Origin of the sequence: Caballeronia pedi (assembly GCF_001544915.2) — a bacterium.
Classification (GTDB): domain Bacteria; phylum Pseudomonadota; class Gammaproteobacteria; order Burkholderiales; family Burkholderiaceae; genus Caballeronia; species Caballeronia pedi.
Window position 1 is genome coordinate 57,672 of sequence record NZ_FCOE02000014.1, and the last position, 57,149, is coordinate 114,820.

Annotated in this window: 49 protein-coding genes (2 of these 49 cut by a window edge); 19 read left to right on the top strand and 30 right to left on the bottom strand. The window is 64.1% G+C overall.

Translation table 11 applies throughout. The features are described 5' to 3' along the window. The 3 genes in view from AWB80_RS21375 to AWB80_RS21385 are tightly spaced (at most 47 nt apart) and all read left to right on the top strand, a layout consistent with a single transcriptional unit that may run on beyond the window. Window positions 1-2,127: the 3' portion of a YfhO family protein gene (locus AWB80_RS21375; RefSeq protein ID WP_061176655.1), read on the top strand. It extends 129 nt beyond the left edge of the window; 2,127 of the gene's 2,256 nt are visible here — the last part of the coding sequence; its start codon lies beyond the left edge, outside the window; it ends in the stop codon at window positions 2,125-2,127. A gap of 47 nt (window positions 2,128-2,174) precedes the next feature. Continuing rightward, window positions 2,175-3,125, top strand: coding sequence for a glycosyltransferase (locus tag AWB80_RS21380; protein ID WP_061176656.1), 951 nt, complete (start codon window positions 2,175-2,177; stop codon window positions 3,123-3,125). A 1-nt stretch (window position 3,126) separates the two neighbouring features. Beyond that, the gene (locus tag AWB80_RS21385) at window positions 3,127-3,522 is read left to right on the top strand and encodes a GtrA family protein (protein ID WP_061176657.1); all 396 of its coding nucleotides are present in this window, start codon (window positions 3,127-3,129) and stop codon (window positions 3,520-3,522) included. Window positions 3,523-3,543: 21 nt separating this feature from the next. Here AWB80_RS21385 and wecB read toward each other — a convergent pair whose 3' ends face one another. From wecB to rfbB, 11 genes are all read right to left on the bottom strand, one after another. After that, window positions 3,544-4,671 carry a non-hydrolyzing UDP-N-acetylglucosamine 2-epimerase gene (gene wecB / locus AWB80_RS21390; RefSeq protein WP_061176658.1) on the bottom strand — a complete coding sequence of 376 codons (1,128 nt, stop codon included), beginning with the start codon at window positions 4,669-4,671 and terminating at the stop codon, window positions 3,544-3,546. Window positions 4,672-4,721: 50 nt separating this feature from the next. Beyond that, complete coding sequence (locus AWB80_RS21395) at window positions 4,722-8,627, bottom strand: glycosyltransferase (RefSeq protein ID WP_143328112.1); 3,906 nt, start codon at window positions 8,625-8,627, stop codon at window positions 4,722-4,724. Window positions 8,628-8,786: 159 nt separating this feature from the next. Further along, window positions 8,787-10,244 carry an ABC transporter ATP-binding protein gene (locus AWB80_RS21400; protein WP_425266873.1) on the bottom strand — a complete coding sequence of 486 codons (1,458 nt, stop codon included), beginning with the start codon at window positions 10,242-10,244 and terminating at the stop codon, window positions 8,787-8,789. An 87-nt stretch (window positions 10,245-10,331) separates the two neighbouring features. Continuing rightward, window positions 10,332-12,779: a glycosyltransferase gene (locus AWB80_RS21405; protein ID WP_061176661.1), complete on the bottom strand. Its 2,448-nt coding sequence runs from the start codon at window positions 12,777-12,779 to the stop codon at window positions 10,332-10,334. Between the two features lie 69 nt (window positions 12,780-12,848). Beyond that, window positions 12,849-13,637 carry an ABC transporter permease gene (locus AWB80_RS21410; protein WP_087131494.1) on the bottom strand — a complete coding sequence of 263 codons (789 nt, stop codon included), beginning with the start codon at window positions 13,635-13,637 and terminating at the stop codon, window positions 12,849-12,851. Between the two features lie 148 nt (window positions 13,638-13,785). Next, window positions 13,786-15,708 carry a glycosyltransferase family 2 protein gene (locus AWB80_RS21415; RefSeq protein ID WP_061176767.1) on the bottom strand — a complete coding sequence of 641 codons (1,923 nt, stop codon included), beginning with the start codon at window positions 15,706-15,708 and terminating at the stop codon, window positions 13,786-13,788. A 293-nt stretch (window positions 15,709-16,001) separates the two neighbouring features. Further along, on the bottom strand, window positions 16,002-16,892 hold the full coding sequence (locus tag AWB80_RS21420; RefSeq protein WP_244206644.1) for a glycosyltransferase family 2 protein: 891 nt from the start codon (window positions 16,890-16,892) through the stop codon (window positions 16,002-16,004). Further along, the gene (rfbD, locus tag AWB80_RS21425; protein WP_061176768.1) at window positions 16,889-17,779 is read right to left on the bottom strand and encodes a dTDP-4-dehydrorhamnose reductase; all 891 of its coding nucleotides are present in this window, start codon (window positions 17,777-17,779) and stop codon (window positions 16,889-16,891) included. The genes AWB80_RS21420 and rfbD overlap by 4 nt, the downstream gene beginning before the upstream one ends. A gap of 8 nt (window positions 17,780-17,787) precedes the next feature. After that, complete coding sequence (gene rfbC, locus AWB80_RS21430) at window positions 17,788-18,339, bottom strand: dTDP-4-dehydrorhamnose 3,5-epimerase (RefSeq protein ID WP_061176664.1); 552 nt, start codon at window positions 18,337-18,339, stop codon at window positions 17,788-17,790. Beyond that, a complete protein-coding gene (gene rfbA, locus AWB80_RS21435; protein ID WP_061176665.1) occupies window positions 18,324-19,217 on the bottom strand; it encodes a glucose-1-phosphate thymidylyltransferase RfbA in 894 nt (297 codons plus the stop codon). The genes rfbC and rfbA overlap by 16 nt, the downstream gene beginning before the upstream one ends. A gap of 10 nt (window positions 19,218-19,227) precedes the next feature. Continuing rightward, on the bottom strand, window positions 19,228-20,289 hold the full coding sequence (gene rfbB, locus AWB80_RS21440) for a dTDP-glucose 4,6-dehydratase (protein WP_061176666.1): 1,062 nt from the start codon (window positions 20,287-20,289) through the stop codon (window positions 19,228-19,230). Between the two features lie 332 nt (window positions 20,290-20,621). Here rfbB and AWB80_RS21445 point away from each other — a divergent pair, with 332 nt between their 5' ends. Further along, a complete protein-coding gene (locus AWB80_RS21445) occupies window positions 20,622-21,476 on the top strand; it encodes a symmetrical bis(5'-nucleosyl)-tetraphosphatase (protein WP_061176667.1) in 855 nt (284 codons plus the stop codon). On the opposite strand, the gene AWB80_RS21450 is transcribed toward AWB80_RS21445, so the two are convergent. From AWB80_RS21450 to AWB80_RS21475, 6 genes are read right to left on the bottom strand one after another with little or no spacing between them, the layout of a single operon-like run. Beyond that, window positions 21,445-22,251, bottom strand: coding sequence for a lysophospholipid acyltransferase family protein (locus AWB80_RS21450; RefSeq protein ID WP_061176668.1), 807 nt, complete (start codon window positions 22,249-22,251; stop codon window positions 21,445-21,447). The two genes, AWB80_RS21445 and AWB80_RS21450, sit on opposite strands and share 32 nt — an antisense overlap. 2 nt (window positions 22,252-22,253) lie before the next feature. After that, window positions 22,254-23,531 (bottom strand): dihydroorotase, encoded by a 1,278-nt coding sequence (locus AWB80_RS21455; protein WP_061176669.1) that lies wholly within the window; start codon window positions 23,529-23,531, stop codon window positions 22,254-22,256. 10 nt (window positions 23,532-23,541) lie between these two features. Continuing rightward, window positions 23,542-24,567 carry an aspartate carbamoyltransferase catalytic subunit gene (locus AWB80_RS21460; protein ID WP_061176670.1) on the bottom strand — a complete coding sequence of 342 codons (1,026 nt, stop codon included), beginning with the start codon at window positions 24,565-24,567 and terminating at the stop codon, window positions 23,542-23,544. A gap of 54 nt (window positions 24,568-24,621) precedes the next feature. After that, window positions 24,622-25,137 (bottom strand): bifunctional pyr operon transcriptional regulator/uracil phosphoribosyltransferase PyrR, encoded by a 516-nt coding sequence (gene pyrR / locus AWB80_RS21465; RefSeq protein ID WP_061176671.1) that lies wholly within the window; start codon window positions 25,135-25,137, stop codon window positions 24,622-24,624. Then, window positions 25,124-25,570: a Holliday junction resolvase RuvX gene (ruvX, locus tag AWB80_RS21470; RefSeq protein ID WP_061176672.1), complete on the bottom strand. Its 447-nt coding sequence runs from the start codon at window positions 25,568-25,570 to the stop codon at window positions 25,124-25,126. The genes pyrR and ruvX overlap by 14 nt, the downstream gene beginning before the upstream one ends. Further along, the gene (locus AWB80_RS21475; protein ID WP_061176673.1) at window positions 25,567-26,145 is read right to left on the bottom strand and encodes a YqgE/AlgH family protein; all 579 of its coding nucleotides are present in this window, start codon (window positions 26,143-26,145) and stop codon (window positions 25,567-25,569) included. Before AWB80_RS21475 ends, ruvX begins: the two co-directional genes overlap by 4 nt. A 30-nt stretch (window positions 26,146-26,175) precedes the next feature. On the opposite strand from AWB80_RS21475, the gene AWB80_RS21480 reads away from it, so the two are divergent. After that, window positions 26,176-27,678, top strand: coding sequence for a cryptochrome/photolyase family protein (locus tag AWB80_RS21480; protein ID WP_061176674.1), 1,503 nt, complete (start codon window positions 26,176-26,178; stop codon window positions 27,676-27,678). Here the strand turns inward: AWB80_RS21480 and AWB80_RS21485 are convergent. Next, window positions 27,675-29,069: a hypothetical protein gene (locus AWB80_RS21485; protein ID WP_061176675.1), complete on the bottom strand. Its 1,395-nt coding sequence runs from the start codon at window positions 29,067-29,069 to the stop codon at window positions 27,675-27,677. The two genes, AWB80_RS21480 and AWB80_RS21485, sit on opposite strands and share 4 nt — an antisense overlap. 355 nt (window positions 29,070-29,424) lie before the next feature. After that, the gene (locus AWB80_RS21490; protein WP_025527884.1) at window positions 29,425-29,595 is read right to left on the bottom strand and encodes a rubredoxin; all 171 of its coding nucleotides are present in this window, start codon (window positions 29,593-29,595) and stop codon (window positions 29,425-29,427) included. Between the two features lie 311 nt (window positions 29,596-29,906). Between AWB80_RS21490 and thiD the strand changes: the two genes are divergently transcribed. Genes thiD through AWB80_RS21505 form a run of 3 tightly spaced genes read left to right on the top strand, consistent with a single transcriptional unit; the run spans window position 29,907 to window position 32,040 of the window. Beyond that, a complete protein-coding gene (thiD, locus tag AWB80_RS21495; protein ID WP_061176676.1) occupies window positions 29,907-30,782 on the top strand; it encodes a bifunctional hydroxymethylpyrimidine kinase/phosphomethylpyrimidine kinase in 876 nt (291 codons plus the stop codon). 27 nt (window positions 30,783-30,809) lie between these two features. Then, window positions 30,810-31,589, top strand: a complete 780-nt coding sequence (locus tag AWB80_RS21500) for a DUF72 domain-containing protein (RefSeq protein WP_061176677.1) — start codon at window positions 30,810-30,812, stop codon at window positions 31,587-31,589. Between the two features lie 22 nt (window positions 31,590-31,611). Further along, complete coding sequence (locus tag AWB80_RS21505; RefSeq protein ID WP_061176678.1) at window positions 31,612-32,040, top strand: hypothetical protein; 429 nt, start codon at window positions 31,612-31,614, stop codon at window positions 32,038-32,040. Between the two features lie 100 nt (window positions 32,041-32,140). Here AWB80_RS21505 and groL read toward each other — a convergent pair whose 3' ends face one another. Together groL and AWB80_RS21515 are read right to left on the bottom strand one after the other, a co-directional pair. Continuing rightward, a complete protein-coding gene (groL, locus tag AWB80_RS21510) occupies window positions 32,141-33,781 on the bottom strand; it encodes a chaperonin GroEL (protein WP_061176679.1) in 1,641 nt (546 codons plus the stop codon). Window positions 33,782-33,880: 99 nt separating this feature from the next. Next, entirely contained in the window at window positions 33,881-34,171 is a 291-nt protein-coding gene (locus AWB80_RS21515; RefSeq protein WP_035500852.1) for a co-chaperone GroES, read from the bottom strand. A 372-nt stretch (window positions 34,172-34,543) separates the two neighbouring features. Between AWB80_RS21515 and AWB80_RS21520 the strand changes: the two genes are divergently transcribed. Together AWB80_RS21520 and AWB80_RS21525 are read left to right on the top strand one after the other, a co-directional pair. Further along, window positions 34,544-34,843, top strand: a complete 300-nt coding sequence (locus AWB80_RS21520; protein ID WP_061176680.1) for a DUF4148 domain-containing protein — start codon at window positions 34,544-34,546, stop codon at window positions 34,841-34,843. A gap of 202 nt (window positions 34,844-35,045) precedes the next feature. Beyond that, entirely contained in the window at window positions 35,046-35,801 is a 756-nt protein-coding gene (locus tag AWB80_RS21525; protein ID WP_061176681.1) for a DUF2242 domain-containing protein, read from the top strand. Window positions 35,802-35,814: 13 nt separating this feature from the next. Here AWB80_RS21525 and AWB80_RS21530 read toward each other — a convergent pair whose 3' ends face one another. Both AWB80_RS21530 and AWB80_RS21535 read right to left on the bottom strand, forming a co-directional pair. Then, window positions 35,815-37,959: a D-(-)-3-hydroxybutyrate oligomer hydrolase gene (locus AWB80_RS21530; RefSeq protein WP_425266874.1), complete on the bottom strand. Its 2,145-nt coding sequence runs from the start codon at window positions 37,957-37,959 to the stop codon at window positions 35,815-35,817. 206 nt (window positions 37,960-38,165) lie between these two features. Further along, on the bottom strand, window positions 38,166-38,537 hold the full coding sequence (locus AWB80_RS21535; RefSeq protein ID WP_061176682.1) for a BON domain-containing protein: 372 nt from the start codon (window positions 38,535-38,537) through the stop codon (window positions 38,166-38,168). Window positions 38,538-39,145: 608 nt separating this feature from the next. On the opposite strand from AWB80_RS21535, the gene AWB80_RS21540 reads away from it, so the two are divergent. The 4 genes from AWB80_RS21540 to AWB80_RS21555 all read left to right on the top strand — a co-directional run bounded on the left by AWB80_RS21540 (window position 39,146) and on the right by AWB80_RS21555 (window position 43,531). Then, window positions 39,146-40,621, top strand: a complete 1,476-nt coding sequence (locus tag AWB80_RS21540) for a TAXI family TRAP transporter solute-binding subunit (RefSeq protein WP_061176683.1) — start codon at window positions 39,146-39,148, stop codon at window positions 40,619-40,621. Window positions 40,622-40,761: 140 nt separating this feature from the next. Continuing rightward, window positions 40,762-41,421, top strand: a complete 660-nt coding sequence (locus tag AWB80_RS21545; RefSeq protein ID WP_061176684.1) for a 2-hydroxychromene-2-carboxylate isomerase — start codon at window positions 40,762-40,764, stop codon at window positions 41,419-41,421. A gap of 138 nt (window positions 41,422-41,559) precedes the next feature. Continuing rightward, window positions 41,560-42,543 (top strand): LysR family transcriptional regulator, encoded by a 984-nt coding sequence (locus tag AWB80_RS21550; protein WP_061176685.1) that lies wholly within the window; start codon window positions 41,560-41,562, stop codon window positions 42,541-42,543. 61 nt (window positions 42,544-42,604) lie between these two features. Continuing rightward, window positions 42,605-43,531 (top strand): AraC family transcriptional regulator, encoded by a 927-nt coding sequence (locus AWB80_RS21555; protein WP_061176686.1) that lies wholly within the window; start codon window positions 42,605-42,607, stop codon window positions 43,529-43,531. Window positions 43,532-43,542: 11 nt separating this feature from the next. Here AWB80_RS21555 and xdhC read toward each other — a convergent pair whose 3' ends face one another. From xdhC to xdhA, 3 genes are read right to left on the bottom strand one after another with little or no spacing between them, the layout of a single operon-like run. Continuing rightward, window positions 43,543-44,049, bottom strand: coding sequence for a xanthine dehydrogenase accessory protein XdhC (xdhC, locus tag AWB80_RS21560; RefSeq protein ID WP_061176687.1), 507 nt, complete (start codon window positions 44,047-44,049; stop codon window positions 43,543-43,545). Next, on the bottom strand, window positions 44,046-46,409 hold the full coding sequence (gene xdhB, locus AWB80_RS21565) for a xanthine dehydrogenase molybdopterin binding subunit (RefSeq protein ID WP_061176688.1): 2,364 nt from the start codon (window positions 46,407-46,409) through the stop codon (window positions 44,046-44,048). The genes xdhC and xdhB overlap by 4 nt, the downstream gene beginning before the upstream one ends. Window positions 46,410-46,421: 12 nt before the next feature. Further along, complete coding sequence (gene xdhA, locus AWB80_RS21570; RefSeq protein WP_061176689.1) at window positions 46,422-47,957, bottom strand: xanthine dehydrogenase small subunit; 1,536 nt, start codon at window positions 47,955-47,957, stop codon at window positions 46,422-46,424. 340 nt (window positions 47,958-48,297) lie between these two features. Here xdhA and AWB80_RS21575 point away from each other — a divergent pair, with 340 nt between their 5' ends. Beyond that, window positions 48,298-49,512 carry an MFS transporter gene (locus AWB80_RS21575; RefSeq protein WP_061176690.1) on the top strand — a complete coding sequence of 405 codons (1,215 nt, stop codon included), beginning with the start codon at window positions 48,298-48,300 and terminating at the stop codon, window positions 49,510-49,512. 6 nt (window positions 49,513-49,518) lie between these two features. Here AWB80_RS21575 and AWB80_RS21580 read toward each other — a convergent pair whose 3' ends face one another. Next, complete coding sequence (locus tag AWB80_RS21580; RefSeq protein WP_061176691.1) at window positions 49,519-49,824, bottom strand: addiction module antidote protein; 306 nt, start codon at window positions 49,822-49,824, stop codon at window positions 49,519-49,521. 278 nt (window positions 49,825-50,102) lie between these two features. Here AWB80_RS21580 and AWB80_RS21585 point away from each other — a divergent pair, with 278 nt between their 5' ends. From AWB80_RS21585 to AWB80_RS21595, 3 genes are all read left to right on the top strand, one after another. Beyond that, entirely contained in the window at window positions 50,103-50,849 is a 747-nt protein-coding gene (locus tag AWB80_RS21585) for a GntR family transcriptional regulator (RefSeq protein WP_035500811.1), read from the top strand. Window positions 50,850-50,859: 10 nt separating this feature from the next. Then, window positions 50,860-52,293, top strand: coding sequence for a multidrug transporter subunit MdtD (mdtD, locus tag AWB80_RS21590; protein ID WP_061176692.1), 1,434 nt, complete (start codon window positions 50,860-50,862; stop codon window positions 52,291-52,293). A 236-nt stretch (window positions 52,294-52,529) separates the two neighbouring features. Beyond that, window positions 52,530-53,801, top strand: coding sequence for an EAL domain-containing protein (locus tag AWB80_RS21595; protein WP_061176693.1), 1,272 nt, complete (start codon window positions 52,530-52,532; stop codon window positions 53,799-53,801). 5 nt (window positions 53,802-53,806) lie between these two features. Here AWB80_RS21595 and AWB80_RS44430 read toward each other — a convergent pair whose 3' ends face one another. The 3 genes from AWB80_RS44430 to xseA all read right to left on the bottom strand — a co-directional run bounded on the left by AWB80_RS44430 (window position 53,807) and on the right by xseA (window position 56,241). Continuing rightward, window positions 53,807-53,959, bottom strand: coding sequence for a hypothetical protein (locus AWB80_RS44430; protein ID WP_167390471.1), 153 nt, complete (start codon window positions 53,957-53,959; stop codon window positions 53,807-53,809). A 122-nt stretch (window positions 53,960-54,081) separates the two neighbouring features. After that, window positions 54,082-54,663, bottom strand: a complete 582-nt coding sequence (gene sodB, locus AWB80_RS21600) for a superoxide dismutase [Fe] (RefSeq protein WP_061176694.1) — start codon at window positions 54,661-54,663, stop codon at window positions 54,082-54,084. Between the two features lie 210 nt (window positions 54,664-54,873). Next, window positions 54,874-56,241: an exodeoxyribonuclease VII large subunit gene (gene xseA, locus AWB80_RS21605; protein WP_061176695.1), complete on the bottom strand. Its 1,368-nt coding sequence runs from the start codon at window positions 56,239-56,241 to the stop codon at window positions 54,874-54,876. Window positions 56,242-56,671: 430 nt separating this feature from the next. Here xseA and lpxK point away from each other — a divergent pair, with 430 nt between their 5' ends. Continuing rightward, window positions 56,672-57,149, top strand: partial view of a tetraacyldisaccharide 4'-kinase gene (gene lpxK / locus AWB80_RS21610; RefSeq protein WP_061176696.1) — the beginning only. The gene runs 539 nt beyond the window's last position; the window shows 478 of its 1,017 coding nt (coding positions 1-478); its start codon is at window positions 56,672-56,674; its stop codon lies beyond the right edge, outside the window.

Sequence of the window (57,149 nt, forward strand, 5' to 3'; positions counted from 1 at the left end):
ACCCTGCTCTACGGCGGCATTGCGGACGGTCTGCGCGCCGGCCCTCTCGGCGGCTTCCCGCCCCTTCCCACCATCGACCCGAACATCGCGTTCACGAGCCATGCGCTGGGCCACCGCGCCGCGCTCGACGTCCTGAGCGGTCACATTCCCTGGTGGAATCATTTCGAGGGCGTGGGCACGCCGCTCGTCGGAGAAATGCAGGCCGCGGCGCTCTTTCCGTTGACCTGGCTCCTCGTTCTCAAGAACGGCCAGTTGTACATGCATATCGCGCTGCAGATCATTTCCGGGCTCTCCACCTGGGCGCTGCTGCGCAAGATCGGCTGTTCGAGGCTCGCGGCCGTCGCCGCCGCGCTGGCATTCGAATTCAACGGCACCAACGCCTGGCTTGCGAACGCGGTCATCAACCCGATTCCCTTCCTCCCGCTTACGTTGCTCGGTATCGAGATGCTGCACGAGCGGGTCGCGCGCGCGAAGGCCGGCGGCCATGCACTGCTGGCGATCGGCCTCGCCGCATCGCTCTATGCCGGCTTCCCCGAGGTTGCCTACCTGAATGGTCTCCTGATCCTCGTCTGGACACTCGTGCGAACCGCCGCGCTGCCACACGCCGATCGCTGGATCTTCCTGCGGCGCGTGGTGATTGGCGGAATCGCGGCGCTCGCGATCAGTGCGCCCGTCCTCGTTCCTTTCTTTGATTACCTGCCGCTCGCCAACACCGGCGGACACGAAGGCACCGGTTTCGAATCGATTCATCTGAGTCCGGGCTTTCTCGTCGGCATACTTGCCCCCTACGCGTTCGGCGGAATCTTTCAATTTCCCGAGTACGAAGGCTTCTGGGGCGCGGTCGGCGGCTATGCCGGTTGCGTGCTGGTCGCACTCGCAGTCGCGGGAGCCACCGGCAGGACTCATCGCGGTTTGCGGATCGCGCTCGTCGTGTGGGTGTTCGTGACGATCGGCATCTCTTATGGGTTTCCGGGCTCCAGTCTGGTTGTGAAAATCGTGCCGGGGCTGAAGTTGGCCGCCTACTTCCGCTATTTGCCGCCGTCGTGGGAATTCAGCCTGTGCGTGCTCGCCGGGTTCGCACTCACCGATCTCTCTCGCGAAACCGAGTCCCGCGCGTTCAAGATCGCCGTCGTGCTCGTCGCGCTGATGGTGATCGCGGCCATCTGGACCACGCGTCGACATGACATGAGCCTGCACGGCCGATTCGCGCTCGGAAATGCGATCTTCGTCGCTATCACCTTGCTGGCGATGGCCGCCTTCGCGTGGCGCACGCGCACCAGCGAGACGCGACGGCGCGCGATGGCCGCGCTCCTCGCGCTGGAAGCCGTGGTCTATTTCGCGATTCCCACGCTCAGCAACCCTTCGCGTGGCACCGTCGTGCTCGACGGCGTGTATTTCCTGCAGAAGAACCTCGGGCTGCAACGCTTCGTGACGCTCGGCCCGGTCCAGCCAAACTATGGTTCGTACTTCGGCATTGCATCGATCAATCACAACGATCTGCCGATTCCGCGAAGCTGGACCGACTATGTCGAACGGCACCTCGACAGCAACGCGCCGCCGATCCTTTTTACCGGCGGCAGCCGCCAGGATCCCGCCGGGCCATCGGCGGCAGACCAGTTGATCGCCAACCTCGACGCGTACCGCCGTGTCGGCGTCCGTTACGTGCTCGCGCCAAAGGATGCGCTCGGTCTGCCGCCGTTCGCATCGCTCGCCCACTATGTCGATGCGACGCCCGATGCAAAGCTGAAGGAGGTCTTCGGGGACCGGGTCATGCGCGTCTTCGAGCTCGCGAGTCCCGCTCCCTATTTCAGCGCGCCGGGCTGCACATTGGTCGCCCATACGCGCAACGATATCAGCGCGGACTGCAACGCCGCCTCGACCCTCACGCGGCTCGAACTCTTCATGCAAGGCTGGCGCGCGACCGTTGACAACGAGGCGACGCCGATCGGGCAAACCAGCGAGATATTTCAGCGCGTCGCGTTGCCGGCCGGACGCTCCACCGTCCACTTCGAATTCGTTCCGCCGTTCATGAACTGGGCGTGGGCCGCGTTCGTGGCCGGCTGGATGCTGGTCGCGCTCAATTTCGCCGGGCCCTTCACGGCGCGGCGCGCGCGGGCAGCACCGTAGCCCGCTCGGGAGCGGTTCGCGCGAGCACATGTGCAATAATTCCGCAGATGAACATAGGCGATAAACCTTTCCCCCGCATCGCGGTCGTCATTCCTTGCTATAACGAGGAAGCCGCCATCGCAAGCGTGGTGCGCGACTTCAAACAGAGTCTTCCGACGGCAGAGATCTACGCGTTCGACAACAACTCGTCCGACGACACAGCCCGCGTGGCGCGTGAAGCGGGTGCGGAAGTCATCGCGGTGCCTCTTCAGGGGAAGGGCAACGTCGTACGCAGAATGTTCGCCGACGTCGAAGCCGACGTCTATGTCATGGTCGACGGCGACGCGACCTACGACGCGTTCGCTGCGCCCGCGCTCGTCGATCTGCTGGTCGAAAAGCATCTGGACATGGTCGTCGGCTCGCGTCTCAGCGACGAGGAAACCGCCTACCGGCTGGGCCATCGCTTCGGCAACGTTCTGCTCACGCGCTGTGCCGCCACCATCTTCGGCAAGACCTTTCGGGACATGCTATCCGGATATCGCGCGTTCTCGCGCCGCTATGCGAAGAGCTTCCCGGCGCACTCCGCGGGTTTCGAGATCGAGACCGAGCTGGCCGTACATGCGTTGAGCCTGAGAATGCCCGTCGCCGAACTGGAGACCGAGTACAAGTCGCGTCTGGAAGGCTCGGAAAGCAAGCTCAACACATACCGCGACGGCTTCCGTATCCTGATGACCATTCTGAAGCTGTTCAAGACGGAGAAGCCGCTCGCTTTTTTCTCGTCCGGCTTCGTCCTGTGCGCGGCGCTCTCGGTCGCCCTCGCCATCCCGGTATTCGAAACGTTCTTTGAAACCGGGCTCGTGCCGCGCGTTCCGACCGTGATTCTCAGCAGCGGCCTGATGCTCCTGGGCGCGATCCTGCTGATCTGCGGCATCGTCCTCGATACGGTCACGCGCGGCCGCAACGAGGCCAAGCATTTTGCCTATCTGGCCGTGCCCGCCCTGCGCCGGCAGTCACGTTGAGATGCGTCAGTTCATCCGCTTTGCGATAGCCGGGGCAATCGGCTTCCTCGTCGATTCCGGCGTGCTCTATGCGATGCTCGCTCTGGGCACGGGGCTTTATGTCGGACGGCTGATCTCGTTTCTGTGCGCGGCCTTCGTGACGTGGCGCATCAATCGCCGCTTCACGTTCACGAAGGGGCATCGGCATTCGGCGTGGCGCGAGTGGTATGAGTACCTCGTCGCGATGATGTTCGGCGGCCTGTGCAACTACGGCGCTTACGTGCTCGCGATGAGAGCGTTGCCGCACTCGGGAACGGGACCGCTCATCGCGGTCGCGATCGGTTCCATCGCCGGCATGTTCGTCAACTTCGCGACGGCGCGGCTGTGGGTTTATCGCCCGGGCAAGAGCCGCTCGTGACGGCGCGGCTCTTGCGCCTGATCAGTTGAGCGTTCGCAGTATCGAGACGATCTGCTGGCCCGCAGTTCCGTCGCCGAACGGATTTTTCCCGGCCGACATTGCCTGATAAGCGCTCTCATCATCGAGCAGCTGCGAGACTTCGGAGACGATCCGCTCCACCCGCGTGCCAACCAGCTTGTTCACGCCGGCATCGACGCCTTCCGGACGTTCCGTGACATCACGCATCACGAGCACCGGCTTGCCGAGCGCCGGGCCTTCCTCCTGAATGCCGCCCGAGTCCGTGAGAATCACGTGGCTGGCGTTCATCAGCTTCAGGAACGGCTTGTACGTGAGCGGCTCTTCCAGATAGATGCCAGGCTGCCCGCTCAGCACGCGATTGACCGTCTCGCGCACCTTCGGATTCAGATGGACCGGATAGATGATCCGGTCTTCCGGATAGCGCAGCGCCAGCTCGCTGAGCGCCTTGCAGATATTCTCGAAGCCCTCGCCGAAGCTCTCGCGGCGATGCCCCGTGACGAGCACGATGCGCCGCTTCTCGGCGAGCGCCGCCTCGACGCGCGGCGGCAGTGCGACCTGTTCGGTCTTCAGGCGCTCGAGCATCAGGTACAGCGCATCGACGACGGTGTTGCCCGTCACATGAATCTGATGCGCAGGGACGTGCTCGGCGAGCAGGTTATCGCGCGACAGCGAAGTAGGCGCGAAGTGCACGTCGGTCACGAGCGACGTGACACGGCGATTCAACTCTTCCGGAAACGGCGCGCGCATGTCGCGGCTACGCAGGCCCGCCTCGATGTGCGCGACCTTGATCTTGCGATAGAAGGCCGTCAACGCCGCGACCTGCACCGTCATCGTATCGCCCTGCACGACGACGATGTCCGGATGCTCGGCTTCGAGGAAGGCATCGATGGCGGTGAAAAGGCGCGAGCTCAGACCGGCGAGCGTCTGGTTCTGCGCCATGACGTCGAGGCTCGCGTCGGGCGCAACGCCGAAGTCGGCGAAGGCCTGCATCAGCATTTCCCGATGCTGGCCGACCGAGCACAGACAGGAATCGAATTCGTCCGACGCATTGCGCAACGCGCGCACTGTCGAGATGACCTTGATCGCTTCAGGCCTCGTGCCTGCGAATACGACAACTTTCTTCTTACGCATGATCGTTGAAACCCTCTATGAGTGGAGATTCGGCCGCAAGGCAGCAGGCGCTAGTCATTCGAGACATAGCGGCTCTGGCGTTGCGGCCGGTACGACGCGTAACGTATCGGGGTAGCGGACTTGCGATATAGCAAAGCCTTGAAGACCTCCGCGTGCCTTTCGTAGGCTTGCGCGGGGGTCATCGACGTGAACGACCGTTGCAACGCGTCGCGTGCCGCGCGCAGCGGCCGGTCCGCGTGCGCGATGAGCGCCGCCGCCAGTTGATCGCGCACGGCGTGCAGCGTATCTTCATTGGCGATCGCTTCGTAGAACTGCGGACCGTCGAGGCTCGCCCAGTCCGTGCGGTAGGCGTCGATCACCGTGCTCGCTTCGTCGACCAGCTGCTCGCGCGCTCCGCCGACATCCGTCGCGATGACCGGAGCATGACGCTGCACCGCTTCGGATATCGCGAGGCTCCAGCCCTCGGTGAACGACGGCATGACGATGGCGCGCGCCAGATCGACGAAGCGGTGCACGTCCGACCGGTAGCCGGGCATCAGCACGGCGTCCCGCATGCCGTGACGCTCGATCTTTTCGCGCAGGCGCTGCGCATAGCCTGCGTCTGCATGTTTGCCGAGTATGACGAGGCGGATGTTCGGACGCGCGGCGTGCGCGATGGCGAAGGCCTCGATCAGCAAGCCCTGTCCCTTGACTGGATTGATCGACGCGACATTGACGAACACCGGACTGTCCTGCGGCAAGCCCAGCTCGGCACGCAAGCCGGCATCGCGCTCCGGCGTTGCGAGCGGCACCATGCCCGCCGAGTCGCAGCCGTTCGGAATCACGAGCATGCGTTCCGTCGCGAGGCGCAGATTCGCATCCGCGAACATGGCGACGTTGGCCGAGACGCAGATGTAGCAATCGGTCGTCTCGTCAGCGTGTCGCCACTTCTGCTTGTTCGGTTCGTCGAGCCACTGGTACATGTTGTGGACGGTCTGCACGAACGGAATGCCGAGCGACGCGCATACCTCCGTGAGCGTCAGCGAATAGTGCGCATTGACGAGCGCCACCTCTCGCTCTTTCAATAGCCGGCGCAGCGCATCGGGCTTGGACGGCAGCCGCACGTACTCGAAGCGGCGCTCCTTGAGTTCCGCCTCGGCTTCCGGCGCGATATCGCCGGTCACGCCGAGCATCGGCTGGAACCCGCCGGCGGCGAGCGTGTCGAGCAAATCGAACACCACGCGTTCGAGTCCCCCGACCATGAAGCTGTCTACCTGCAAGAGCACGACCGGTGCGCCTCGCAGTTCGCCTGCAAACGCCGGAACGGGGAGCGCCGCGCCTTCGTCGGCCGCGCTGATGAAGCGGCGCGCAGTATCGAGGGCGGCGCCGTCGGCGCGTGCGACCATCGGGTGCAGCAGCGCGAGGCGCTCGTAAGCGCGGGGACCGAGCCCAATGCACAGATCGACCTTGTCGTAGACCTCGTTGCGCAGCGCATAGGCATCGTCGGTGTCGCTGAAGAGCGCGACGATTCGGCGCATGTCGTCGCGCGGGAGAGTCTTCAGTTCCGACGCGGACACGATCACGAGATCCGCGTCAGCATCGCCGGTCGGGCTTTGCTGATCGGCTTGCACGCCGAGTTGCCGCGCCGCACGCTCGGTGTAGCGCCAGGGACGCGCGCCGAGAGCGAATCCGGCGAGCCATGGCGCGACGATGTCGTCGATCGAAAGCGGCGCGCCCGGCGTACGCGGAACCGCGGGCGCGTCACTGTGCGGCGCCTCGGCGCTGGCCACAGCCGGCGCTTGCGCGCTGCCGAACAGGGTGCGCCTGATCGCGCTCCACATGCCTAGTTGTCTCAAGGTGGGTCCTCTCTTTTGCACGATGTCCGTCAGCCTCACCCGCTCCTGCTCCAGGTCCACGGCCATACGGTGGAGCCGTTCGCGATCGCCATTGACTTCATCGATGAGCGACTCGAGTCTATGCCTGTCCACATTCATTTCGGCGATCACGCCTTCGAGCCGCTGGCGTTCGACGACGCTGTCCGCGACCATCGATTCGAGGCGGAGCCGCTCGGCTTCGGACTGGCTCGCCACCGCTTCGAGGCGCGCTTCGTTGTCCGCGAGCACGGCGTATCCCGCCGTCAGCGCGCTCAGCCTTGCGCTCTTTTCGTCCAGGATGCGCTCAAAAAAGCCGCGATGCTCCTGCCATACAAATCCGGGCCGCGAGACGGCATCGTCGATAAAATTCAGCAGATACGCGCAGCGCGCGCCGGCCTCGGCGAGTTGCGAGACTTCGGGCAAGCCGAAGCTGAGCGGTTTCTCGATGTTGCCGAGCACATTGAGCCAATCGCCCGACAGGAGACGGCGCACCGTGTCGACGCCCTGTTTCAGGCGCTCGCGTGCGGCCTGCCGGTCGCCGCGGATCAGCGCAAAGGTCGCGGCCAGATCCAGCGCGGCCACGACTTTCGTGCCGAGCAGCGGGCTGAATGGCATCGGGTCCATCGCTGCGCAGCGAAGCGCCCAGTCTTCCGCTGCCGTGAAGTCGCCGAGCCGCTGCGCGAGCCGCGCAGCGACGAAGGTCAACGAGACCTTCCACCGCAACTGATGCGCCGAGCCGCCGGCGGCGGCGCAATAGTCGCGAATATCGTCAAGGCACGTGCGAGCCTCGTGCTCCGATCTCGCGCGGCCGAGCACGCGATACGCGTGCCCGCACAGCGCGGCGCCGAAATCCGCGCTGCCGCGAGGCGCCGTCGCCATGACCCGCGCATTGAGCGCATCGAGCGCCTCGTCGTTCGTGAGGCGCATGCCGATCGCGATCATGCTCTTGAAGAGCCACGGATTGACCATCGCCTGGCTGTCCGCGAGCACGTTGAAATCCGGTGCGTCGACGGTCTCGAAGGTCGTTTCGACGAAATTCGCCGCGCTGCCCGCCAGCGGATCGCGCATGGCAACGATGACGAGCGTGCCGTCAGTGTCCGCGGGGTCGTCGAAATCGACTTCGGTCCAGGTCCGGCCCGTATCCCCATCCGCCCGCGCCGTCGACATGAACGCGCGCTCCGCGAGCATGCCCGGCGCCTGCGGGCCGCACGCGCGATGCAGCCACGTGCGCGGCGACGTTGGGCCTTCCTGCGTCGACGCCGCGGCCTGCGCGCGCGTAATGCCGACTACCATGCGGCCGCCGGGACGCAGGCGTTCGATTTCGGCATGAAGCACGTCGGCGGCAAAGGCTTGCGAATCGAGCGCGATCAGGACGTCGATCGAAGCGGCCGGGTCGGTGCGAAGAGCGGCATCGGCGAAAAAAGACACGCGTTCGTCTGCGCCGTAGCGGGTGCGTGCGTAGCCGAGGCTCGCCTCGCCGGGCTCGATCCCGATTACCGCGCGAGCCGCGCTGTTTTGCGCGATGACGTGCGCCGCGCTGCCCGTGCTCGAATCGAGCGCGAGCACGACGTCGCCGATTCGCACGAAAGCGCATGCCTCGACGGTATCGCCGAAGGCGGTTGGCCACGCGCAGTCCTGATGCGCGAGCATGTCCTGCGGCAACGCCGTTTCCTGTTCCCGAATGACATCGGATGGCAGCCGCTCGAAGAACGCGGACCGACGATCGTCCGAGCGCGGCAAAGGCTGCGACCACCACGATGTTTTCGTGCGTGCGTGCAGGCGATATTCAAATCGATTCACGAAGGCGGCAGCCGGGTCCGGGCGGGCCAGCATCGCGATCTGTCGGAAGTTTCGCGTGAGCAGATACCTCACTGCGCGATCTCGCGCCTCGGTCGCGTCGGACCTGGGAGAAGCACCGCGCGTGACGATCAGACCATCGAACTGATCGGACGAGACACCTTCGGGCAATCCACCAGACTCGTCCGCACGATGCACGCGGCCGGGCGCGAAGCGCGACGCCGCGTCGCGCGCTTCGTCGTCGTCGAGTGCGAGACCGTATGCATCGCAGCCGGCGTCCAGCAGCACACGCAGTGCCTCGGACAATCCCTCGCCCACATACAGGACTCGACTATGCCCGAAACAGACCAGGCATTGGCGCAGAAAGGCCAGCAACACGTCAGACATAAATTCGCTTTACGCTCCGGAATGCGGAAGTGGAGATGCGTCCGGGCCTCCTCACGGCCCCGATCCGTTGTTATTCGCTCAGGCGCGCGACGCTTCGGCGCCGGGTTTCGCACTGCTCCCCGCGTCCGATTGCAGTTCGGCACGCATATGCAGGTCACAGACGCCGCCGAAGAAATGAGTGTCCACGCGTGCGCGGATCATGAAGAACGCGGCTTCGTCGATCCAGTGCAGGATGGCCTGATCGGAGAAGTTCATCGACTGCTGATGAATCAGCGAGGCCTGAACCTCGTAGAAATTCTCGCCAAGCGCGCATGCGTCCATCGTGAAGACGACAGCATGCTCTTCACCTGCACGGAACTTGCGGTCCCAGAAAATGAAACCGTCGCGTCCAGCCGCCATCATTTCTGCGTCCTGGTTGAAGGTGCCCCAAGAGTACATCTTGATGCCTTCCTTGTTCCGTATGCGCAGATTGACGTACAGCTTGTCCATGTCCTCGCGGATCTGGAATTTGACGACCACCTTCACCATGTCGCCGGTATAGAAAGTCGCGCACGATTCACCGCTTTCGTCGAGCACGGTGACGTCGGTGATCATCGCCTCCAGGCTGCCGAACTCGAACTTGCCCTGTTCGTGCGGTTCGTCCATCGCCTTCTCCGCGGCGGTGCTGATTGCGGAAGCCGCCGATGCCGCGTCGGCCGGCGGTGCTTCGCCGGAAGACGCCGCCGGTGAGGGGTCAGTCGTCGCGATTGCCTTCGTGACGGCCTTGTGCTCATCGATCTCGCTCTGCTTCGCGCGGTTCTCCTCGTCGTGCAGAAGCTTGCGATAGGCGAGCACGACTTCCGACGACGGTCCCTTGACGGCGAGCCGGCCCTTGTCGAGCAGAATGGCACGATCGGTGAAGGTTCTGACCGATTCGATATCGTGGGAAACGAACAGAATCGCCACGCCGCGATCGCGCAGTTCGCGGATGCGCTGGTAGCAGCGCTTCTGGAACAGCGCGTCGCCAACCGCGAGCGCCTCGTCCACGATCAGCACGTCGGGATTCAATTGCACCTGCACGGCGAACGCAACGCGGACCATCATGCCGCTCGAATAGTGCTTCACCGGCTGATCGAAAAACTCGCCGATCGACGCGAACCGAATGATCTCCGGCATGGCGGCGTCCATTTCCGCGCGCGTGAGGCCGAGAATGGAACCGTTCAGATAAGCGTTCTCGCGCCCCGTGAATTCGGGATTGAAGCCGCTGCCCAGCTCGAGCAGCGCCGCGACGCGGCCTTGAACGGCCACTTCGCCCTCCGTCGCCTGGAGAACGCCAGCGATGATTTGCAGGAGCGTCGATTTGCCCGCGCCGTTGCGGCCGACGATGCCGACCGCCTCGCCCTTCTTCACGTCGAACGTAATATCCCGCAACGGCCAGAACTCGCCAAAAAACTGCTTGCGGCCGCGAAACAGCATCTGCAGCAGGCGATGCTGTGGTTTCGCATACAGTTCGTAGCGCTTGCTCAGATTGCGAACGTGAATAGCTAAATCGTCCAAAGCCACTCTCTCTCTTGAAACGCCTGCCCTGATTGAGGATAGCTCGCTCGCGGCGCGCGCAGGGCATCGCGCGCCGTTAGCCGCGACTCAGCCAAGCGCGCCCACGAGTTGCTGCTCGCCGCTCGTCTTTTGCTGCACGAGCTGCTCGCAGATAGCCATGTTGTGACGCGCCATTTGCATTCTCTCCTGCTCACCCGGAATTTTTCCGGCGGAAAAGTCGGACGCGGTCACATAGCGCATGCCGTAGGTGTTGAAGTCGCCGATGTTCGGTGTATCCACGATCGGCACGATGCCGAACGCAAGATACTCGATGAGCTTCGTCGGGCACGACACATTGTTCACCACCATGTCGTCGCGCAGAATGAAACCGAAATGGCACTGCTGATAGATGCCGTTGAGTTCGGCACGCGTCGCGCTCGACACATGGAAATTCGGGTGATGCACCACTTCAGGCGCCGCCGCGCTGCGCATCTGCTCGACATCCGGCGTATAGAGCCACCAGTCTGCGAGGTCGATACCTTCGCGCACGACGTTCATCATCGCGGGCAGGTTCTGCCATTTTTGCGTGCCGCCGGCGTAAATCACGGTCGGCTTGCCGTCTTTGTAGGGGCGCGAAGCCTGGCTGCTTTCGTCGACCGCGAAGATGGGCAGCACGATCACGTCAGCCTTCAGGAGCTCGCGATACTTGTGCGAAAGGTAATTGCCCATTGCTTGCGACACGACGATCACGTTCGACGCGCGCTCCACTGCATGGCGCTCGCAATCGTCATGGATGCGCGCCGAATAGAAGTCGTTGTGCATCCGGAACTCTTCGGGCACGACGCCGTGGACGTCGAGCACCCACTTGACGCCCGGCACACGCAGAAGCGCACGGCCAAGCGGGTTGGGCATGCGCAGCACGCTATGAAAATAGACGCGCTTGAAGCGCCACGCCAGCAGGCACGCAGCGAGCCGCTGCACGCGCGATTCGAGCGCGATGTTGAGCACCCACGCACTGCGTCCCGCGCGTTCGATGAACGGCTTCGGGCCACCGCCCTCGCGCACGTCGCAATACAGGCGGCGGCGCGCCGGAAACAGCGAATCGATCGCCTTGACGCGCTGGAAGTAGCCGTCGCGCTCGCGCGCCTTGGTGGGATACGGCGCCACGAACATGATCCCGTTGCCACCGAAGAAGAGGTCCGCGAACTCGAGCCACCGTGCGATGCGGCTCACCCGCGAACCCGGAAATTGCGCAGCTCGCGCCACACGCGCCGTCAGGCGGCTCATCAGGGTGTCCGTGGCCTTGGGCTCGACGGCGGGAATGGCGTTCAGTTGCGCGAGCAGCGCCCGGGTCTCGGCGACGAGCGCATCGATATCGCGCTCAAGATGCTCGAAACGTGCTTTCAGACGCTCGATGTCCTCCGGCGCGGCCGCTTCGCCCTGCTCGGACAGATACTGCCGCACATCCGACGAAATGGATTCGATTCCCGGAATCAGCGAGCGCGGCGCGGCCTCCTCGTCTTCGTACTGGCCGAACACGACCGAGCGCAGATCGCGCTTCTGCACCGAGCGACGCGTCTTGATTTCGTGCAGAAGATGCGTGCGATAGGCTTCGAGTCCGTCGACGAGCTTGTCCAGCTGCTGCGTGTAGAGACGATGTGTTTCGAGGTGCAGCGGCGGATGAGCAGGCTGGGCGATCGCGAAGATCGAGTCCTGCTTCCACGCGGTCACGGAGAGGTAGGTACGATCCTGCCACGCGCGCCCATACTTCTCCTCGAAGCGGCGGCGATTGTCGGCGGCGAAACCTTGCGCTTCGAGCGCATCGAGCTTGCCGAACGAAGCGGAACCCCAGTGATGCAGGTAAACGTCGCGCGCGACGTACATCTTGAAACCGTGCTCCAGCGTGCGCAGACAGTAGTCGTCGTCCTCGTAGGCGCCCGGGAAGAAACGGGTATCGAGCAAGCCGAGCTTTTCGACGACTCGCCGTGTAAAGAGAACGCAGTAATAGCTCAGGAAATCGCTTTCGACGACGTCGCCGAACCACGCCTTGCGCCGCTCCTCGGCGAAGCGGTCGAGCGCGGGAAGATCGAGCGCGGCGCTGCCCGCGCCGAGGTTGTCGCGGTCGCCGAGATGGTAGGCGATGGGAATACCCTGCTCGTTGTTCGACGCATTGGTGAGCGGGCCGATGGCGTCCTTGTCGTCCTCGATCAGATAGTCGAGCCAGTGATCGGTCACGATCACGTCGCTGTTGAGCAGGCAGATATGCGTGATGGCCGGATCGGCGAGGAAATGCTCCATGCCGATATTGTTGCCGCCGGAGAAGCCCAGGTTCTTCTCCTGCTGGAAGTAGACTCCGGGCAGCCCGCGCCCCACGGCATCATCGAAGATGCGTCGCGAGGCTTCCCGCTGCGCGGGCGCGGAGGCGTTGTCGATGACTGCGACTTCGAACGCGGTATCGCTCGCGGTTCTCAGCAGGCTGTCGAGCGCCAGCGCGAATACCTCTGCCGAGTTGTACGTGACGATGACGATGCCGACTTTTACTTTCGTTGTGTTCATTGTGATTAACCGACTTCACGCATAGTTTTTCCCGCCGGCATTCATCCGCGCCGGTTCTGGCTTGCTCGATCAGAGGACGTCAGGAAAACCCTTCTTCGATTTATCGAAGAACCAATAGCAGACCCACAGGAATACGAGTGAAGCCGCGATCTGAATCGAATAGCCCGTCCAGTCGGGCCAGGTGCCGAAGAAGAATACGTGCCGCACATTTTCAAGAACCGGCGTGAACGGATTCCAGCTTACGAACACGCGCAGAGCCTCGGGCACCATGTCGATCGGATAGAAGATCGGGCTCAGATACATGAGCGCCATCGCGACCGGCGGGACCGCAAGCTTGATATCGGGCAGATAGACGCCGAGCGACGAGAGCAGATAACTCACGCCGAGCACTGCGAACCAGAACGGCAGCAGCACGATCGGCAGCGCGAGCGCCGAAACCGGCGGCAAGCCGACAAAGATCAGATGAAACAGAAGCAAGAGGCCATAACCGATTGCGGCGTTCACGAGCGCCGAGAGCGTAATCGCCATCGGCAGGATCTCGAGCGGAAACACCACCTTTTTGATGAAATTCGGGTTCTCGCGCATCAAAATCGGTGCGCGCAAAAAGCATTCGGAAAAAAAGGTAAAAGTAATCAGGCCAGCAAAGAGAATCAGCGCCGATTCCTTGCTGCCCGACGTGCCGGACGACCAGCGCGCCTTGAAGACCACGCTGAAAACGAAGAAATAGACGACGAGCGTAAGGATCGGCGTCACGAGCATCCAGATCGACCCGAGCGCCGAGCCGCGAAATTTGGTTGCGAGATCGCGGCGCACGAAGTCCCATAACAGCGCTCGGTGCTGCCAAACTGAAAGTTGCATCGAGAGTTCCCTACAGAAGACCTCGCCGGAGCATGCGTATCGGCAGGGAAATATCTTCCCGATGATCGCGCGCCCAAGTGGTCCGGTCCGAAAAATTAACTGGTTATATTAACATGTGCATAGCCCGCCACCGGGCCATACGGGGCCGTTACTCAAACTGTTCCAAACGCGGCGGAAAAGCCAGCGTAAAGGGTCGAGCCTGGCCGCTAAGCGAGAGATTCGGGTTGTACGCCGGGTCGTTTTCGAGCCACCCGTGCCATTCCTTCTCCATCCAGCGAACCTCGCCAACGAAGCGCTGATATTTGTCCGCATCCATGTCCGAGCCGCGCGTCGCCGACTCATGATGGTAGAGCTCGGCGTGCGGTGTCCAGACGTTGCGATAACCCGCCTTGACGAGACGCAGGCAGAAGTCGACATCGTTGAATGCTACCGCCAGCTCTTCGTTCAGGCCGCCGACCTCCTCGTACACAGACTTTTTCACCACGAGGCAGGCTGCCGTCACGGCCGAGAGGTTCTGCATGGACACCGCGCGTCCGAAATGGCCGAACAGACCGCGCCTCATGTTGTGATGCATGTGCCCCGCAACCCCGCCCAGGCCGATCAGCACGCCGCCATGCTGGAGCATGTCGTTTGGATACCACAGGCACGCGCCCACCGCGCCAATGCCGGGCTGTGCAGCAATGCCAACCATCTCGTTCAGCCAGTCGGGCGAGATGACCTCGATGTCGTTATTCAGAAGACACACGAACTCGCCCTTCGCCTCGCGCACGGCGCGGTTGTTCAGCGCCGAAAAGTTGAAGGGAGAATCGTCGCGAATCACGCGAATGCCCTTCTTGCTGGCGATCTCGTCGAAATAGGCGAGCGTCTCCGGTTTCACGCTGCCGTTATCGACCACGATGATCTCGTATTCACGATAGAGCGTTTCGGCAAGCACGCTGTCGATGCACTGCTTCGTGAGCGCCAGGCCGTCGCGCGTCGGGATGACGATGGAGACGAGCGGATGCCGCCCGAGGCCATAGCGCACGCGCACGATACCGAGTGATTCGTACGGCTGGTCGACGACCGCGTCGATACCGCCGCGCGCCAGGTGATCCTCGATGGCGCGCTTCGCAGCGATCAGGGCATAGGGCTTTTCGGAGCCGCTACCGGCCGTGCTGCCCGGCACGATGCGCCAGTGATAGAGCACGTGCGGAATATGGATGACCCGCGCGTCACCCGCGATCTCGACGCAGCGCAGCGCAAGATCGTAGTCCTGGCTGCCTTCGTAGCCCTTGCGGAACCCGCCTGCCTCGCGCACGAGCGCCATCTCGAAGACGCCCAGATGCGAGAACATGTTCTGCGTCAGGAACAACTGCGGGTTCCAGTCGCTCTTGAAATAAGGCGTCGTGCGTTTGCCCTGCTCGTTGAGCTTGTCTTCGTCGCTGTAGAACATGCGGCCTTCGGGATGACGACCGATGTACAGCGCGACCATGTAGAGCGCATGCGGCGGAATCATGTCGTCGTGATCCAGCAAAACGACATATTCACCCGTCGCCAGTTCGAGCGCGCTGTTGCTCGCCTCCGAAATATGACCGTTGGTCTCGCGGAAAACGAGTTTGATCCGGCTGTCCCCTGCTGCTGCCTCGGTCAGCACTTCGCGCACGCGCGGATCGGTCGAGGCGTCGTCAGCAATGCAGAGTTCCCAGTCGGAATAGATCTGATCCCGCACGGACGCAATCATCTCCCGCAGAAACCGCTCGTTGCTGTTGTATGCCGGAACCAGGAGCGAGAATTTCGGGCGCCGCGCGAGTACTTCGATACCCTTGCGCACTTGTTCGCGTTTCTCCGGCGTGATCGAATCGTAGCGTTCGATCCACTCGTGATAGACCTCGTCGCGCGGCGGGCCGTCCGCAAAGCCCGCTCCGCTCTTCAGATGGCGCAGGCGCGCCATGACACCGCGCATGCCTTCGCGCCTGATGACGGAAAGGTAGTATTGCGCCGCCGGCACGACCCCGCCGCGCGACTGAACCTGTCGCGATATCGTCGCGGCCGCCAGACGGGCCGCGTTACCCGCGCTCACGACCGAGCGCATCGGCGCGGTTATCCTCCATGAAGGGGAACCGCGCAACGCAGCAAGTTCGATCTCGAGCTGCAACACGCGATTACGGAGCGTCGACAACTCTCTCGCGTCCGACTGCGTAGCCTTCAGCTTCTTCTCGAGCGCAGCACAACGTTCCTGCCAGTCGAATGAAGACGATTCGTCGCCCGCGCGGACCGGCTCGCGATCTGCGTCGGGTCGAACTGTCGTCTTGTCATCGTGTTGCATCTTCGTACTTACCTCTGACAGGTTGGGAATGCGGGCATCCTTGAGACCATGGCCGCGTGCTATAGCCTTCCGAGGCGACCACGCAACCCGTCTCGAAGACCGCGCAACGCCATCGATACATGCATGCGGCGCGCGGAGGGCATCATCGAATAGATGACCAGGCGGAACGGCATCTTGACGAGCTCCGTCGATTTCCAGGACCACGGCACATAACCCCGGCCGATCAACGCAATCGCGTTGCGGAAGAGATAATAGTGACGCACGGGGCTGTGCATGGGATACGTTCGCCCCAGGACCTGCACAGGCTCACCGCCCAGTTCGTGCGCCATGGTGATCCACGGAACGCCGACCAGCCGATACCCCGCGCGCTTCGCCCGAATGCACCATTCGAGGTCGACAAAGTCGATGAAAAGGTCATCTTCCATCGGGCCCACGACGTTCCAGCAATCCAGATTGAGACACGAGCCAGACGTGATCAGAAAGTCCGCGTCCACCGGGCAAGCGCCTTGCGCGGGCACGCGCGCGAGCACAAACGGCCTGAAGCGCACGAAGGGCGCCACGCCGCCGAGCCGCGGATCGTCATAGGCAGGTCCGACGATCGCGATTCTCTCTCCCGCCGCGACCCATTCCGCCAGCAAGCTGGGCAAGGCCTGCAAATGCTCGATCGTGGGTTCGCTGTCCTGGTCGAACAGGAGCGCAGCGCGGCAGCCTTCGCGCAACAGCAGCTCGATGCCCTGATTCAGCGCGGTCGCAATTCCAAGATTGTCGCGGTTGGGCAGATAGTGCACGTCGGGATCGAGCCCTTCGACACGATCGACGTCTGGCGTGTTGTCGACGACCACGCAACAGGTGTGCTTCGCCAGACGGTTCGCGCGTTCGATGCACGCCGCGTCCGGGTTATAGAACACCACGACGGAACCCGGGCGCGGCACGTTGATTCCTGTGCTCACAGCCCCCTCATGCACAGATCGAGCGCGTCGCGCCAATCCGGCGCCTCGATTCCGAATGCGTCGAGGAGCTTGCGCTGCGACATGCGGGAGTTCGCGGGACGCGTCGCCGGCGTCGGATAAGCCGATGCAGGAATCGGCTTCACAGCCGGCTTCTTCGCGAGCGACGATTTCTCGAAGATCGCTTCCGCGAAGCCGTGCCATGAGGTCGAACCGCCTGCCGTGAGGTGGTACACGCCTGACTTCCCGGACCACCAGCCATCATCGGCGGACACCGCCTGCGCCAACACGTTCGCCGTCAGCGCCGCGATGGTGTTCGACCATGTCGGCGCGCCGATCTGATCCGCGACTACGCTCAGTTCGTCGCGCTCAGCGCCGAGCCGCAGCATCGTGAGAAGAAAATTCTTGCCGCGAGCGCCGTATACCCAGCTCGTGCGAAAAATCAGATGATCGCAGCCCGATGCGGCGATCGCCTGTTCGCCCGCCAGCTTGCTTTTGCCGTAGACGTTCTGCGGATTTACCGCGTCTTCTTCGACATAGGGGCTGTCTTTCGTGCCGTCGAATACGTAATCGGTCGAATAATGAACCAGCGCGGCCGACAGGCGCTTTGCCTCTTCCGCAAGCACGCCAGGCGCTTCGCCGTTGGCGCGCATTGCTGCTTCGACCTCGCTTTCCGCCTTGTCGACCGCCGTGTAAGCCGCCGGATTGACGATCAGCGACGGCTTCACCTCACGCACGACCTTACGGATTGCGTCGAGATCGCCGAGATCGAGCCTGCTGCGGTCAAGTGCGACGACCTTGCCGAGACCCTGCAAACTGCGCGCGAGCTCGAAGCCCACCTGACCGTTGACGCCGGTTAGCAGAATGGTTCGCTGATCACGGTTTGTCATCGCGTCGCTCACTCGAAACACTCGGCGTCGGACAGATGCTTGCCCGCCGCGTCTTTGGCGGCGAGCAGCGGCTCGAAGTCGATCGGCCATTCGATGCCGATTTCCGGATCGTTCCACACGATGCTGCGCTCGTGCGCCTGATACCAGTAGTCCGTGGTCTTGTAGAGAAACTGCGCCGTCTCCGACAACACGACGAAACCATGCGCGAATCCCGGCGGCACCCACAGTTGCCGATGATTCTCCGCCGAAAGATTCACGCCCACCCACTTGCCGAAGTTCGGCGAGCGCTTGCGGATATCCACGGCGACATCGAACACTTCGCCTTCCACCACGCGCACGAGTTTGCCCTGCGCGTGCTGGATCTGATAATGCAGCCCGCGCAGCACGCCCTTCGCCGAACGGGAGTGATTGTCCTGCACGAACTCGACGCCGCTTTCCACGTGCTCCGCGAACTCGCGCGCGTTGAAGCTCTCATAGAAGAAACCACGCGCATCGCCGAACACCTTCGGCTCGATGATCTTGACTTCGGGCAGCGCGGTAGCGGTTACCTGGATGGCCATGCGACTTGGTCCTTGGGAAGATTGAGCAAATATTGACCGTAAGCGTTCTTCGAGAGCGGCTTCGCAAGTTCGAGCAACTGCTCCTCGCCGATCCAGCGCTTGCGATACGCGATCTCTTCAGGACACGCCACCACCAGCCCCTGCCGCTTCTGGAGCGTCGCGATGAAGGTCGCCGCTTCGATCAGCGAATCGTGCGTGCCCGTGTCGAGCCACGCATAGCCACGCCCCATGATCTCGACATCCAGCTTCTTCAGCGTGAGATAGCGCGAATTCACATCGGTGATTTCGAGTTCACCGCGCGCCGATGGTTTGATGTCCGCCGCGATGTCGCACACCTGATTGTCGTAGAAATAAAGACCCGTCACCGCGTAGTTCGAGCGCGGCTTGGCGGGCTTCTCTTCGATCGACAATGCGCGGAACTCGCGATCGAACTCGACCACGCCGTAGCGTTCGGGATCGTGAACGTGATAGGCGAACACCGTCGCGCCATCGGTGCGCGCGCTGGCGGCTTCGAGTTGTTTCGCGAGATCGTGACCGTAGAAAATGTTGTCGCCGAGAATCAGCGCCGACGGGTCATTGCCGACGAATTCCTTGCCGATGATGAACGCCTGCGCGAGCCCGTCCGGCGACGGCTGCACCGCGTACTGGATGTTCATGCCCCACTGGCTGCCGTCACCGAGCATCGACTCGAAGCGCGGCGTGTCCTGCGGCGTCGAAATCACGAGCACGTCACGAATGCCCGCGATCATCAGCGTGGACAGCGGGTAGTAAATCATTGGCTTGTCGTAGACCGGCAGCAGTTGTTTCGATACCGCGTGCGTGATCGGATAAAGCCGCGTGCCGGAACCTCCGGCGAGAATGATGCCCTTGCGCGCCATGGTCAGCCCCTCACGCGCGCTGCGCGTAGTTCGTCTCGACCCATTTCCGGTATTCGCCGGAAGCCACTTCGTCCGCCCACGCCTGGTTATCCAGATACCACTGAACCGTCTTCGCGAGACCCGTCTCGAACGTTTCCGCCGGCTTCCAGCCAAGCTCGCGTTCGAGCTTGCGCGCATCGATCGCATAGCGGCGATCATGGCCCGGGCGATCCTTCACATACGTGATCTGATCGCGATACGAACCGCTCGACTTCGGCTTCGCCTTGTCCAGCAGGTCGCACAGCGTGTGCACGACTTCGAGGTTCTTCTTCTCGTTCCAGCCGCCGACGTTGTAGGTCTCGCCGGGCGTGCCGCGCGAGAGCACTTCGCGGATCGCGGAGCAATGATCGCCCACGTACAGCCAATCGCGCACGTTCTGGCCGTCGCCATACACGGGCAGCGGCTTGCCCGCGAGCGCGTTGGCGATCATCAGCGGGATCAGCTTCTCGGGGAACTGGTACGGCCCGTAGTTGTTCGAGCAATTGGTCGTCACGACGGGCAGGCCGTACGTATGGTGATACGCGCGCACCAGATGGTCGGAGCCGGCCTTCGTCGCCGAATACGGGCTGTTTGGCGCGTACGGCGTGGTTTCCGAGAATTGCGGGTCCGTGGCCGAGAGCGAGCCGAACACTTCGTCCGTCGACACGTGCAGGAAACGGAATGCCTGCTTCTCGTCTTCGGGCAGCTTGCACCAGTACATCCGCGCGGCTTCGAGCAGCGTGAACGTGCCGACTACGTTCGTCTGGACGAAATCGGCCGGGCCGTGAATCGAGCGGTCCACATGGCTTTCCGCCGCGAAATGCAGAATGGCGCGCGGCTTGTGCTTCGCGAGCAAGGCATCGATGGCGGCGCGATCGCAGATGTCGGCGCGCTCGAACACGTGGCGGGCGTCGTCCTTGAGCGATTTGAGCGTTCCCAGATTACCTGCGTAGGTCAGCTTGTCGACGTTCAGAACGGGCTCGTCGGAGCCATTGAGCCAATCCAGTACAAAATTGGCGCCGATGAAACCGGCGCCGCCCGTCACGAGAATCATGAATAGCCCTCTCTGTTTGCGTTCGCGCAAATCGCCGGCACGACGCCAGTTCTATATGTGGGAATTATTTACACAAACGGGTAACGAGTCGGGAACATCGACCGACGCATCCCACTCACCGCCGTTTGGACAACCGCTAATTATAAGGCCAGCCCATGCGAAAACCACTCGCCTAACAGATTGATACAGCTGGCGTTTCATCGTTGCATACGTTTCGACGTGTAACCGTCGAAAAATCAAACATGTCTTTATGAACATACGAGTATTCACCGTCTGTTTCATAATGCCCGATTACTCTCATTCCGAGCCGGTTGCGCGGCTTGTCCCATTGTATGACCGACGCCCTGACCTCCAGCATCGACGCCTCCTTCGCTCCGCTCGTCTTCGGCGATCTCCAGGGCTGCTGCGATCCGTTCCAGCGTCTGCTGAAGAAGGCCGCACCCGAGCCCGGCACACCGCTCTGGTTCGCGGGCGACCTCATCAACCGGGGCCCGAAATCATTGGAGACGCTGCGCGAGATCATCGCGCTCGGCTCACGTGCGACCGTCGTACTCGGTAATCACGACCTGAATCTGCTTTCCGTCGCCGCCGGTCTGCGCAAGCCGAAGAAAGGCGACACGCTCGATGAAATCCTCGCCGCACCCGACGCCGCCGATCTCATCGAATGGGTCCGCCACAAGCCAGTCGCGCATTTCGAGAACGGCATCCTGATGGTTCACGCGGGCGTGCTGCCGCAATGGGACGCGACGATGACGATGGAACTCGCGCACGAACTCGAACAGGCACTGCGCGCCCCGAACTGGAAGGAGACGCTCGCGGCTCTGTACGGCAACGAGCCGCATCGCTGGGAGGATTCGCTCACGGGCGCGGATCGCCTGCGCGTGATCTACAACGCGCTGACGCGCATTCGCTTCTGCACCTCCGAAGGCGCGATGGAGTTCGCCAATAACGGCGGCCCCGATGCCGCGCCGCCCGGCTACATGCCGTGGTTCGACGCGCCGAACCGCCGCACGCAGGACGTGACGATCGTGTTCGGCCACTGGGCCGCGCTCGGCCTCATGATCCGCGATGACGTGCTGTGTCTCGATTCGGGCTGCGTGTGGGGCAACAAGCTGTCGGCGGTGCGTATGACCGCCGATCCCGCGCAGCGCGTGCTCACGCAGGTGAGCTGCTCGATGAAGAAGTAGCCACCGCTTCGGCGACGTGCGCGCCGCTCGCGACCGCCGGCGCACCGCGCATGCACTGAAGCGCCGCGTCGACGCAAGCCTGCGCCTCGCTCGCGAGCAACCGCCGGTCGGCGCCCGGTGCAAGCGGATTGCACACGTACAGATGCGCGGTGAGCGCCCCCGCGCTCAACAGCGCATTCAGCGAATCGTTGAGCGACATATCGCCGATATACGCGGGCGCGGTCGACTGCCGTCCTTGTGCATCTTCGTACATCAGGCAGATCGGCTGCACCGGACACGACGCCGACACCGCCGCCTGAAACATGTTCGCGTGAAACGGCAGGAGCGACTGACCATCGGTGGTCGTGCCTTCAGGGAATACGCACATCATCTCGCCCGCGAGCAGCCGGTTCGCCAGCTCGTGCATGATGCGCTTCGCGTCGCTGCGCTTCTCGCGCTGCACGAACACCGTGCCCAGTTGATGCGCGAGCCAGCCGACGACCGGCCACTTGCGGATCTCCGCCTTCGACACGAACGGCGTCGGACGCCATGCGTTGATCACGTAGATATCGATCCACGAGATGTGATTGCCGACGACGAGCACGCCCGCATCGAGCCGCGCTTCGTCGTTATGGACGACGAGCTTCATGCCCGCGAGCCGCAGCATCTCGAGCGACCACGCGCGGTTCAGCTCGGCGCGCGCGCTCGCGGACGCACGCGGAAAGCGCCTCGCGACGATCCACATGCCGTACAGCAAATGGAGCGTGAGCCGCAGCTTGCGCAGCACGAAGCGCATGTTCAGCGGCTCTCGTAGGCGACGTGCCCACCGACGACCGTCGCACGCACGCGCGCCGGCAGTTCGTAGCCGAGGAACGGTGTGTTGCGCCCCTGACTCTTCAGCTTCTGCGGATCGACGCGCCATTCGCCGGCCGCGTCGAACACGCACAGATCCGCGATCGCGCCCGTCGCAATGCGCCCCGCGGGCAGCTTCAGCACATCGGCGGGCGCGTACGTGATGCGCGCGAGCGCCTTCGCGAGCGGCACGTTCGCCTCGCGCGCCCACTTCACCGTCAGCGACAGCAGCAGTTCGAGACCCGTCGCGCCCGGCGTCGCTTCGGCGAAAGGCAGCAGTTTTTCGTCGTCGTCGAGCGGCGTGTGATCGGAGCAGATCGCGTCGATGGTGCCGTCGGCCAGCGCCGCGCGGATCGCGTCGCGGTCGCGCTGCGAGCGCAGCGGCGGATCGAGGCGGAATTGCGAGTCGAAATAGCCGATGTCGATATCCGTCAGATGCACGTGGTTGATCGTCACGTCGCACGAGACGGCAAGCCCTTCGGCCTTCGCCGCGCGCACCAGCTCGACGCCCGCCGCCGACGACAGATGCGACAGATGCACGCGCGCGCCCGTCACGCGCATCAGTTCGAAGATGGTGTGCAGCGCGATGGTCTCCGCCGACACCGGCACGCCCGACAGCCCGAGCCGCGACGCCACCGCGCCGCTCGCCGCCACGCCGCCCTTCGACATGAACGCGTCCTGCGGACGCAGCCAGACCGTGTAGCCGTAGGTGGTCGCGTATTGCAGCGCGCGCTGCAGGGTGCGCGTATCGACGATCGGGTTATCCGCCTGCGAGAAGCCCACGCAGCCCGCCTCGGTCAGCTCGACCATTTCGGTGATGGCCTCGCCCTTGAGTCCCATGGTCAGCGCACCGAGCGGATACACATGCGCCAGATGCAGCTTCTGCGCGCGGAACTTGAGCATCTCGACGAGGCCCGGCTCGTCGAGCGTCGGATCGGTGTCGGGCGGGCACACGAGGCTCGTCACGCCGCCCGCCATCGCGGCGGCCATTTCGGATTCGAGCGTCGCCTTGTGCTCGAAGCCCGGCTCGCGCAGCCGCGCGGACAAATCGACGAAACCCGGCGCGATGTGCAGCCCGGACGCGTCGATGACCTTCGCCGCGTTGAAATCCGCAGGCGCCGCGCCGATGCCGACGATCCGCCCCGCCGCGATGAATACGTCCTTGCGTTCTTCCGTGCCCGCGATCGGGTCGATGATCGTGCCGTTTTGAATCTGGATCTTCATGTCGTCTTCTTCAGTCGCTGTTGCCGGCCACGATGCCCATCACCGCCATGCGCACGGCGATGCCGAAGGTCACCTGATTCAGGATCACCGACTGCGGACCGTCGGCCACCTGCGAATCGATTTCCACGCCGCGGTTCATCGGGCCCGGATGCATCACGATCGCATCGGGCGCGGCCAGCGCGAGACGCTCGGGCGTCAGGCCCCAGCTCTTGAAATACTCCTGCGCGGAAGGCAGCAGCGCGCCGCTCATGCGCTCGTTCTGCAAGCGCAGCATGATGATCACGTCGACGCCCTTCAGGCCTTCGTCGAGATTGTGATAGACGTGCACGCCCATCTGGTCGAGGTTGCTCGGCAACAGCGTGCGCGGCCCGATCGCGCGCACTTCCGGCACGCCGAGCGTGGTCAGCGCGTGAATGTCCGAGCGCGCGACGCGCGAATGCAGGATATCGCCGACGATCGCCACGCGCAGCTTCGTGAAGTCGCGCTTGTAATGGCGGATCGTGTACATGTCGAGCAGGCCTTGCGTCGGATGCGCGTGCCGGCCATCGCCCGCATTGATCACGTGCACGTGCGGCGCGCAGTGCTCGGCGATCAGATACGGCGCGCCGCTCGACGCGTGACGCACGACGAACATGTCGGCGTGCATCGCGGAGAGGTTGTTGATCGTGTCGAGCAGCGATTCGCCCTTGCTCGTCGACGACGCGTTGATGTTCAGGTTCAGCACGTCCGCCGACAGGCGCTTGGCCGCGATCTCGAACGTGGTGCGCGTGCGCGTCGAGTTTTCGAAGAAGAGGTTGAACACCGACTTGCCGCGCAAGAGCGGCACCTTCTTCACTTCGCGGTCGGTCACGCTCACGAACTGCTCGGCGGTATCGAGAATATGCGTGACGATGGCGCGCGGCAGCCCTTCGATGGTCAGCAAGTGCTTCAGCTCGCCGTTCTTCGTGAGCTGCGGATTGCCTTTGAGAAAGCCGTACCGGAATTTATCCGATGCGGGCGCGCCCGGAACGGCGGCGCCCTGATTGGCGGTGTTCATGATGTTCCCGGATGTTTCTTTGGAAAGAAGCGCAAAGCAGCCGCAATGTGCGCGTCAGTGCGCGCGCGGCTCGGTCGTGAAGGCGAGCGTGTGGTCGTCGCGGCGCGCGAGCACGAGATCCTCGTTCGCGGGCATTTCGACCGCGCCGCCGGTGAAGCGCGCCGCGATCGGCATTTCGCGACCGCCGCGATCCGCGAGCACCGCGAGATCGATCGACGCCGGACGGCCGTAGTCGTACAGCTCGTTGATCGCCGCGCGCACGGTGCGGCCCGTCGAGAGCACGTCGTCGATCAGGATGATGCGGCGGCCGTTCACATCGAAAGGCAGTTCGGTCGGGCGCGCCTGGCTGTGCAGGCCCTTCTTCGCGTAGTCGTCGCGATGCAGCGCCACGTTCACCACGCCGAAGTGCGGCGCGTTCAGATCCTTCGCGAGCCGCTCGGCGAGCCACACGCCGCCGCTGTAGATGCCCGCCAGCACGGCGCCATCCGGCGCGGCAAGCGATGGTCCGTACGCGGCCCGAATCTGGTCGACGAGCGCGCGGTACAGCGCCTCGGCGTCAATGGAACTCATGATCGTCGGCAAGTCCGTCGAGATATTGTTGAAGGATGACGCGGGCCGCTTCGGCGTCGATTTCGTCGAAGCGGCCACGCGCGTTGGTGCGCACGCCGCGCGAGCGCAGCTCGGCTTTGGCGTCGACGGACGAGTAGCGCTCGTCCACCCATTGCACGGGCACGTTGAAACGGCCGTTCAACTGATTGCCGAAGCGCTTCGCGAGCGCGCTCATTTCGTGCGGTGCGCCATCGGGATGCATCGGCATGCCGACCACCACGGCGTCGGGTTTCCACTCATCGAGCAGTTTGCCGACTTCGACGAAGCGATATTCGCGATTGCGGTTTTCCAGCGTGGCGAGCGCACGCGCGTGCTTCGTGAGCGTATTGCCTACGGCGACACCAATGCGTTTCTCGCCGTAATCGAATGCCAGCAGCGTGGCTTCGCGGCTCATGCGTGCCCTGCTTCGCCGGACAACATCGAGCGCGACACGCCGAGCAGCGAGAGCGCTGCTTCGAGGCGGTCTTCGGCGGGCACGTCGAAGATGATGCGCGGATCGGCTTCCACCGTGAGCCAGCCGTTCTTCGCGAGTTCGTCTTCGAGCTGGCCCGCGCCCCAGCCGGCGTGACCCAGCGTGAGCAAAAAGCGCTCGGGGCCCTTGCCGCTCGCGACTGCCTCGAGCACGTCCTTCGATGTCGTCATCGCGAGGCCGCCGGGCACGCTCATCGACGAGCTGTACGGCTCGCCCTCGCCCGCTTCGTGCAGCACGAAGCCGCGCTCGGTCTGCACGGGACCGCCGAAGTACACGGGCAAATGGACGAGCGGCTCGATCTCGAGCTTGAGATCGATGCGATTGAATAGCGATTGAAGATCGATATCGGTCGGCCGATTGATGACGAGGCCGAGCGCGCCCTTCTCGGTGTGATCGCAAAGATAGACCACCGTTCCTGAAAACGTCGGATCCACCATGCTCGGCATGGCGATCAGGAACTGATTCGTCAAATTGATGCGATCGGAAGTCTTGGACATAATTCAGAATTTTAACAAAGGCGCTGCGAGATGGCCGACTTTGATGTGGGTCTGGTGTGGTTTCGGCGGGACCTGCGCGCGGCAGACAATGCTGCACTCTATCACGCGCTTACGCGGTGCCGTCGGGTGCTGTGCGCCTTCGTTTTCGACCGAGAGATTCTCTCTGCGCTCGATAAAAATGACCGCCGCGTGCCGTTCATCCATGCGAGCGTCATCGAGCTGGATCGCACGCTGCGCGAGGCGGGCGGCGCGCTGATCGTGCGGCACGGTCATCCGGTTCACGATATTCCGGCGCTCGCGCGGGAATGCGGCGCGAACGCCGTATTCGCCAATCGGGATTACGAGCCGGCGGCCAAAGCGCGCGACGAAGCCGTCGCGGGCACGCTCGCGAGCCGGGACATCGCGTTTTTCACGTTCAAGGATCAGGCCGTCTTCGATCATGACGATGTGATGACAGGCGCGGACAAGCCTTATACCGTCTTCACGCCGTACAAGCGCAAATGGCTTCAGACGCTCACGCCGGACGCGCTGAAGCCGTACGCTTCAGAAGATCACCTGGACGCGCTCGCGAAACCGCCTGCGGGCGTGAAGCACGCGATGCCGTCGCTCGCCGCGCTCGGGTTTGCCGATGCCCACGGTCCCGCGTTTCCCGCCGGCGCGATCGGCGCGTACGAACTCTTCGACGATTTCCGCGACCGCATGACCGATTATGGCCGCACGCGCGATTTCCCCGCGCTGAAGGGCCCGAGCTATCTCGGCGTGCATCTGCGCCACGGCACGATGTCGATCCGCGCGCTCGCCCGCACCGCGCACGACGCCCAGCGCCACGGCGACAAGGGCGCGGAAACCTGGCTCGGCGAGCTGATCTGGCGGGAGTTCTATTTCTCCGTGCTGCACCATTTTCCGCACGTCGGCATGGCCGGGGATCATCGCGCGTTCAAGCCGGAATACGACCGCATCCGCTGGGAGACCGGCCACGCGGCCGACGCGAACTTCGCCGCGTGGTGCGCGGGGCAAACGGGCTATCCGCTGGTCGATGCGGCGATGCGGCAGATCAATGCTTCGGGCTACATGCACAACCGGCTGCGCATGGTCGTGGCGAGCTTTCTGACGAAGGATCTCGGCATCGACTGGCGGCGCGGCGAAGCTTATTTCGAAGCGCTCCTGAACGACTTCGAGCTGTCGAACAACAACGGCGGCTGGCAATGGGCCGCGTCGAGCGGTTGCGATGCGCAGCCGTACTTCCGCATCTTCAATCCGGTCACGCAGTCGCGGAAATTCGATTCGGCCGGCAAGTTCATCCGGCATTACGTGCCGGAGATCGCGGGTCTGTCCGATCGCGATATTCACGCGCCGTGGCTCGCCAAACCGGACGCGCTCAAGGCCGCGAAAATCTCGCTCGGCGCGCAGTATCCGCAACCGATCGTCGATCACGACGCGGCAAGAAAACGCACGCTCGCCCGTTACGACGTCGTGCGCGGACCGGGCGCCAAAACGCGCACGCCCGGCGATGAACACGAAAACGACGATTAACGCGTGACCGGCGCCGGCTTTTCGAGCATCGCTGTGAGCGCGACAATCGACCCGCGGCCTTCGGAAGGCGCAATGCCGGCCGCCGCCTGATGCAGCATCGAACGCAGCATTTGGGCGGCGCGCTCGGGCACGGTGGCGTCGACGCCGCGCGTCGCGCCCTCGGCGCCGTCGGCGTGGGGTTCGCCGTGATGCGCGACGCGCCGCCACGCGAGACCGAGCGTGTCCGCGAGCAGCGCGACATGCCCGAGGCCCAGCGCGCAAGCCGCCGCCCCGAGCCGGTGCGATGCGTTTGCGGCTGACAGCGCCGCCGCTTCATCGATCATGCCGGTTTCGTTCGCCTGCGTGCCTCGCTCGACGAGCGCGTCGATCGACGTTTCCGCGCTCTGCAGAAAGTCTTCGTAGGCAGCCGCGTTCACGCGCAGCACGCCGAGGTCGCGCGTCGCGGCATCGCGCGAAGCTTCTTCGCTCGCCTGCGCCGCGCCCTCTTCCCAGGCCGCTTCCGATGCCTGCGTTGCCGCAACATGCCACGCCACGGTCAGGCCGTAGTCGCGCAGCACGTCGACGTGTTCCGCATCTTCGGAGGTCGCGCCGTACAGCGCGAAATCGCGCCACAGGAGCGCGAGCGTCGCGCGCACCAGCGAACGCGGCGCGTAAGACAGCGCATGCGCCTGATCCGCCAGCACGAGGTTGAAGCGCGCGTAGAGGCGCTTTGCATCGGCGATGTGGTCGAGCTCGCCGCCGTTGCGTTGCGCGCGTTCACGCAGCGCCCGCACCGTCGAAGACGCGAGTCGCCAGAAATCGTAGGGATCGGCGCCGCGAAGTTCGTCGAGACAGGCGTCGAGGCGCGCGAAGGCATCGGCGGATTCTTCCGCCGGGCCGCGCAGCAGTTTGAGCAGCGTTTCCTCGTAGTGCGCCCGCACGCGCGCGAGCCGCTCGGGCGCGATGCCGCGCAACGTCGCCGGCGCGATGGCGCGGCCCGCGAGCGCGAGGTCGTCGTAGGAAACCGGCGCAACGCGCGTGTGAGCCGCCAGCAGCGCATGCAGGCCGCGATAGTGTTCGAAAAGCGTTGTCGAGCACGAGAGTTCGCGCAGATTGTGGCGCTCGACCGCCGCGCGGAACGCCGCAAGCGCATCGGCGACGCGCGCATGACTTGCCTCCGATTCCTCGCCGAGCGGCGCGACGAGCGCGAGCGCCTCGGCGAAGCGCTGCGCGGGCAGCCATCCCGCCGAATGCAACGCGGCGATGGCGCGTTTCAGCGCGGCCCCGGTTTCGCCCTGGCGCTGGAACGCATGCAGCGCGTCGGTCAACGCCATTTCGGCAAGTCGCACCGATCCGCCACGCGGGTTGGGCAGGGCTTCGAACGGAACGGGCAGATCGGGACGAGAAGTCATAACAGGCGCTCACAAACCGGTTCGCGGGCGCGGCGACCGAGAGCCACCGTCGCACGCGGTTGAATACATCATCGACAGGCGGGTGACGAATCTCGCCCCGCCTTGTTCAAGCGTATGCCTTAACGAGCCGGTGCGGAAATCGAACGTACGCGCCGAGGTTTTTCACGCCCCGTTCGCCAACACCGCGCGACGCCGGAATCGCCGCAACACACTCGCCTTACGCTGCAAAATCCGACAAATCGGGCAGACCGCACGACGGCTGCCCATGCGCGATCCGCGTCGCCGTAGCCGAACGCAGTCCGCAAAAAACGCGCGCCGCATGACGCGAGTCATGCGGCGCGGCAGAACGACAAGATCAGATCTGAACCATCTCGAAATCTTCCTTGCGGGCTCCGCATTCGGGACAGGTCCAGTTGATGGGGACGTCCTCCCAGCGCGTGCCCGGCGCGATGCCCTCTTCGGGCAATCCCGCCTCCTCGTCGTAGATCCAGCCGCAGATCAGGCACATCCAGCTTCTGTATTCCATACTTATGCCGCGTCGATTGGTCGGTTGAAATTAGGACATGATGGTACCGTGTTGCCGTGTCGATGCCTAGCAAGCTGCCCACCCGGGTGGTGTGCATCGTGACATCGGTCTAAACGGCCGTCCCGGCGAGCCCGAAAGCCCAAGGCTAGCGCGCCGGAAAAAAGTGCGCAAAGAGAACTGACGGGCGGCATTAGGCCGCATAATCAGACATGACTGAGCGGGTATTCGCTCGCGCGCCCGAAAGCGCGGACGAGTTCGCTCCGAGCCGATCGTCCATTCAAGCATCCAATACCATAATGTCCGCTTTTGCCATGACCGGCGACTCCCCACCGATCGTACTCACCTTCGGCCTTTCCGATCCCACGGGCGGATCCGGCGTGCAAGCCGATCTTCTGACGCTCGCGAGCATGGGCTGCCACGGCCTGACCGTGCTGACCGGCTACGCGGTGCGTGACTCCGCCACCTGCGATGAAGTCACCAGCCTCGACCCGGACGTCGTCGCCACCCAGGCGCGCATGTTGCTGGAGGACATGCCGGTCGCCGCCTTCAAGATCGGCGCGGCGACGCGCGCGGAGCTCGTGTCCGCCATCGCCGAAGTCGTCTCCGACTACGACGACGTGCCGCTGATCCTCGCGCCCGATTTCACGCTCGACGACGAACACGTGCTGTCCGCCGACGAGCTTCGCGAATCGCTCGCCGATCTGCTCGTGCCTCAGACCACCATGCTGATTGCCGATCACGCCACGCTATTGCAGCTTGCACAGCCCGACAGCGACGCCGAATCGCCGACCCTCGATTCCGCTATTTCCCACATCCTGGCGCAAGGCTGCGAGTACGTGCTGGCGATGGAAACCGGCACACATCGTCATGTCAATACGCTCTACAGCGAGGAAGGACAAGTCCGGCAGGATACGTGGGAGCGCAGCGTGCAACGCATCATGGGCCTGACCGATACGCTCGGTTCGGCCGTCGCCGCGCTGCTCGCGAATGGTCAGGAACCCGCCGAAGCCGCGCGCGAAGCGCAGGAATACGTGTTCCAGGCCACCCGCGCCGCATTCCGGCCGGGCATGGGCGCCTATCTGCCGGACCGTTTTTTCTGGGCGCGTTCGAACGACACGGAGGAAGACGGCGAGGCCTCCGCGCTGCCCGACGATCCGCCGGGCCTGCCCGGAGAAGCCCGACACTAAAGCCGACGACGGAGGCGACGCGAGCGCATGCCATACCGACTGCCCCATCTGCACAAGCCCGGCCCGCAAGGGGCGATCCGCATCGGCTGCGCGGGCTGGGGTCTATCCAGCGCCGTCTCCGCGAGCTTTCCCCACGAAGGCACCCATCTCGAACGCTACTCACATGTGCTGACGTGCGTCGAGATCAACTCCAGCTTCTACAAGCCGCATCGCGAGCAGACTTACGCGCATTGGGCGGAAAGCGTGCCCGACTCGTTCCGCTTCTCGGTGAAGCTGCCGAAGGCGATCACGCATGACGCGCGCCTCGTCGATACCGAAGCGCTGCTCGACGAGTTCCTTCAGACAGCCGGACAACTCGGCGGCAAGCTCGGCTGCTGGCTCGTGCAACTGCCGCCGAGCCTGACGTTCGATCACGACATCGCGGAAAGCTTCTTCAAGGCGCTTCGCGAGCGCACGAAAGTGCCGGTGGCATGCGAGGCGCGCGAGCCCGGCTGGTTCACGGCGCACGCGGCGGCGCTGCTGAAGGCGCATCACATCGCCTACGTGGACGCCGACCCGATTCCCGACGAATGCGAGATCAGGCATCGCGCGGACACGTCGCTCGTCTATGTGCGGCTGCACGGCGCGACCGAACTCTACAAGTCTTCCTACGATTACACCTATCTCGACGATCTCGCCCGCACCTTGCACACGCGCGCGAAGAAGACGGCCGAAGTCTGGTGCATTTTCGACAACACAGCCGATGGCAACGCGCAGCCCAACGCGCTGCATCTGATGGAGCGGCTGCGGATTCATCACAAAGTCTGACTTTCTCGCTGGAGATTCTCCGATGCCTAAGCCGGCTGGATTCGCTCGTCCGCTCGCGGCAACGCTCGCCGCCTTGCTGTTCTCATTTACCTTGCCAGCTCAAGCTCAGAACCCCGCACCGCCTCCCGGCGCCACGCCCGCCGGCGACGGCACGTTCCTGCTGACGATCTTCCTCAAGCATGACGAGTCGAAGACGCTGCCGCAGATCAATCAGCAACTGAAGGAACAGGGCTACTTCAAGCAGTTCCCGCCGCCGGGCGTCGAAGTAGTGTCGTGGTACGTGATGATGGGCATCGGTCAGGTGGTGACGCTGCGCGTGCCGGCGGACCGGCTGCGCGAAGTGAATCGCGCGATCGAAAGCACCGCGTGGGGCGGGTATCGCACGGAGTTCTATCCAACCTACGACTACAAGGCCGCCGCGCAGAAGTTGCGCGAGGAGATGAACAAGTAGCCTTCGTACAGACGAAAAAAATCCCGCATCGCTGCGGGATTTTTTTGCACGGCGCGAGCTTCTTTCGAAGCCCGCGCAATGTAATCGGGCCGAAGCCAGATTACATGTCCATGCCCATGCCGCCCATGCCGCCGGGCATGCCGCCACCCATCGGAGCATCTTCCTTCGGCAGTTCGGCAACGGCTGCGTCGGTCGTCAGCAGCAGGCCTGCCACCGATGCCGCGTTTTGCAGCGCGGTGCGCGTGACCTTCGTCGGATCGACGACGCCAGCTTCAACCAGGTCGCCGTACTCGCCGGTCGCCGCGTTGTAGCCGTAGTTGCCTTGACCAGCCGCAACAGCCGCCACCACGACGGAAGCTTCTTCGCCGCCGTTCGTGACGATCTGGCGCAGCGGCTCTTCCATCGCACGCAGAACGATGCGGATGCCCGCGTCCTGGTCCGAGTTCGCGCCCTTCACGCCTTCCACAGCCTTGCGAGCGCGGATCAGCGCAACGCCGCCGCCAGCCACGATGCCTTCTTCAACGGCAGCACGGGTTGCGTGCAGCGCGTCTTCGACACGTGCCTTCTTTTCCTTCATTTCGACTTCGGTCGCAGCACCGACCTTGATCACCGCAACGCCGCCGGCCAGCTTGGCCACGCGCTCTTGCAGCTTTTCACGGTCGTAGTCCGAGGTCGCTTCTTCGATCTGCTTGCGCACTTGCTTCACGCGCGCTTCGATGTTCACGGCTTCGCCAGCGCCATCGATGATCGTCGTGTTTTCCTTGCCCACTTCGATGCGCTTCGCCTGGCCCAGTTCAGCCAGCGTCGCCTTTTCGAGCGTCAGGCCGGTTTCTTCCGCAACCACTTGACCGCCGGTCAGGATCGCGATGTCTTCCAGCATGGCCTTGCGACGGTCGCCGAAGCCCGGAGCCTTGACAGCAACCGTCTTCAGGATGCCGCGGATGTTGTTGACGACCAGCGTTGCGAGCGCTTCGCCTTCGACGTCTTCAGCGATGATCAGCAGCGGACGGCCAGCCTTCGCGACTTGTTCCAGCACCGGGAGAAGGTCACGGATGTTGGAAACCTTCTTGTCGTGCAGCAGCACGAACGGGTTTTCCAGCACGGCGACTTGCTTGTCCGGGTTGTTGATGAAGTACGGCGACAGGTAGCCGCGGTCGAACTGCATGCCTTCCACGACGTCCAGCTCGTCTTCCAGCGACTTGCCGTCTTCGACGGTGATGACGCCTTCCTTGCCGACCTTGTCCATCGCTTCAGCGATGCGATCGCCGATCGACGTGTCGCTGTTCGCCGAGATCGAGCCGACTTGCGCGATTTCCTTGTTGGTCGTGCAGGGCTTGCTGATCTTGCGCAGTTCTTCGATTGCTGCGGCCACGGCCTTGTCGATGCCGCGCTTCAGGTCCATCGGGTTCATGCCCGATGCGACGTACTTCATGCCTTCGCGGACGATCGATTGCGCCAGAACGGTAGCGGTCGTGGTGCCGTCACCTGCGTTGTCGCTGGTCTTGGAAGCCACTTCCTTGACCATTTGCGCGCCCATGTTCTGGAGCTTGTCCTTCAGTTCGATTTCCTTCGCGACCGAGACACCGTCCTTGGTGACCGTCGGGCCGCCGAACGAGCGCTCGAGCACGACATTGCGGCCCTTCGGACCCAGCGTGACCTTGACCGCGTTGGCCAGGATGTTCACGCCTTCGACCATCTTGGCGCGTGCGGTATCGCCAAAAGTGACTTCTTTAGCTGCCATATCCAAACTCCTTGATTCGATTCGGTTTGCTGGCTTCGCCTGAGCGCGCCCAAAAGGGGCTGCGGCCGGTTGGCGAAGCCGAACGTGCAGGAAGGATGCTTACTTGACCAGAACGGCCATGATGTCTTCTTCGCGCATGACGAGCAGTTCCTGCCCGTCGACCTTGACGGTCTGGCCAGCGTACTTGCCGAACAGAACGCGGTCGCCCACCTTCACGTCGAGGGCGTTCTGCACGCCCTTGTCATCGCGCTTGCCCGGGCCGATGGCCAGGACTTCGCCTTGATCCGGCTTCTCTGCCGCGGCTTCCGGGATCACGATGCCCGATGCGGTCTTGGTTTCCTGGTCCAGACGCTTGACGATGACGCGATCGTGCAAAGGACGAAGGTTCATACACACTCCTCTCTTGATTGAGACTGAAAACGCGGGAAAACCCATCCGTTGAGAACGATCTCGCCGGACGGCAATCTTGTTAGCACTCTCGTGCAGTGAGTGCTAATTATATGGATCGAGTTTGACAATTTCAAGGAGGGGGATGAGCGGGGAATCCCGTAGGACGGCGCGAGGACGTGCCAGCGCATCCCTAAGACCAATGAAGACGGTGTTTCCGATTGACGCGATTAATGTCGAATCGCAAAAAGTGATTTGGCCAGATCAGGGTTTTTACCGATACGACGCCGGCCTACACTGCCTCTCAACGACGAAGCAGTGGAAAGACACCTCACCACCGGCAACGTTCCCCAAATCAGCATTCGGAGGCTCATCATGTTCAAATCCATCGTTCCCGCCATCGCCATCGCTGCCATGCTGGCGGTTCCCGGTTTTGCGCAGGCGCGCGAAGACGGCCCGGTCACCCGCGCGCAGGTGCGCGCCGAACTGGTTCAACTCGAGCGCGCGGGCTACAACCCCGTCAGCAGCGAGGTCGACTATCCCGCCGACATCCAGGCCGCCGAGGCGCGCGTCGCCGCCGCCTCGTTCGGTGGCGCAAGCGAAGGCTCGTCGGCAGCGGGCAAGGGCGGCCGCGCAGTGAGCGCCGCCGACGCGATCGATTTCAATCGCCCGTAAGCGATTCGTCGACCGCGAGCGAAGCCCGGCCACGCGCCGGGCTTTGCGCTTTTCGAAACAATGAATTGACCCGCGTGACGCCCTTCATCACGCTGTAAACCACGGATTCGACGATGTTTTCAGACTGCGCTTTTTCATCGGCCCGTGCGACGGCACTACAATTTGTGTCTGCCGTTGTCACAAATTTCGGATCCACCGCCTCATGCCCATGCCGTCGCCGCGCCTCGTTTTCGCCTCTCTCGGACTGATCGCCCTCGCCGCCTGCGGAGGGCGCAACGCGGTCGCGCCGAGCTATCAACAGGAATTGTTCAGCACCGGCGCGAGCCCTTTCGCGCACAACTTCGACGCCACCGTCAATGAAACCTGCGAGGCCGCGCGCCGCGCGCTGCTGTCGCAGGGATTTCTCACGACAATGGGCCAGCCCGACACCGTCGATGCCACCAAGAACTTCCAGCCGAGCGCCGAGACACACGTCGCCGTGTCCTTTCATGTGGTCTGCACGCCGGGCGAGAACGCGACCAATCAGAGCATCGCGTATGTGAATGCCGTGCAGGACGGCTATGCGCTCAAGAAAAGCGATACGTCGGCGAGTGTCGGACTGAGCGTGCTCGGCTCGCTCTCACTGCCGATCCGCTCGAACAGCGACGCGATGGTCAAGATCTCGAGCGAGACCGTGCCGGCGGGCAAGTTCTACGACCGTTTTTTCAATCTGATGGGCCATTACCTGAACACGGTGCCGCGCAGCGCGCCCGTCGCCGCCGATGAAGTGAAGAGCAAGCCGCTCGCGCCGTCGCTCATCGTCAACTCGCCGGAACTCACGCCGACGCCGATCGTCGTGCAGACGCCTGCCGCCGCGACCGCGATCCAGGCGTCGGATGCGGTTGCGGCGGGCGCGTCGGCGGCGGAGGCGGCAGCGGCGGCTGCGCCATCGGCGCCACGCACCACCGCAACGCAATAAATCACGCCATCGGTCAGTTCGGCACGTTGACGGCGCCGCCCGTCACTGTGATCGCGTTCGCGCCCGGATCGGTTGCGATCGGCGGCAGGTTCGATACCGCGAGCGCTGGCGCCGCGCCCGCCCTACCGCCCCGCGCGACCGTGCGCACCACCTGCGACGGCGGCAGCGGCGCGTTGCTCTTCAGGTGATTCCACATCAGGTTGAGCGCCTGGATGTTGTAGTAGTGGACCGGAATGAAACGCGTGTCGAAGCCGGCCACGCTGAGGAACGCGTCGAAATGCTGACCGTTCGTGATCTCATACAGCGAAAGCTGGCTCTTGCTTCCTTCCGCGACGCGATTTGCGCCGAGATACGGCCGCGACGCATGGTTGATCGGCACGAGCGCGTCCGCGCGGCCCTGCACGATGATCGCGGGCTTGCCGCGCAAGTTCGCGTTCACGCGGATCGCGTTCACGCTGTCCACCATCGTCGCGTTGCCATTGGTCCACAGCGAGCGCAGGCACGCCGCGCCCGCGTAGCTCGCGTCGGGCGTCGCGAACCGGTGATCCGCCGCCCCCGTATTCCCCGCGTTGTAGACCAGATTGATACCGTTGGTCGGCGGCACGCCGTTGCCGTTGCCGAAGAGGGTCGGCATCGGCGGAATGATCGGCGTCACGCCCGCCGCGCCCGTCGCCGCATTGGTCGTGCCGAAGCTGAAATTGCACAGGTTGTCGAGCACGCTCGCCTTCATGTAGGCGTCGGCATAGGTGACGGCCACAGCCGGCACCGCTTGCGAGTCCCACATCGGCGCCTGCAGCGTATCCGAGTCGGTCTGGTAGCCCGCCTGATGCAACTGGTTGAGCGCGTCGGTCGCCTGGGTGACGGTGCTCCCGCTCGCGATGAGTCCGCTGGCGGCGAGCGTCGCGCAGCGCGCCGTGCGGATCGCGTTGGTGGTCGCCACGGGCAACGCCGTCAGATAAGGCGAGCCGGCCGCGGCGGGCGCGAGCGCCGCGCACGGTTGCAGCAGATTGGCGAGCGTCATGTAATCCGCGAGCGGCCGCCCGAACGAGCCGACCGGCACGCCGCCCTGCCGCACCGAAACCTGTGAGGGCAGGTTCAGGTTGATCTGCGGCTCGCCGACGACGACCGCCGTGATCCAGCCATCGGTGTCCTGCTCGGCCGCCGCCAGCGACGCGCCGCCGCCGTTGCTCACCGACGCCGCGATCGTCGTGATGCTGCCTTTGTCGTAGCGCACCTGATGCGTCGAGCCGCTGACCGGGCCGAACATGTCGTTGAGCGCCCAGTACGCGAACTGGATCGCCTGCAAGGTGTTCTTGCCCCAGTCCTTTTCCGGATTTTGCTGCGAATGCGCGTGCTTGTACGCGTAGCGATTCGGGAATGCCGAATTGAACGACGCGAGCGCCGATGCGCTGACATTCGCCTTGAAGATCGCCTTGGTCCCGGCGATATTCGCGTTGGCAAGCGTGCCGTCGATCATCGTGACGAGATTGGTGGCAAGTTCGTGGCCGCCATTGCCGCTGCCCTTGTCGGTATAGGCGACCGCGCAGCCGCGCTTCAGGCCCCATTCGCCCGCGGCCGAGATCGCGCCGTACACGCCGCGCGATCCCGACGACGTCGCGGTGACGATGCACGGCTGGTCCGGATTGAAGCTCGCCGGAATCTGCACGAGCAGGCTGACGTTCTGCGTGCCGCTGCCGTCGTCGGCATAGGCGATGTATTCCTTGCCCGCGATCTTGCCCTCGCCGAGCGTGTCGTTGCCGTTCAGATCGACATTCGGGCCCCAGAAACGTCCATAGCCACCGTTCGCCGACATATCGACGAGCGCGCGATAGTTCGAATAGATGGCGAGGCGTCGCAATTCCGCTGCCGTCGGCGCCGCCGCATTCGCGATGCCCGGCGCGGTCGCCGACGCGAGGCCCGTCTTGCCGAGACCGGCGGTCAGCAGGTCGTCGGACGCGCCGTCGTAGGTCTGGGTGTTGACCGAGCCGGAGACGAAGCTCGGCAAGGTGTTCGTCGGCTGGCCGCTGTTGTTGTCGTCATCGCCGCCGTGGCATGCGGTGAGCGTCGCTGCCGCGAGCAGCGCGAACGCGCCGAGCGTGGCCGCGCGCGGCACGTTCTGCAAAGCCTGCAATCTCTGGAAACGCGCGATTCTTTTCATTGTCAGTCTCCGCCATCCGTTTCGATTGAGTGGTGCCACCTGGACGTGCGACCACAGCGCAAGTATCGCGCCGTATCAGGTCAGCGAAAAGTCGCGGCAAATGCGCCAAACGACAACGGGCTCCGGCGGGAATGCCGGAGCCCGTTCAAAGTCTCGCGAGGAAGCAAGCGGCATCGCGCGATGCCGCCCGCCGCCTGTGACTCGTGTTATTGCCCGCCGCCTTGCACGCCGAGCGTGATCTTGTTGCTCACGGACTTCACGCCCGTCACGCCCTTGGCGATTTCCTCCGCCTGGGCGATCTGGCCGCCTTCCGGCACCGTGCCGGTCAGCGTGACCGCGCCGCTGCGCGCGCGCACGTAGACGTGCGACACGTCGAAGCCCTGCGCCTTCGACAGCGCGCGGCGCACGTCGTAGCCGAGCTTGCGGTCGGTCTTCTTGGTTGCGGATTTCTGGGCTTTGGCCGTTGCCGCCGAGTCCGTGCTGGTGGCCGCCGCGTCGCTCGATTGGGCATAGGCGCTCGAAGCCACGGCCACGCACACCACCACGCCCAGCGCTTTCAACAGATCGACTGCTTTCATGATTTCTCCTTTTGTTTCGCTTGTTGACTTCGCACAGTTGCTACTTCGCTCGTTTTGCACTTCAAATGCGGGCCGCATTCCCAACGGCTGGGCTACGGCATCGAACGGCTGCCCGTGACCACGCGCTCGCCCGGCCGCCTATGGGCGACGAAGCATGGCGATGGCAAGCCGGCTGATGCGGCTCACGGTGCTGCGAGAGACTGGCGAAAGAAACAAAACCGCGGCCGGTTGGTCGGGCGGCAAAACCCGTCGGCTCGAATATGTCCTGCCGCATGGCGCATGCTCGGCACGGCTCGCTAACCCATATTCCGGGCGGCGGCGCGCGAGGGCCATGTAGTGCGGCGGCGAACGTCAATTTAGCCCAGCGCGGCCATAAGCGCAAAGCATTTAACGACGCGGCAATCAACGAAGCCGCGCATAAGCAACAGCACCGGCAACGGTCGCCCGCGCCCACACACGCCTGTCACACTCGGCGCGCGGGTGGTGCGTCGATCGATCTCAGGTACCATCGACGCCATGCCGGCCGCCCGGACGCGTTCATGGCGCTGCCCGCGCAACGCGATCGGGTAAGCTCGTGCGCCCAAAAAGATTCACGATTCCCCAACGAGATGACCCATCCTTCAGGAAGCAGTCCAGGCAACGATCCGGACGTCCCGCCCAAACGCAAGCCCCAGCAGAGGATCGTCGCGCGCTTCGTCGCGATCTCCTGGCGCGATCTCGCGCTCACCATCGGCCCGATCCTGCTCGTCTGCGCGGCCGCGCTCTATCTCGCCGTGCGGCTGATCCAGCCCGCGCCGCCGAGCACGCTGACCATCGCGGCGGGCCCGAAAGGCAGTTCCTTCTGGAACGCCGCGCAGAAGTACAAGACGATCCTCGCGCGCAACCGCGTGACGCTCGACGTGCTGGAAACGCAAGGCTCGCTCGACAACCTGACGCGCCTCGAAGATCCGAAATCGAACGTCGATGTCGGCTTCGTGCAGGGCGGCCTGTCGAAGCCCGGCGCGATGCACGACACGCTCGAATCGCTCGGCAGCGTGTCGTACGTGCCGCTCGCGGTGTTTTACCGGGGCGCGACGGTGGTGAACCGGCTGTCGGAACTGAAAGGCAAGCGGCTCGCGATCGGCGCCGAAGGCAGCGGCTCGCGCGTGCTCGCGCTGAATCTGCTGAAGGCGAACGGCATCGAGCCGGGCGGCGACACGGAACTGCTGCCGCTCGCCGGCGACGAGGCCGCGAAGGCGCTCGAAGCCGGCCAGGTCGATGCAGTCTTTCTGGCGGGCGATTCCGCCCAGCCGCCGACCATGGCGAAGCTGCTGCGCACGCCGGGCATCCGCTTCATGGATTTCGCCCAGGCCGATGCCTACGCGCGCCGCTTTCCGTACCTGACGGAAATCGAACTGCCGATGGGCGCGTTCGATTTCGCCCGCAACCTGCCGCCGCATCCGGTTCACATGATCGCGCCGACGGCCGAACTGGTCGCGCGCGACAGCCTGCACCCGGCGCTGTCCGATCTGCTGATCGAAGCGGCGCGCGAGGTGCACGGCCGCGCCAATCTGATGCAGCGCGCGAACGAGTTTCCGGCGCCGCTCGCGCACGAATTCCGCATCAGCGATAACGCCGAGCGCTATTACAAATCGGGCAAGAGCTTCCTGTACCGCACGCTGCCGTTCTGGGTCGCGAGTCTCGCGGATCGCGTGCTGGTGCTGCTGGTGCCGCTGATCGTGGTGCTGATTCCGGGCTTGCGGCTGGTGCCGGGGCTGTACCGGTGGCGCGTGAAATCGCGCATCTACCGATGGTATGGCGCGCTCATTGCGATAGAACGCGAAGCGATCAGCGGCCCGGACACCGCGCAGCGCGATGCCCTGCTCGACCGCATCGACGCCATCGAGACGGCTGTGAATCGCATGAAGATGCCGCTCTCGTTCGCGGACCAGTTTTACGTGCTGCGCGAGCACATCGGCTTCGTGCGGGAACGTCTGGCACATGTGCCGGTGGCGCCGCGCGAGGAAAACCGCGCGCCGGGCGAGGCGTCGCCGGAGGCATCGCGTGTCGTATCGCGGGCAGACACGGAACAAGGCAGCACGTAATATCTATTTGAGGAACGCGAACAACGGATGCGACGCGTCGCGCCGCATCCGCCATGCAGGACACGACCGCAAAACGAACAACAGATCAGGCCCAGGCGCTCGCCGCGCGTGTAAAGCCACGGAAAACAGGGAGAAGGAACATGAGTGCCCCGCATTCGGCCAGTGGTGGTCAGCCGTACTTTTTCTTCGACTTCATTTCGCCGTTTTCGTACTTGCTGCTGGAACAGCACGAAAAATGGCCCGACATGCCGTTCGAACTGGTGCCGGTCCAGCTGATGAAGCTGCTCGACCGATGGGGCCAGCCGCATGCCGCGACGATTCCGTCCAAGCGCGTCTTCACTTACCGGCACGCGCTCTTTCGCGCGGAACAACTGGGCATTCCGTTCAGGATGCCGCCCGCGCATCCGTTCGACCCGAGCAAGGCGCTGAGGCTCGCCGTGCTGGCCAACGGTGAAATCGCCTGCGTGCGGGAAATCTTCCGCTATATCTGGCGCGGGGGCCGCGATCCCGCGACGCCGGAAGGCTTTCGCGCGCTGTGCGAGCACGTCGGCATGCCGGACGCGGAAACGCGCATCGAAGATGAAGACGTCAAGGCGAAACTGCGCGACAACAACGACCGCGCCGTCGCGATGGGCGTGTTCGGCGTGCCGACCTTCGTCGTCAACGATCAGATCTTCTGGGGCGAGGACACGCTGCCGATGGTCCTCTACGTCGCGCGTTCGCCGAACTGGCTCGATGGCACGGAGGTGAAGCGCATCAGCGCGCTGCCGATCGCGCCGCGCGACGCGGATTTCGGCTGACGGCGGGCGGCCGGACGGCGCGCCTATGCCATGCATAGCGCGCTCGCTATGGCGTCAAAAATCGATAAGCGTTTAACTTAGGGCAAGGGTTCGCGAGTTCGCGCCCCGCGCGCCCTGATTTCAACCGCTTTACAGGCCATGAACGATCCCGCCGACTCACTCGACATCTGGCTCATCCGCGTGCTGCGCACCCTGCTGCTGGAGCGCAGCGTCACGCAGACCGCGCAGCGGCTCAACCAGACGCAACCGGCGATCAGCACCGCGCTGCGCCGCCTGCGCGAGATCCTGAACGACCCGATTCTCGTACGCGGCAAACAGGGCATGGTGCCGACCGAATACGGCGAGTCGCTGCTCGCGCCGGCGCAGCGGGCATTGCGCGAAGTCGAGTTCGTCGCGACGCCGCACGGCGATTTCGATGCCGCCAGTTCGCGCCGCACCTTCCGCATCGCCGCACCCGATTATCTGAACGATTTCTTCATGCCGACGCTCGTCGCCGCCTTTCGCGACGCCGCGCCAAACGCGCGTCTGGAGATCGAATCGCTGAACCCGATGCGCGATCACGAGCGCATGCTCGACGAAAGCGAGATCGACCTGATGGTCGCCAACTGGACGAAGCCCGAGCCGCGCTTCGAACGCCAGGACCTGTTCTCCGATGTATTCGTCTGCCTGATGCGCGCGAACCATCCCCTCGCGCGCGAGCCGCTGACCGTGGACCGCTACGCGCTCGCCGCGCATCTCGCGCCGACGCCGTACAGCGGCGGCAGGCGGCATCCGATCGACGTCGGACTCGCGCGCGCGGGCGTGAGGCGGCGCATCGTCACGACGATTCCCTACTTCGGCCTCGTGCCGCAGGTGCTGCTGCAGTCGGATCTCATCTTCACCGCGCCGCGCCGTTTCGCGCTGCATTACGCGGCGATGCTGCCGCTCGCCGTGCTCGACTCGCCGGTGCCGTTTCCGCGCATCAAGTGCTATCAGCTTTCGCTGCCGCAACCGGATCAGCCGACGGACGTCGAGTGGCTGCGCACGCTGATGTCGAGTGTGTCGGATTCGCTGACGCGCAAGAAGACCGTCGCGGCCTTTTCGGGTGATGCGATCGCCGAACTGGGCGAGGTCACGAAGTAGCGGCGCGTGTGGCGGGACTTCGGTACTATCCGGAACGACACCTTCAGCCCGCCCCGCTCACATGGATGCTCTCGACAAACTGATTCAGCTTGCGAGCCTTTCGGGCGCGCTCGATCTCCGCTGCCTGCTGAGCGGCCCGCTGGAACTCGATCACGCGCCCGCGCCGGCTGGCGAAGCGGTGTATCACGTCGTGCTCGATGGCGCGTGCACGGTGCTTCGAAAAGGTCATGCGCCGCTGGAGTTGCGCGCTGGCGACATCTTCTTTCTGCCGCGCGGAGATGCGCACGTGCTCAGCATTCAGCCGCGTGCAGCGGGCGCGACGGCGACGGAGATGGAAATGGAAACCCGCCACAACGGCGCGGTCACGGTGGAAACCAATTGCGGCGGACAGCCGCCCGGCGTCGACCTGCTGTGCGGACGCTTTCTCTACGCGCCGCGCGCATTATTGATCGACGTGCTGCCGGATGTCGTGCATGTGTCGTTCACGAACGCGTCGGCGCCCTATCTGCCGCCGCTCGTCCAGACGATGCGCCGCGAGGCGGAGGAAGCGCGTCTCGGTGCGCCATCGATTGTCACGGCGCTGTCCACCGCGCTTTTCACGATGGTCCTGCGCGCGTGGCTCGCCGAGCAGCCGTCTCTGGCGGGCGTGCTGGGCCTGCTCGCGAACCGGCGGCTGGGTGCGTCGATCATCGCGATGCTGGAGCGGCCCGCCGAGCCGTGGACGCTGGAAATGCTGGCCAGGGAAGCGGCGATGTCGCGCGCGACCTTCATGCGCGCGTTCTCCGCGCATTCGGACAGCTCGCCGCTGGCGTTGTTGAGCCACGTGCGGATGCAACTCGCAAGCACGATGCTCACGCATACGAAGAAGAGCATCGCGGATGTCGCGGCGGATGTGGGGTATCAATCCGAAGCGGCGTTCAGCAAGCGGTTCAAGGAACTGTATGGAGTGGCGCCGGGGCGCTTCAGGCAGGCCAACGGCCTGTCCTGAAGCGTAGTCGCTCAGGCGGCGAGACGCGCGGCCTTGAATGTCGGCATTCCCAGCCGCGCCGCCATCTCCCGCACCCGCAGCAACTGCGCCGTCACCGCCAGCGCGATCGACCACGGCGCTTTATCGACGATGCCTTCCACGCCGATCGGGCAGGTAATCTCCGGCAGCCGGTCCGCCGCCACGCCCCGCTCCACCAGCCGCCGCTCGAACTTCACGCGCTTGGTCTTCGAACCGATCAGCCCGAAGTACGCAAAGTCATCGCGCCGCATGATGCGCTGCGTGAGCGAGAAATCGAGCGAATGATCGTGCGTCATCACGATGAAATACGCGCCCGCCGGCGCTTCGTCGACGATCGCGTCGGGCAGATCGGTGGCTTCGATCTGCACGTTGGCCGGGACTTCGTCGGGGAACAGTTCGTCGCGCGCATCGACCCACTGCACGACGCACGGCAGCGTGCCCAGCACGTTCACGAGCGCGTGGCCGACGTGCCCCGCGCCGAACAGGACGACGTGCATCATGACCGTGCGCTCCTCACCGCGTTCACCGCCTTCAGGATCTCTTCAGCCGTCGCCGGCGCGTTCAGAGGCGGATTCACCTTGTGATCGCCGACTGCGGAAACGGCGTCGCGGATCGCGAAGAACACCGAGAACGGCAGCAGCAGCGGCGGCTCGCCCACCGCCTTCGAGCGATGGATGCTGTCCTCCGCGTTGCGGTTCTTGAACAGATCGACGCGGAAATCGGGAGGCATGTCGTTCGTCGTCGGGATCTTGTAGGTGGACGGCGCGTGCGTCATCAGCTTGCCCTTGTCGTTCCACCAGAGCTCTTCCGTCGTGAGCCAGCCCATGCCCTGCACGAACGCGCCTTCGACCTGGCCTTTGTCGAGCGCCGGATTCAGTGATGCGCCCACATCATGCAGCGCATCCGCGCGCAGTACGCGCATTTCGCCGGTCAGCGTGTCGATCACCACTTCCGACACCGCCGCGCCGTACGAGTAGTAGAAGAACGGACGGCCCTGCATCGTCGCCTGATCCCAGTAGAGCTTGGGCGTCGCGTAGAAGCCGTCGGACCACAACTGCACGCGCGCGAGATACGCCTTCTGCACGACTTCGCCGAACGGAATCGCATCTTCGCCGACGATCACGCGATCGTTCGCGAAGCGCACCTGCGCGGGCGTCACGCTGCCGCCGCCGAACTTCTCCGCCGCGAATTTCGCGAGCCGCTCGCGCAACTGACGCGCGGCGTCCTGCGCAGCCTTGCCGTTCAGATCGGTTCCCGTCGATGCCGCCGTCGCCGAAGTATTGGCGACCTTGCTCGTATCGGTGGCCGTCACGCGCACGCGCTCGAAGTGCACGCCCAGCTCATGCGCGACCACTTGCGCGACCTTCGTGTTCAGGCCCTGGCCCATCTCGGTGCCGCCGTGATTCACGAGCATCGAGCCATCGGTGTAGATGTGAACCAGCGCGCCCGCCTGATTGAAGTGCGTCACGTTGAACGCGATGCCGAACTTCACCGGCGTGAGCGCGAGACCCTTCTTCAGGATTTCGTTGTTGGCATTGAATTCGTTGATGGCCGCGCGGCGGCGACGGTAATCGCTCGTCTCTTCGAGTTCGGCGATCAGCTCATGGATGACGTTGTCCTCCACCGTCTCGCCATACGGCGTCTTGTTGTTTTCCGTCTTGCCGTAGAGATTCGCGCGGCGCACGTCGAGCGAGTCGCGGCCGACCGAACGCGCGACGTTGTCCATGATGTACTCGATCGCGAACGCGCCCTGCGGCCCGCCGAAGCCACGAAACGCGGTGTTCGACTGCGTGTTCGTCTTGCCGCAATAGCCTTCGATCTTCACGTCCGACAGCCAGTACGCGTTGTCGAAGTGGCAGACGGCGCGCGTCATCACCGGTCCCGACAGGTCGGCGGAGAAGCCGCAGCGCGAGGTCATGTCGACGGCGACGCCATCGATCTTGCCGTCGTCGTCATAGCCCACTTCGAACTCGTACACGAAGTCGTGGCGCTTGCCGGTGATCATCATGTCGTCGTCGCGGTCCGGACGCAGCTTCACCGGGCACAGCAGTTTCCACGCGGCGAGCGCCGCGCAGCACGCGAAAATGCCCGACTGCGATTCCTTGCCGCCGAAGCCGCCGCCCATGCGCCGGCATTCCACCAGCACGTTATGCGAATGCACGTTGAGCACGTGCGCGACGAGATGCTGCATTTCCGTCGGGTGCTGCGTCGAGCAGTAGACGTGCATGCCGTCATCGTCCTTCGGCACGGCGTAGGCGATCTGGCCTTCGAGATAGAACTGTTCCTGGCCGCCGAGCTTCATCGCGCCGCGCTCGTGATGCGAGGCTTTCGCCATGCGCCCTTCGGCATCGCCGCGCGACAGCTTCAGCGGGTTCAGCACGTACGATTCGGCCTTGCGCGCATCCTCCGGCGTCAGCACCGGCACGAGGTCTTCGAACTCGATCGTCGCGCGGCGCGCGGCGAGACGCGCCGTATCGTGCGATGTCGCGACGACGATGAACATCGGCTGGCCGACGAACTGCACGATGCCCTGCGCGAGCACCGGATCGTCGTGAATGATCGGGCCGCAGTCGTTCACGCCGGGAATGTCCTCGGCGGTGAAGACGGCGACGACGCCCGGCGTCGCGCGCACGGCGTCGAAGTTCATCGACACGATCTTCGCGTGCGCCTTGGGGCTCGTGCCCAGCGCGGCGTGCAGCGTGCCCGCGACGACCGGAATGTCGTCGGTATAGCTCGCGCGTCCGCTTACATGCAGATGCGCGGATTCATGCGGACGCGATACGTGGACCTGCTTGAACGCGTCGATTTCGTTCGCGAGCGACTGGGCTTCGGCGAGAAAGGCTTCGGCTTGCTGATTCATGTTGTTGTCCCCTTACTTCGCTTCGACCAGTTCGATTGCACGCACATCCAGCTTCGATTTATCCAGCGGATTCTGCGGACGCGTCTCCAGCCAGAAGCGATACAGCAGGCTCTTCGCGGTGTCGAGTCGATAATCGCTGCTCGCGCGCATGTCGGTGAGCGGCTGGTAGTCCTTGCCCAATGCGATCATCGCGGCCTGGGCGGTGGCTTCGTGCCAGTGTGCATCCGTCAGAACGGCTTCGGCATGGGATGCGCGCTTCGGCGTCGCGGCCATGCCGCCATAGACGAGACGCGGCTCGCGGATCATGTCGCCATCGGCGATGAACGAGTACGCGGCGTACACGGCGGAGATATCGGAGTCGAAGCGCTTCGACAGCTTGTACGCACGGAACTGGAGCTTCGCGCGCTTGCCCGTGCGCGTCGGCACGCGAATGGCGGCGACGAACTCGTTCGGGTGCATGTCCTTCTTCTGATACGCGATGTACAGATCTTCGAGCGCCATCTCGCGCGTGCCGTCGACGCTTTGCAGCACGACGCGCGCATTCAGCGCGATGAGGCCGGGCATCGAATCGCCGATCGGCGAGCCGTTTGCGACGTTGCCGCCGAGCGTGCCCGCATTGCGGATCGGCAGCGACGCGAAGCGCAGGCGCGTTTCCTCGAGTTCGGGGTAAATCTTCACGATTTCCGCATACGCGCGATCCACCGACACGCCCGCGCCGATCTCGATCCACTCGCCCGTCGTCTCGACGTGTTTGAACGCTTCGATCTGCCCGATATAGACGATGTCGCCCAGATCGCGCAGTTGCTTCGTGACCCACAGACCGACGTCGGTGCTGCCCGCGAGAATGCGCACGTTCGGATTCTTGTCCTTGATCGCGGCGAGCGCCTCGGCGGTGCGCGGCGCGTCGAACTGGCGGCCGGCGTGTTCGTAGTGGAACGTGTCGTCGCGCTGGATGCCGTCGAGCGTGCGCGCAAGCGCCGGCACGTTGACGGGCGCGAGCGGCGCGTGATCGAACATCTGCTCGGCCGCCTCGATAATCGGCCGATAACCCGTGCAGCGGCACAGATTGCCCGTCAGCGCGTCGCTGATTTCCTGGCGCGACGGTTTCGTTTTTTCGCAGGCGCCCGCGCAACCGGTCGTCGCATGGCCGTGCTTTTCGTAGAGCGCGAACATCGACATCGCGAAACCCGGCGTGCAAAAGCCGCACTGCGAACCGTGGCATTCCACGAGCGCCTGCTGCACCGGATGCAGCGTGCCGTCCGGCTGACGCAGGTCTTCGACGGTGAAGAGCGCGCGGCCATCGAGCGTCGGCAGAAACTGCACGCACGCGTTCACGGCCTTGAACGCGACGCCGCCCGCGCCGTCCGGCTCGCCGATGACGACCGTGCACGCGCCGCAGTCGCCTTCCGCGCAGCCTTCCTTGGTGCCGGTGCAGCGCGCGTCTTCGCGCAGGTATTGCAGGACGGTGCGCGTCGTCGACGCGCCGCTGACTTCCTGAATCGCGTTGCGATGATAGAAGCGGATCGGCTGGTTTGTCGGCTGGCTCATGGATGTGTCTCGGGGCTCTTCGATGCTTTTCTGCTGGTTGCGCGGGGTGCGCAGCCGGTGGCATTCGCGACTTCGTGGGACTTTTTCAGACTAATCCTGTCGCTTCGATGGTTGGAAAGCTATCACCGCCAATATCGACAACCCATAGGCGGCATTGCATAAACGACATATTCATCGCTCGATATGTGCGCTGAGCCTTATCCAGCAAGGCTTTCGACGCTGCCGTCCGATCGTTCGGACAGACGATTTGTCCTACCTGGATACAAAACGAGTGCGACGTTGCGCCGCAACATATGGGAGAATCACGTCTTCGCGCCGAATTCAACCCCGCAATTTCCCTATGTCCTCCGAGCCTCGCAACGAGCCGCAAGGCGATTTCGCAATCACCCTGCGGATTCTGCCGGTCGTGCTGTACACGTTCCTTTGCTATCTGACGATCGGCATTCCGCTGGCGGTGCTGCCAGGCTTCGTGCATACGGATCTCGGCTACGGCTCGGTGATGGCGGGCGCGGCGATCAGCGTTCAATATTTCGCGACGCTCCTGTCGCGGCCGCTCGCGGGCCGCACCGCCGACACGCTCGGTCCCAAGAAAACCGTGCTCTACGGTCTCGCGGCGTGCGCGGTGAGCGGCGTGCTACTGCTGTGCTCGGCGCTCGCCGCGCAATGGCATGTGGTAAGTCTCGTGCTGCTGGTGATCGCGCGGCTCGTGCTGGGCTTCGGCGAGAGCTGGGTCGGCACGGGATCGATCACGTGGGGTATCGGGCGCGTCGGCGTGACCAGCAACGCGAAGGTTATTTCGTGGAACGGCATCGCGACTTACGGCGCGCTCGCGATCGGCGCGCCGCTCGGCGTCGCGATCGATCATGCGCTGGGATTCGCGTCGCTCGGGCTGATCGTCATCGCGCTGGGTGGGTTCGGTTACTGGCTCGCGACGCGCATGGCGAGCGTGCCGGTCGTGCATGGCGAGCGGCTTTCGTATCGCAGCGTGTTCTTTCGCGTGCTGCCGCATGGGCTCGGGCTCGCGCTCGGGTCGGCAGGGTTCGGCTCCATCGCGACGTTCATCACGCTCTACTATGCCGCGCACAACTGGCCCAATGCGGCGCTTTCGCTCACTGTGTTCGGCACGATGTTCATCGGCGCGCGGCTGCTGTTCGCCAATACGATCAAGGCGTATGGCGGGTTTCGCGTGGCGATCGTATCGTTTGCTTTCGAATGCGGCGGGCTGTTGATGTTGTGGCTTGCGGCTGAGCCTACGTTCGCGCTTGCGGGCGCGGCGTTGACGGGGTTCGGGTTTGCTCTGGTATTTCCGGCGCTCGGCGTCGAGGCGGTCGGACTCGTGCCGCCCGCGAGCCGTGGTGCGGCGCTTTCCGCGTATTCCGTGTTTCTCGATTTGTCGCTCGGGTTGACCGGGCCGCTCGCGGGGTATGTCGCGGGTGAGTTCGGGTATGGGTCGGTGTTTCTGTTTGCCGCGCTGGCCGCAGCCGCGGCGGTGGCGTTGTCGGTGGCGCTGTATATGCGCGCGGGACGTGGAGTGGGTGGGCCGGCTACGGTTTGATGCGGGTCAGGTACCCGCTTTTGATCCGTGCAGTTGCAGCCCCAGCGCCTTGACCACTTTCAGGATCGTGCCAAAGCTCGGATTGCCGTCTTCCGATAGGGCTTTATAAAGGCCCTCGCGAGTGATTCCGCTGTCGCGTGCCACCTGCGCCATGCCACGCGCCCGAGCGATCACACCCAAAGCATGAGCGATGAACGCGGGATCATCGCCACCCTCTTGCAGGCACGCGTCGAAGTACTCGGCAATGTCGTCTTCCGTCTTCAAATAATCGGCTGTATCCCACGGACTGGTTTTGATCTTTGTGCCGGTCATGTTCACTCCAAATCCAGGTGGCGAAGCATTGCATGAGCAGGACCTGACGTCCTGCTCATGGGTGGACTCCAGTGTTCGAAAACTTCGGTCTTGCGTATCTTCAGCATTGCAGAGTGTAATCCATGGTTCACACCCTGTAAGCGGCAATTCGCAGGGCGCGCTTTGCTTTGGCGAGCTTTTCGGGGGTCTCTTAATGTTTTTCAGTTTAGGGAACACAACGCCCCTTCGTCTTCAAGGTTTGTCTTAAAATCCCCGCTTGGCCCATTAGCGTCCGCTTTATGAACCCGACCTCGGAAGACCGCTGGTGCGACCTGCGCCCGGACCCGGACAGCGACACTCCGCTCTATCTTCAACTCGCCCGCAAGCTCGCCAACGCCATCCACGACAATCGCTGGAACGCCGGCGAAGCGCTGCCTTCCGAGCGCGTGCTGTCGGAAGCGCTCGGCGTCTCGCGGATCACGTCCCGGAAAGCGATCGCGCTGCTCGTCGAGCAAGGGCTGATTCGCCGCGAGCAAGGCGCGGGCAGCTTCATCACGCCGCGCTACGAAGACCCGCTCTCGCGTCTGTCGAGCTTTTCCGAGATGCTGCGGCGGCGCGGCTTCAAGCCCAGCTCCAAATGGCTCTCGCGCACCATCGAGCCCGCCAATCGCGATGAAGTCATCCAGCTCGGCCTCTCGCCCGCCGCCACCGTCACGCGCCTGAAACGGCTGCGGCTCGCCGACGACATCGTGATGGCCGTCGAGAACTCCACCTTCCCCGCGTCGTGCATCCCCGATCCGCAGACCATCGGCGATTCGCTGTACAGCTATCTCGATGCGCGCGGGCTCTCCATCGTGCGCGCGCTGCAGCATTTCCGCGCGGTGAACGCGAGCCCGGAAATCGCGCAGCAAATGGGCATCGCGCCACACGACGCGCTCCTGCTCATCACGCGCGTCGGCTACACGGCCGATCAGCGCGCGATCGAACTGACCGATACCTACTGCCGCAACGATTACTACGACTTCGTCGCCGAGCTGCGAAAGTGATCCCCGCCCAATGACCGACACCGCCACAGCCCAGCCTTCCGACCGATCGCTCTCCATCATGCTGTGGCTCGTCGCCACGGGCTTCTTCATGCAGACGCTCGATTCGACGATCGTCAATACCGCGCTCCCCGCCATGGCCAGGAGCCTCGGCGAGGCGCCGCTGCGCATGCAGGGCGTCGTGATCGCCTACTCGCTCACGATGGCGATGATGATCCCCTTCTCCGGCTGGCTCGCCGACAAGCTCGGCACGAAACGCGTGTTCTTCAGCGCGATTCTCGTGTTCACGATCGGCTCGCTGTTGTGCGCGAAAGCGCAGTCGTTGCAGGCGCTGGTCGCGTATCGCGTGGTGCAGGGCGTGGGCGGCGCGATGCTGCTGCCGGTCGGACGCCTCGCCGTGCTGCGCGTGTTTCCGGCGGAACGGTATCTCTCGGCGCTCGCGTTCGTCGCGATTCCGGGACTGATCGGCCCGCTCATCGGTCCGACGCTCGGCGGCTGGCTCGTGCAGATCGCGTCGTGGCACTGGATCTTTCTCATCAACGTGCCGGTGGGCGTGATCGGCTGCATCGCGACGAATCTGTACATGCCTGACAGCCGCAATCCGGCGACCGCGCCCTTCGATCTCGCGGGCTATCTGCTGCTCGCCGTCGGCATGGTCGCGCTGACGATTTCGCTCGACGGCCTCGCCGATCTCGGTCTGCAGCACGCGATCGTGATCGTGCTGCTGGTGCTCTCGTTCGGCTGCTTCGTCGCCTACGGTCTGCACGCGACGCGCGCCGCCCAGCCGATCTTCTCGCTCGATCTCTTCAAGATCCACACCTTCAGCGTCGGGCTGCTCGGCAATCTGTTCGCGCGTATCGGCAGCGGCGCGATGCCGTATCTGATTCCGCTGCTCCTGCAAGTGAGCCTCGGCTACACGGCGTTTCAGGCCGGCATGATGATGCTGCCCGTCGCCGCCGCCGGCATGGCGTCGAAGCGCCTCGTCACGCGTCTCATCGAAAAGCACGGCTACCGGCGCGTGCTGGTCGTGAACACCGTGCTCGTCGGACTGATGATGGCGAGCTTCGCGCTCGCGAGCGCGCATCAGCCGCTGTGGTTGCGGCTCGTGCAACTGGCCGTGTTCGGCGCCGTCAATTCGATGCAGTTCACCGCGATGAACACGCTCACGCTGAAAGATCTCGGCACCGGCGGCGCGAGCAGCGGCAACAGCCTTTTTTCGCTGGTCCAGATGCTGTCGATGAGCCTCGGCGTGACCGTCGCGGGCGCGATTCTCTCGACCTTCACGGGACTGCTGCCGCAGGTGACGGAATCGAATTCGCTGCCCGCGTTCCACGCGACGTTCCTGTGCGTGGGCGTCATCACGGCAGCGACGGCGTGGATCTTCGGCCAGCTCGCGCCGGAAGTGCGCGCGGCGCGCAGGAAGCCGGATCCTTCGGAATCGAATTGATGCGGACCGGAGCGTAATTCACGCACCGCGCCGGTGCTCGCGCGCACGGTTGCGCGGCGCGCGCTCCCGCGCGTGCGGCATGACTGGACGAATCCACACACGAATACGCGCGCCGGGCGCTCCGATTCCGCCGCCGAGCCGCTTGCATATTGAATTTGCACGCTTTTTGCTCGAACGGTCGGAAGCCGATCCGGTAAACTATCTCGATAAAGTCACTTGCCCTGCGCCTCGACACCATGAGCATGGTTGATCTCGACCCTCCCCGCTTTCAGCCGCCCCGCCCCATCGCGGGCGATGACGGTTCGCGTCGCACCGTGCTGTACGGCGAATTCACCGTGTTCAGCGTGTTTCAGCCGGTGTTTTCCGTGTCGCACCGGCGCGCGATCGGCTATCACGCGTCCTTGCGCGCCCGCGACGACACGCATCGCCACGTGCCGTCGCACGAAGTTTTCACGCAAGCAGCGCGGCGCGGCGATCTGCTCGAACTCGGCCGGCTCGCCGAATCGCTGCATCTGGGCAACTTCAACGCGTTCGACAGCCACGACGAATGGCTCTTTCTGAGCCTGCATCCCGCCGCGCTGATGGATACGAGCTACGGCGACGCGCTGCTCGCTTCGCTGAAGGACATCGGCCTGCCGCCGCAGCGTGTCGTGCTCGAAGTGCCCGAGCAGGCCGGCGGCGAGACGACGCGCTTCGCCGAGATCATCGATTCGATGCGCAAGTCCGGCTTTCTGATCGCGCTGGACGGCTTCGGCGTGAAGCATTCGAACATCGATCGCGTGTGGCATCTGCGGCCCGATATCGTCACGCTCGATCGCTGCATCCTGCAACAGGCGACCGAGCATTCGCATATCGAGCGCGTGCTGCCGCGTCTGGTGTCGCTGCTGCACGAGTCCGGCCAGCTGGTCCTGATGGGCGGCCTCGCGACCGAACGCGACGCGCTGATCGCGCTGGAATGCAACGTCGACTTCGTGCAGGGCGCGTACTTCGCGCAGCCGAGCGTCGATGCGGTGCACAGCGAGGTCGCGACGGGCGTGATGGATGCGTTGTCGGCAGCCTCGCGCGAACGCGTCGCGGCGCGCGAGCGGGCGCAGGCCACGCGTCTCGAACCGTACGTGAGCGGGCTCGAACGGGCATCGGTCAAGCTGATGGAAGGCGAGGCGCTCGTCGTCGCGACGAGCGAGCTGCTGCAACTCGCCGACACCGCGCGCTGCTTCCTGCTCGATCAGGCCGGCCGGCAGATCGGCGACAACGTCGTACCGGTGGTGCGGACGTCGCAGCGCGCGAAACGTTTCAGTCCGCTGCTGCATTCGGAAGGCGCGAGCTGGGAGCGCCGGCCGTATTTCATCGAGGCGCTGCGCTCGCCGGGGCGCGTGCATCTGACGGCGCCGTATCTCTCGATCAACGAGGCGCACCTTTGCGTGACGGCGTCGATCGCCGCGCAGACGCCTTTTGGCCTGCAGGTGCTGTGCGTCGATATCAACTGGGAAGGGGCGAAGCGGCGCTGACTTTTCTACGCGCCGTGGTTCGAATCCGGTCGCAAGAGATCGAATCCCGCGAGCGCGATCACGCCGGACAGCGCGATGAGCGCGGCCGAGTGACGGCCAAAGTAAAGTAGCGCGGCGGCTGACCAAGCCGCGAGGCAAAAGGCCAGGAAGCGTTTCATGACGGTAATGCGGGGCGATTCAAAGCGCCATTTTAGATCGGGTTGCGAGGGCGCGCAGGAACGGCCAGGACGCAAAAAAGCCCTCCGCAGAGGGCTTTTTTACTCGTGCGAACCGCCGGAACTCACGCGCCGAAATTCTTCGCCGCGAAATCCCAGTTCACGATATTCCAGTAAGCCTCGATGAACTTCGGACGCGCATTGCGATAGTCGATGTAATACGCGTGCTCCCACACATCGATGGTCAGCAGCGCCTTCGAATCCGTCGTGAGCGGCGTGGCGGCGTTGCTCGTCGACACGATATCCACCGTGCCGTCGGTCTTCTTCACGAGCCAGGTCCAGCCCGAACCGAACGTGCCGGTTGCGACCTTGGCGAATTCTTCCTTGAACTTGTCGTAGGAACCGTACTTGGCGTTGATCGCGTCAGCCAGCGCGCCGGTGGGCGCACCGCCGCCCTTCGGCGACAGGCTGTTCCAGAAGAACGTGTGATTCCAGACTTGAGCCGAGTTGTTGAACACGCCACCCGAGGACTTCTTCACGATCTCTTCGAGCGACAGGTTCTCGAATTCGGTGCCGGGAATCAGTTTGTTCAGGTTCGTCACATAGGTCTGGTGGTGCTTGCCATAGTGATACTCAAGCGTTTCTTCCGACATGTGCGGAGCGAGCGCGTTCTTGTCGAACGGCAGCGGCGGGAGCGTATGTTCCATGATTCAGCTTCCTTTCTATGTGGTTTGTGGGGGATGGTGAGGCGTGAAGCAGTGGAGCAATGGATTGTAGGCGAGTTGGGATAACCCAGCAAACCGTGTGCCCTTTATGAGAAAGATTGCTTTCCATATGCTTCGCACGGCGTAAAAAGTGCTTTGGCGAGCTTCTTCGGACACGTCAAATGTACGCCGATTCGACGCGTCGCGCCGACTTCAGAATTCGTCTGACAGACGTGGCTGGACATCGGCGAGCAGGACATCGGCGGAGCCTTCCGCGAGATGAACGGTGAGCGCGCGCTTCGGCTTCAACGCATGCGGCGCACGCACCGCGCGGCCGGTTTGGGCGTCGATCAGCGCGGCATAACCGCGTTCCAGTGTGCGCTGCGGACTCAGCACCTGCAAGCGCGCCGCCAGCTCGGACACGCACGCTTTCTCCCGCTCCGCGCGACGCTCTTGCGCGCTACCGAGACGCTGCGCGAGACGCAGCATATGCTCACGTTCGGCGGCCACGTCCGGGCGCTTGCGCTGCCAGCGATAGTGCACCAGCGCGAAGTGCGCGCGCGCATCGCGCACCGGCCGCGCGCCCGCCGCGGCGAGACGAACCGCCACTTGCCGAAGATGCGCACGCTGCCGCGCGAGCCGCTCGGCGGGACTCACGAGCCTGCGCGCGAGCCAGTCGAGTTGTTGCGCGCGTCGCTCCATCATGCGGCCGAAGCCGCGCGCGAGCGCGGCATGACGATGATCGAGCTCGCGCAACAGCAGCACGCGTTGCGGACTGACGAGTTCGGCGGCGGCGGTCGGCGTCGGCGCGCGCACGTCGGCGGCGAAATCCGCGATGGTGAAATCCGTTTCGTGTCCGACGCCGCTCACCACCGGCAACGCACTCCCGGCGATCGCGCGCGCCAGCACTTCCTCGTTGAAGGCCCACAAGTCTTCGATCGATCCGCCGCCGCGGCACACGATCAGCACGTCGACTTCACGCCGCGCGTTCGCGGCGTCGACCATCGCCGCGAGCTTCGCGCCGACGCCCGCGCCCTGCACCGGCGCCGGATACACGACCACCGGCACATGCGGCGCGCGACGTGCGAGCGTCGTCAGCACGTCGCGCAGCGCGGCCGCCTGCAGCGACGTCACGATGCCGATACCGCGCGGATGCGTGGGCAATGCACGCTTTCTCTCCGCGGCGAACAGCCCTTCGCTTTCGAGCTGCGCCTTCAGGCGCAGGAACGCTTCGTAAAGCCGGCCCTGTCCCGTGCGCCGCACCGCTTCGACGTTCAGTTGCAATTCGCCGCGCGGCTCGTACATCGTGACGAGTGCGCGCACCTCGATCTTGTCGCCTTCGCGCGGCGTGAACTCGGCGTATTGCGCGCGGCCGCGAAACATCACGCAGCGCATCTGCGCGTTCGCGTCCTTGATCGAAAAGTACCAATGGCCGCTCGCCGCGCGCGTGAAGTTCGACACTTCGCCCGACACCCACACGAGCGGAAACGACCGTTCGAGCATCGAGTTGATCGCGCGATTGAGCACGGAAACGGGGATGACGGCGTCGCCGCTTTGCGACGGCAGGGAGTCGGGAGTCATGGCTGAACAGGAAAAAAACTTGGCGCGGCGGCCGCTGAGCCGGTGGACGAACGTCGCTGGACGAGGTACGCAAGTGTAACAAGTGTCCACACAGAAAGACTTACCGCCGTATCTGGCGCGACCTCGCCAGAGGCCCGTGAGTTCGTTCTATCCCATTGAATTCGCAGCGTTTTATTTTTGTGAACACTGTAAGCCCCGGAGCAACTCTTTCCTGACGCGCTTCGACGGTTCGCGGGCCGCAAGTTCTTCACAGAGTTATCCACAGGCGCGCTGGTCGTGTGGACAAGCTCCATCGCACGCGCCGGCGACTGGCGCGCACGGCGCGCGCGCGCTAGAGTGCCGGGTTCCAGCATCGCCGGACAGTCCGTCCAACGTCGACCGATACTCAAGGAGCTGCCGTTGCGCGTCACGCCGTATCCGAAGGCCGCCCATGTCTGATTTCAAGCCGCCGATCGAGAACTTCCTCGCCCGCGAATGGCGTCGCCGCGGTCCCGTCGCGTGGGCGCTGACGCCCTTCGCGTGCATCTTCGGCGCGATCGCCGCGACCCGCCGCGCCTTCTACGAGCTGGGCTGGTTCAAGCGCATCGATGTCGGCGTGCCGGTGGTGGTCGTGGGCAACGTGACCGTCGGCGGAACGGGCAAGACGCCGACCGTCATCGCGCTCGTCGAAGCGTTGCGCGCGGCTGGCTTTCAGCCGGGCGTCGTCTCGCGCGGCTACGGCGCGAAAGTCGCGAAGCCCACTAGCGTCACGCCGACCTCGGCAGCCGCGCAGGTCGGCGACGAGCCGCTCCTGATCGCGCGCCGCACGCACGCGCCGGTGTTCGTCTGCCCGGATCGCGTCGCGGCGGCGAAAGCGTTGCTCGACGCGCATCCGAACGTCGATGTCCTCGTCTCCGACGACGGCCTGC

Bases quoted from the DNA above. Each gene is read 5' to 3' on its own strand.
- AWB80_RS21380 (WP_061176656.1), top strand. From the start codon at position 2,175: ATGAACATAGGCGATAAACCTTTCCCCCGCATCGCGGTCGTCATTCCT.
- AWB80_RS21385 (WP_061176657.1), top strand. From the start codon at position 3,127: ATGCGTCAGTTCATCCGCTTTGCGATAGCCGGGGCAATCGGCTTCCTC.
- wecB (WP_061176658.1), bottom strand. From the start codon at position 4,671: ATGCGTAAGAAGAAAGTTGTCGTATTCGCAGGCACGAGGCCTGAAGCG.
- AWB80_RS21405 (WP_061176661.1), bottom strand. From the start codon at position 12,779: ATGAACACAACGAAAGTAAAAGTCGGCATCGTCATCGTCACGTACAAC.
- AWB80_RS21410 (WP_087131494.1), bottom strand. From the start codon at position 13,637: ATGCAACTTTCAGTTTGGCAGCACCGAGCGCTGTTATGGGACTTCGTG.
- AWB80_RS21415 (WP_061176767.1), bottom strand. From the start codon at position 15,708: ATGCGCTCGGTCGTGAGCGCGGGTAACGCGGCCCGTCTGGCGGCCGCG.
- rfbD (WP_061176768.1), bottom strand. From the start codon at position 17,779: ATGACAAACCGTGATCAGCGAACCATTCTGCTAACCGGCGTCAACGGT.
- rfbC (WP_061176664.1), bottom strand. From the start codon at position 18,339: ATGGCCATCCAGGTAACCGCTACCGCGCTGCCCGAAGTCAAGATCATC.
- rfbA (WP_061176665.1), bottom strand. From the start codon at position 19,217: ATGGCGCGCAAGGGCATCATTCTCGCCGGAGGTTCCGGCACGCGGCTT.
- rfbB (WP_061176666.1), bottom strand. From the start codon at position 20,289: ATGATTCTCGTGACGGGCGGCGCCGGTTTCATCGGCGCCAATTTTGTA.
- AWB80_RS21445 (WP_061176667.1), top strand. From the start codon at position 20,622: ATGACCGACGCCCTGACCTCCAGCATCGACGCCTCCTTCGCTCCGCTC.
- AWB80_RS21450 (WP_061176668.1), bottom strand. From the start codon at position 22,251: ATGCGCTTCGTGCTGCGCAAGCTGCGGCTCACGCTCCATTTGCTGTAC.
- AWB80_RS21455 (WP_061176669.1), bottom strand. From the start codon at position 23,531: ATGAAGATCCAGATTCAAAACGGCACGATCATCGACCCGATCGCGGGC.
- AWB80_RS21460 (WP_061176670.1), bottom strand. From the start codon at position 24,567: ATGAACACCGCCAATCAGGGCGCCGCCGTTCCGGGCGCGCCCGCATCG.
- pyrR (WP_061176671.1), bottom strand. From the start codon at position 25,137: ATGAGTTCCATTGACGCCGAGGCGCTGTACCGCGCGCTCGTCGACCAG.
- ruvX (WP_061176672.1), bottom strand. From the start codon at position 25,570: ATGAGCCGCGAAGCCACGCTGCTGGCATTCGATTACGGCGAGAAACGC.
- AWB80_RS21475 (WP_061176673.1), bottom strand. From the start codon at position 26,145: ATGTCCAAGACTTCCGATCGCATCAATTTGACGAATCAGTTCCTGATC.
- AWB80_RS21480 (WP_061176674.1), top strand. From the start codon at position 26,176: ATGGCCGACTTTGATGTGGGTCTGGTGTGGTTTCGGCGGGACCTGCGC.
- AWB80_RS21485 (WP_061176675.1), bottom strand. From the start codon at position 29,069: ATGACTTCTCGTCCCGATCTGCCCGTTCCGTTCGAAGCCCTGCCCAAC.
- AWB80_RS21490 (WP_025527884.1), bottom strand. From the start codon at position 29,595: ATGGAATACAGAAGCTGGATGTGCCTGATCTGCGGCTGGATCTACGAC.
- thiD (WP_061176676.1), top strand. From the start codon at position 29,907: ATGACCGGCGACTCCCCACCGATCGTACTCACCTTCGGCCTTTCCGAT.
- AWB80_RS21500 (WP_061176677.1), top strand. From the start codon at position 30,810: ATGCCATACCGACTGCCCCATCTGCACAAGCCCGGCCCGCAAGGGGCG.
- AWB80_RS21505 (WP_061176678.1), top strand. From the start codon at position 31,612: ATGCCTAAGCCGGCTGGATTCGCTCGTCCGCTCGCGGCAACGCTCGCC.
- groL (WP_061176679.1), bottom strand. From the start codon at position 33,781: ATGGCAGCTAAAGAAGTCACTTTTGGCGATACCGCACGCGCCAAGATG.
- AWB80_RS21515 (WP_035500852.1), bottom strand. From the start codon at position 34,171: ATGAACCTTCGTCCTTTGCACGATCGCGTCATCGTCAAGCGTCTGGAC.
- AWB80_RS21520 (WP_061176680.1), top strand. From the start codon at position 34,544: ATGTTCAAATCCATCGTTCCCGCCATCGCCATCGCTGCCATGCTGGCG.
- AWB80_RS21525 (WP_061176681.1), top strand. From the start codon at position 35,046: ATGCCCATGCCGTCGCCGCGCCTCGTTTTCGCCTCTCTCGGACTGATC.
- AWB80_RS21530 (WP_425266874.1), bottom strand. From the start codon at position 37,959: ATGAAAAGAATCGCGCGTTTCCAGAGATTGCAGGCTTTGCAGAACGTG.
- AWB80_RS21535 (WP_061176682.1), bottom strand. From the start codon at position 38,537: ATGAAAGCAGTCGATCTGTTGAAAGCGCTGGGCGTGGTGGTGTGCGTG.
- AWB80_RS21540 (WP_061176683.1), top strand. From the start codon at position 39,146: ATGACCCATCCTTCAGGAAGCAGTCCAGGCAACGATCCGGACGTCCCG.
- AWB80_RS21545 (WP_061176684.1), top strand. From the start codon at position 40,762: ATGAGTGCCCCGCATTCGGCCAGTGGTGGTCAGCCGTACTTTTTCTTC.
- AWB80_RS21550 (WP_061176685.1), top strand. From the start codon at position 41,560: ATGAACGATCCCGCCGACTCACTCGACATCTGGCTCATCCGCGTGCTG.
- AWB80_RS21555 (WP_061176686.1), top strand. From the start codon at position 42,605: ATGGATGCTCTCGACAAACTGATTCAGCTTGCGAGCCTTTCGGGCGCG.
- xdhC (WP_061176687.1), bottom strand. From the start codon at position 44,049: ATGATGCACGTCGTCCTGTTCGGCGCGGGGCACGTCGGCCACGCGCTC.
- xdhB (WP_061176688.1), bottom strand. From the start codon at position 46,409: ATGAATCAGCAAGCCGAAGCCTTTCTCGCCGAAGCCCAGTCGCTCGCG.
- xdhA (WP_061176689.1), bottom strand. From the start codon at position 47,957: ATGAGCCAGCCGACAAACCAGCCGATCCGCTTCTATCATCGCAACGCG.
- AWB80_RS21575 (WP_061176690.1), top strand. From the start codon at position 48,298: ATGTCCTCCGAGCCTCGCAACGAGCCGCAAGGCGATTTCGCAATCACC.
- AWB80_RS21580 (WP_061176691.1), bottom strand. From the start codon at position 49,824: ATGACCGGCACAAAGATCAAAACCAGTCCGTGGGATACAGCCGATTAT.
- AWB80_RS21585 (WP_035500811.1), top strand. From the start codon at position 50,103: ATGAACCCGACCTCGGAAGACCGCTGGTGCGACCTGCGCCCGGACCCG.
- mdtD (WP_061176692.1), top strand. From the start codon at position 50,860: ATGACCGACACCGCCACAGCCCAGCCTTCCGACCGATCGCTCTCCATC.
- AWB80_RS21595 (WP_061176693.1), top strand. From the start codon at position 52,530: ATGAGCATGGTTGATCTCGACCCTCCCCGCTTTCAGCCGCCCCGCCCC.
- AWB80_RS44430 (WP_167390471.1), bottom strand. From the start codon at position 53,959: ATGAAACGCTTCCTGGCCTTTTGCCTCGCGGCTTGGTCAGCCGCCGCG.
- sodB (WP_061176694.1), bottom strand. From the start codon at position 54,663: ATGGAACATACGCTCCCGCCGCTGCCGTTCGACAAGAACGCGCTCGCT.
- xseA (WP_061176695.1), bottom strand. From the start codon at position 56,241: ATGACTCCCGACTCCCTGCCGTCGCAAAGCGGCGACGCCGTCATCCCC.